Source organism: Virgibacillus chiguensis (genome assembly GCF_900129865.1).
Taxonomy (GTDB): Bacteria; Bacillota; Bacilli; order Bacillales; family Amphibacillaceae; genus Virgibacillus; species Virgibacillus chiguensis.
Map to the genome: position 1 here is coordinate 1 of NZ_FQXD01000013.1, position 57,671 is coordinate 57,671.

At 35.0% G+C, this 57,671-nt stretch carries 49 protein-coding genes, 1 tRNA gene, 1 pseudogene and 1 other annotated feature (1 of these 52 running past the window's edge); of the genes and pseudogenes, 27 read left to right on the forward strand and 24 right to left on the reverse strand.

Annotated features, from left to right (window positions below; translation table 11 throughout):
* From BUB45_RS13860 to selD, 4 genes are all read right to left on the reverse strand, one after another.
* The coding region (locus tag BUB45_RS13860) for an IS110 family transposase (RefSeq protein WP_139300170.1) at window positions 1-252 on the reverse strand (252 nt) is incomplete at its 3' end.
* 353 nt (window positions 253-605) lie between these two features.
* Window positions 606-1,604, reverse strand: coding sequence for a tryptophan--tRNA ligase (gene trpS / locus BUB45_RS13865; RefSeq protein ID WP_073011076.1), 999 nt, complete (start codon window positions 1,602-1,604; stop codon window positions 606-608).
* 55 nt (window positions 1,605-1,659) lie between these two features.
* Window positions 1,660-1,838 (reverse strand) — a binding site (T-box leader).
* Window positions 1,839-1,929: 91 nt separating this feature from the next.
* Window positions 1,930-2,973 carry a tRNA 2-selenouridine(34) synthase MnmH gene (mnmH, locus tag BUB45_RS13870; RefSeq protein WP_073010756.1) on the reverse strand — a complete coding sequence of 348 codons (1,044 nt, stop codon included), beginning with the start codon at window positions 2,971-2,973 and terminating at the stop codon, window positions 1,930-1,932.
* Between the two features lie 22 nt (window positions 2,974-2,995).
* The gene (selD, locus tag BUB45_RS13875) at window positions 2,996-4,045 is read right to left on the reverse strand and encodes a selenide, water dikinase SelD (protein WP_073010759.1); all 1,050 of its coding nucleotides are present in this window, start codon (window positions 4,043-4,045) and stop codon (window positions 2,996-2,998) included.
* Between the two features lie 343 nt (window positions 4,046-4,388).
* On the opposite strand from selD, the gene BUB45_RS13880 reads away from it, so the two are divergent.
* The 6 genes from BUB45_RS13880 to pepF all read left to right on the forward strand — a co-directional run bounded on the left by BUB45_RS13880 (window position 4,389) and on the right by pepF (window position 12,870).
* Window positions 4,389-5,591, forward strand: a complete 1,203-nt coding sequence (locus BUB45_RS13880) for a putative glycoside hydrolase (protein ID WP_073010762.1) — start codon at window positions 4,389-4,391, stop codon at window positions 5,589-5,591.
* Between the two features lie 266 nt (window positions 5,592-5,857).
* Complete coding sequence (locus BUB45_RS13885; protein ID WP_073010764.1) at window positions 5,858-6,442, forward strand: GNAT family N-acetyltransferase; 585 nt, start codon at window positions 5,858-5,860, stop codon at window positions 6,440-6,442.
* Window positions 6,443-7,328: 886 nt separating this feature from the next.
* Window positions 7,329-7,724, forward strand: coding sequence for a transcriptional regulator SpxA (gene spxA, locus BUB45_RS13890; protein ID WP_073010767.1), 396 nt, complete (start codon window positions 7,329-7,331; stop codon window positions 7,722-7,724).
* Window positions 7,725-8,238: 514 nt separating this feature from the next.
* Window positions 8,239-8,922 carry an adaptor protein MecA gene (gene mecA / locus BUB45_RS13895; RefSeq protein ID WP_073010769.1) on the forward strand — a complete coding sequence of 228 codons (684 nt, stop codon included), beginning with the start codon at window positions 8,239-8,241 and terminating at the stop codon, window positions 8,920-8,922.
* Between the two features lie 788 nt (window positions 8,923-9,710).
* On the forward strand, window positions 9,711-10,901 hold the full coding sequence (locus BUB45_RS13900; RefSeq protein ID WP_073010772.1) for a competence protein CoiA: 1,191 nt from the start codon (window positions 9,711-9,713) through the stop codon (window positions 10,899-10,901).
* Window positions 10,902-11,061: 160 nt separating this feature from the next.
* Window positions 11,062-12,870, forward strand: a complete 1,809-nt coding sequence (gene pepF, locus BUB45_RS13905) for an oligoendopeptidase F (RefSeq protein ID WP_073010774.1) — start codon at window positions 11,062-11,064, stop codon at window positions 12,868-12,870.
* Window positions 12,871-13,033: 163 nt separating this feature from the next.
* Here the strand turns inward: pepF and BUB45_RS13910 are convergent, their stop codons facing one another.
* The 4 genes from BUB45_RS13910 to BUB45_RS13925 form a co-directional block, all read right to left on the reverse strand.
* On the reverse strand, window positions 13,034-13,219 hold the full coding sequence (locus BUB45_RS13910; protein WP_073010777.1) for a hypothetical protein: 186 nt from the start codon (window positions 13,217-13,219) through the stop codon (window positions 13,034-13,036).
* A gap of 1,013 nt (window positions 13,220-14,232) precedes the next feature.
* Window positions 14,233-15,123 carry a ClpXP adapter SpxH family protein gene (locus BUB45_RS13915; RefSeq protein WP_073010780.1) on the reverse strand — a complete coding sequence of 297 codons (891 nt, stop codon included), beginning with the start codon at window positions 15,121-15,123 and terminating at the stop codon, window positions 14,233-14,235.
* Window positions 15,124-15,140: 17 nt separating this feature from the next.
* Window positions 15,141-15,524, reverse strand: a complete 384-nt coding sequence (locus BUB45_RS13920) for a globin domain-containing protein (protein ID WP_073010782.1) — start codon at window positions 15,522-15,524, stop codon at window positions 15,141-15,143.
* Window positions 15,525-15,643: 119 nt separating this feature from the next.
* Window positions 15,644-16,210: a CYTH domain-containing protein gene (locus tag BUB45_RS13925; RefSeq protein ID WP_073010802.1), complete on the reverse strand. Its 567-nt coding sequence runs from the start codon at window positions 16,208-16,210 to the stop codon at window positions 15,644-15,646.
* 168 nt (window positions 16,211-16,378) lie between these two features.
* On the opposite strand from BUB45_RS13925, the gene yjbM reads away from it, so the two are divergent.
* From yjbM to BUB45_RS13940, 3 genes are all read left to right on the forward strand, one after another.
* On the forward strand, window positions 16,379-16,987 hold the full coding sequence (yjbM, locus tag BUB45_RS13930) for a GTP diphosphokinase (protein WP_073010804.1): 609 nt from the start codon (window positions 16,379-16,381) through the stop codon (window positions 16,985-16,987).
* A 203-nt stretch (window positions 16,988-17,190) separates the two neighbouring features.
* Window positions 17,191-17,997 (forward strand): NAD kinase, encoded by an 807-nt coding sequence (locus BUB45_RS13935; RefSeq protein ID WP_073010807.1) that lies wholly within the window; start codon window positions 17,191-17,193, stop codon window positions 17,995-17,997.
* Entirely contained in the window at window positions 17,981-18,907 is a 927-nt protein-coding gene (locus BUB45_RS13940) for an RluA family pseudouridine synthase (protein ID WP_244527741.1), read from the forward strand. The genes BUB45_RS13935 and BUB45_RS13940 overlap by 17 nt, the downstream gene beginning before the upstream one ends.
* Here the strand turns inward: BUB45_RS13940 and prpE are convergent.
* Window positions 18,873-19,619 carry a bis(5'-nucleosyl)-tetraphosphatase PrpE gene (gene prpE, locus BUB45_RS13945; protein WP_073010809.1) on the reverse strand — a complete coding sequence of 249 codons (747 nt, stop codon included), beginning with the start codon at window positions 19,617-19,619 and terminating at the stop codon, window positions 18,873-18,875. The two genes, BUB45_RS13940 and prpE, sit on opposite strands and share 35 nt — an antisense overlap.
* A 170-nt stretch (window positions 19,620-19,789) precedes the next feature.
* On the opposite strand from prpE, the gene mgtE reads away from it, so the two are divergent.
* Together mgtE and BUB45_RS13955 are read left to right on the forward strand one after the other, a co-directional pair.
* Window positions 19,790-21,175: a magnesium transporter gene (gene mgtE, locus BUB45_RS13950; protein WP_073010811.1), complete on the forward strand. Its 1,386-nt coding sequence runs from the start codon at window positions 19,790-19,792 to the stop codon at window positions 21,173-21,175.
* Between the two features lie 630 nt (window positions 21,176-21,805).
* Window positions 21,806-22,267 carry a CotO family spore coat protein gene (locus BUB45_RS13955; protein WP_073010814.1) on the forward strand — a complete coding sequence of 154 codons (462 nt, stop codon included), beginning with the start codon at window positions 21,806-21,808 and terminating at the stop codon, window positions 22,265-22,267.
* Between the two features lie 104 nt (window positions 22,268-22,371).
* Here BUB45_RS13955 and BUB45_RS13960 read toward each other — a convergent pair whose 3' ends face one another.
* The gene (locus BUB45_RS13960) at window positions 22,372-22,830 is read right to left on the reverse strand and encodes a CotY/CotZ family spore coat protein (RefSeq protein WP_073010817.1); all 459 of its coding nucleotides are present in this window, start codon (window positions 22,828-22,830) and stop codon (window positions 22,372-22,374) included.
* Window positions 22,831-23,288: 458 nt separating this feature from the next.
* Here BUB45_RS13960 and BUB45_RS13965 point away from each other — a divergent pair, with 458 nt between their 5' ends.
* The 3 genes from BUB45_RS13965 to BUB45_RS13975 all read left to right on the forward strand — a co-directional run bounded on the left by BUB45_RS13965 (window position 23,289) and on the right by BUB45_RS13975 (window position 24,172).
* Complete coding sequence (locus BUB45_RS13965; RefSeq protein WP_073010819.1) at window positions 23,289-23,525, forward strand: hypothetical protein; 237 nt, start codon at window positions 23,289-23,291, stop codon at window positions 23,523-23,525.
* Between the two features lie 98 nt (window positions 23,526-23,623).
* Window positions 23,624-23,827, forward strand: a complete 204-nt coding sequence (locus tag BUB45_RS13970; RefSeq protein WP_073010822.1) for a hypothetical protein — start codon at window positions 23,624-23,626, stop codon at window positions 23,825-23,827.
* An 84-nt stretch (window positions 23,828-23,911) separates the two neighbouring features.
* Complete coding sequence (locus BUB45_RS13975) at window positions 23,912-24,172, forward strand: hypothetical protein (RefSeq protein ID WP_073010824.1); 261 nt, start codon at window positions 23,912-23,914, stop codon at window positions 24,170-24,172.
* A 44-nt stretch (window positions 24,173-24,216) separates the two neighbouring features.
* On the opposite strand, the gene BUB45_RS13980 is transcribed toward BUB45_RS13975, so the two are convergent.
* The 6 genes from BUB45_RS13980 to BUB45_RS14005 form a co-directional block, all read right to left on the reverse strand.
* Window positions 24,217-24,927: a DUF421 domain-containing protein gene (locus BUB45_RS13980; protein ID WP_244527742.1), complete on the reverse strand. Its 711-nt coding sequence runs from the start codon at window positions 24,925-24,927 to the stop codon at window positions 24,217-24,219.
* Between the two features lie 154 nt (window positions 24,928-25,081).
* Window positions 25,082-25,507, reverse strand: coding sequence for a GNAT family N-acetyltransferase (locus tag BUB45_RS13985; protein WP_073010827.1), 426 nt, complete (start codon window positions 25,505-25,507; stop codon window positions 25,082-25,084).
* The gene (locus tag BUB45_RS13990) at window positions 25,504-26,022 is read right to left on the reverse strand and encodes a YjcG family protein (RefSeq protein WP_073010829.1); all 519 of its coding nucleotides are present in this window, start codon (window positions 26,020-26,022) and stop codon (window positions 25,504-25,506) included. Before BUB45_RS13990 ends, BUB45_RS13985 begins: the two co-directional genes overlap by 4 nt.
* Before the next feature lie 133 nt (window positions 26,023-26,155).
* A complete protein-coding gene (locus BUB45_RS13995) occupies window positions 26,156-26,881 on the reverse strand; it encodes an alpha/beta hydrolase (protein ID WP_073010832.1) in 726 nt (241 codons plus the stop codon).
* 143 nt (window positions 26,882-27,024) lie between these two features.
* The gene (locus BUB45_RS14000) at window positions 27,025-28,839 is read right to left on the reverse strand and encodes an ABC transporter ATP-binding protein (protein WP_073010835.1); all 1,815 of its coding nucleotides are present in this window, start codon (window positions 28,837-28,839) and stop codon (window positions 27,025-27,027) included.
* Window positions 28,829-30,565 carry an ABC transporter ATP-binding protein gene (locus BUB45_RS14005; RefSeq protein ID WP_073010838.1) on the reverse strand — a complete coding sequence of 579 codons (1,737 nt, stop codon included), beginning with the start codon at window positions 30,563-30,565 and terminating at the stop codon, window positions 28,829-28,831. The genes BUB45_RS14000 and BUB45_RS14005 overlap by 11 nt, the downstream gene beginning before the upstream one ends.
* Before the next feature lie 568 nt (window positions 30,566-31,133).
* Between BUB45_RS14005 and BUB45_RS14010 the strand changes: the two genes are divergently transcribed.
* The 4 genes from BUB45_RS14010 to BUB45_RS14025 all read left to right on the forward strand — a co-directional run bounded on the left by BUB45_RS14010 (window position 31,134) and on the right by BUB45_RS14025 (window position 35,679).
* Window positions 31,134-32,192 carry an AEC family transporter gene (locus tag BUB45_RS14010; protein ID WP_073010841.1) on the forward strand — a complete coding sequence of 353 codons (1,059 nt, stop codon included), beginning with the start codon at window positions 31,134-31,136 and terminating at the stop codon, window positions 32,190-32,192.
* Window positions 32,193-32,217: 25 nt separating this feature from the next.
* A complete protein-coding gene (locus BUB45_RS14015; protein WP_073010844.1) occupies window positions 32,218-33,231 on the forward strand; it encodes a 2-hydroxyacid dehydrogenase in 1,014 nt (337 codons plus the stop codon).
* Window positions 33,232-33,511: 280 nt separating this feature from the next.
* The gene (locus BUB45_RS14020) at window positions 33,512-34,567 is read left to right on the forward strand and encodes an AEC family transporter (protein WP_073010847.1); all 1,056 of its coding nucleotides are present in this window, start codon (window positions 33,512-33,514) and stop codon (window positions 34,565-34,567) included.
* An 86-nt stretch (window positions 34,568-34,653) separates the two neighbouring features.
* On the forward strand, window positions 34,654-35,679 hold the full coding sequence (locus BUB45_RS14025) for a 2-hydroxyacid dehydrogenase (protein WP_073010850.1): 1,026 nt from the start codon (window positions 34,654-34,656) through the stop codon (window positions 35,677-35,679).
* 238 nt (window positions 35,680-35,917) lie between these two features.
* Here the strand turns inward: BUB45_RS14025 and BUB45_RS14030 are convergent, their stop codons facing one another.
* Both BUB45_RS14030 and BUB45_RS14035 read right to left on the reverse strand, forming a co-directional pair.
* On the reverse strand, window positions 35,918-36,640 hold the full coding sequence (locus BUB45_RS14030; protein ID WP_073010868.1) for a response regulator: 723 nt from the start codon (window positions 36,638-36,640) through the stop codon (window positions 35,918-35,920).
* A complete protein-coding gene (locus BUB45_RS14035) occupies window positions 36,618-38,216 on the reverse strand; it encodes an ATP-binding protein (RefSeq protein WP_084723693.1) in 1,599 nt (532 codons plus the stop codon). Before BUB45_RS14035 ends, BUB45_RS14030 begins: the two co-directional genes overlap by 23 nt.
* 656 nt (window positions 38,217-38,872) lie before the next feature.
* Here BUB45_RS14035 and BUB45_RS14040 point away from each other — a divergent pair.
* Together BUB45_RS14040 and BUB45_RS14045 are read left to right on the forward strand one after the other, a co-directional pair.
* Window positions 38,873-38,945: transfer RNA gene (locus tag BUB45_RS14040), tRNA-Val, on the forward strand.
* A gap of 183 nt (window positions 38,946-39,128) precedes the next feature.
* Window positions 39,129-39,620, forward strand: coding sequence for a MepB family protein (locus BUB45_RS14045; protein WP_073010874.1), 492 nt, complete (start codon window positions 39,129-39,131; stop codon window positions 39,618-39,620).
* Between the two features lie 152 nt (window positions 39,621-39,772).
* Here the strand turns inward: BUB45_RS14045 and BUB45_RS14050 are convergent, their stop codons facing one another.
* The 3 genes from BUB45_RS14050 to BUB45_RS14060 all read right to left on the reverse strand — a co-directional run bounded on the left by BUB45_RS14050 (window position 39,773) and on the right by BUB45_RS14060 (window position 44,923).
* On the reverse strand, window positions 39,773-41,899 hold the full coding sequence (locus tag BUB45_RS14050; protein ID WP_073010877.1) for an RNA degradosome polyphosphate kinase: 2,127 nt from the start codon (window positions 41,897-41,899) through the stop codon (window positions 39,773-39,775).
* 412 nt (window positions 41,900-42,311) lie between these two features.
* Window positions 42,312-43,925 carry a Ppx/GppA family phosphatase gene (locus tag BUB45_RS14055; RefSeq protein WP_084723715.1) on the reverse strand — a complete coding sequence of 538 codons (1,614 nt, stop codon included), beginning with the start codon at window positions 43,923-43,925 and terminating at the stop codon, window positions 42,312-42,314.
* 47 nt (window positions 43,926-43,972) lie between these two features.
* Window positions 43,973-44,923, reverse strand: coding sequence for an L-lactate dehydrogenase (locus BUB45_RS14060; RefSeq protein ID WP_084723716.1), 951 nt, complete (start codon window positions 44,921-44,923; stop codon window positions 43,973-43,975).
* 714 nt (window positions 44,924-45,637) lie between these two features.
* On the opposite strand from BUB45_RS14060, the gene BUB45_RS14065 reads away from it, so the two are divergent.
* Window positions 45,638-46,249: a sterol desaturase family protein gene (locus BUB45_RS14065; protein WP_425303970.1), complete on the forward strand. Its 612-nt coding sequence runs from the start codon at window positions 45,638-45,640 to the stop codon at window positions 46,247-46,249.
* 206 nt (window positions 46,250-46,455) lie between these two features.
* On the opposite strand, the gene BUB45_RS14070 is transcribed toward BUB45_RS14065, so the two are convergent.
* Window positions 46,456-49,509: a hybrid sensor histidine kinase/response regulator gene (locus tag BUB45_RS14070; RefSeq protein ID WP_084723718.1), complete on the reverse strand. Its 3,054-nt coding sequence runs from the start codon at window positions 49,507-49,509 to the stop codon at window positions 46,456-46,458.
* Between the two features lie 727 nt (window positions 49,510-50,236).
* On the opposite strand from BUB45_RS14070, the gene BUB45_RS14075 reads away from it, so the two are divergent.
* The 3 genes from BUB45_RS14075 to BUB45_RS14090 all read left to right on the forward strand — a co-directional run bounded on the left by BUB45_RS14075 (window position 50,237) and on the right by BUB45_RS14090 (window position 53,101).
* Window positions 50,237-51,367, forward strand: coding sequence for a response regulator (locus tag BUB45_RS14075; protein ID WP_073010886.1), 1,131 nt, complete (start codon window positions 50,237-50,239; stop codon window positions 51,365-51,367).
* Between the two features lie 329 nt (window positions 51,368-51,696).
* Window positions 51,697-52,287: a class D sortase gene (locus tag BUB45_RS14085; protein WP_073011090.1), complete on the forward strand. Its 591-nt coding sequence runs from the start codon at window positions 51,697-51,699 to the stop codon at window positions 52,285-52,287.
* Window positions 52,288-52,426: 139 nt separating this feature from the next.
* The gene (locus BUB45_RS14090; RefSeq protein WP_073010892.1) at window positions 52,427-53,101 is read left to right on the forward strand and encodes a LuxR C-terminal-related transcriptional regulator; all 675 of its coding nucleotides are present in this window, start codon (window positions 52,427-52,429) and stop codon (window positions 53,099-53,101) included.
* Window positions 53,102-53,135: 34 nt separating this feature from the next.
* On the opposite strand, the gene BUB45_RS14095 is transcribed toward BUB45_RS14090, so the two are convergent.
* Window positions 53,136-53,996 (reverse strand): DMT family transporter, encoded by an 861-nt coding sequence (locus tag BUB45_RS14095; protein WP_073010895.1) that lies wholly within the window; start codon window positions 53,994-53,996, stop codon window positions 53,136-53,138.
* Between the two features lie 186 nt (window positions 53,997-54,182).
* Between BUB45_RS14095 and BUB45_RS14100 the strand changes: the two are divergent.
* A pseudogene (locus BUB45_RS14100) lies at window positions 54,183-54,539 on the forward strand (aldehyde dehydrogenase family protein); the annotation flags it as partial.
* Window positions 54,540-54,770: 231 nt separating this feature from the next.
* Here the strand turns inward: BUB45_RS14100 and BUB45_RS14110 are convergent.
* A complete protein-coding gene (locus tag BUB45_RS14110) occupies window positions 54,771-55,967 on the reverse strand; it encodes an MFS transporter (RefSeq protein WP_073010903.1) in 1,197 nt (398 codons plus the stop codon).
* Between the two features lie 367 nt (window positions 55,968-56,334).
* Between BUB45_RS14110 and BUB45_RS14115 the strand changes: the two genes are divergently transcribed.
* Window positions 56,335-56,688 carry a SpoIIAA family protein gene (locus tag BUB45_RS14115; protein ID WP_073010905.1) on the forward strand — a complete coding sequence of 118 codons (354 nt, stop codon included), beginning with the start codon at window positions 56,335-56,337 and terminating at the stop codon, window positions 56,686-56,688.
* Between the two features lie 353 nt (window positions 56,689-57,041).
* Window positions 57,042-57,671: the 5' portion of a peptidase U32 family protein gene (locus BUB45_RS14120; RefSeq protein WP_342068359.1), read on the forward strand. Its footprint extends 282 nt past the window's final position; only the first 630 of its 912 coding nucleotides appear in the window; its start codon is at window positions 57,042-57,044; its stop codon lies off the right edge, out of view.

The window sequence follows — 57,671 nt, forward strand, 5'->3', positions numbered from 1 at the left end:
AAGCCAATAGTGCCCCGTTGGCTCCATACCAATAATAAAATCGGATTTCTCTTGTTGTATGGCTAATTCATCCATCCAATGAATGAACGTTTGGAAGCCTTCCAACGCGTTTTCAAAGTATAGCGGCTTTCCAAATTGAACCCCGCGGAAATCTTGTGCGCGAGCAACATGTTTATTCTTGGCGATGTCGACCCCAATAATTAAAGATTTGTCTGTCAGTTGTAATATCTTCTCATTTTGTTTATAATTCATGTTAGTCCTCCTTGGTTCATTTTAAGGGTCCAGTTTTGCTCAACAGCATTGGACACCTCGTATCATACCAAGGGGGCTTTTTTAGTTCAATCCTCATTTTGCTTTATTACAGGAATACTTTTCTATAGTATTAAAGTAACGGGTGAAGCAACTACGCTTTACCCGATTTTTTTCTTTATAGGAAAGTCGTTATAACGAGAAGCGTTTTTTAATCCCTTATATAAGTGTTGGACAAAACAAAGCGGGTAATAACAGCACTTAATTTCCCTTTTTTCATAAGAGGACGATAGGTCCCCTTGGGTTACTAAACAATGAATGGGGATAACAGAAAAGCCCCACTCATTGATTTTACATTATTTTTTCTTTTTTACTCTTCCTAAGCCCATTGCTTTTTTGGCTTTTGCCACTGTTCGATTTGCGGTGAGGGCAGCTTTTTCGGCACCAACATCTAAAATTGAATCTAATTGTTCAGAATCCAAGAGTGAATAATAGTTGTCTTGAATTGGTTTTAGCACCTCAATGATAGCATTAGCTGTTCCTTGCTTAAATTCTCCATAACCTTTGTGCGCATATTTTTGTTCAAGGGATGCAATAGATTCACCGGAGCAGATGGAATGAATAGATAATAGGTTAGATACACCTGGTTTGTTTTCTTTATCGTATTTTACGATTCCTTCAGAATCAGTGACAGCACTCTTAATTTTCTTTTCGATTTTTTTTGGTTCATCAAGCATAGAAATAAACCCTTTTTCATTCTCATCGGACTTACTCATTTTCTTTAAAGGGTTTTGCAATGACATAATACGTGCACCAACCTTAGGTATACTTACCTCTGGTACAGTAAAGATATCGTTATATCGATTGTTGAATCGTTGTGCTAAATTTCTCGTTAATTCTAAATGTTGTTTCTGATCTTCTCCTACAGGAACGAGATCGGTTTGATATAGTAAAATATCAGCCGCCATTAAGGCAGGATAGGTGAGTAAGTTTGACGGAATAGCAGCTTCTCTATCTGCAGATTTATCTTTATATTGGGTCATTCGTTCTAACTCACCCATATAACTAATGGATTGTAGCATCCATCCTAATTGCGTATGTGCAGGGACTTCCGATTGGATAAATAGCGTTGATTTTTCTGGATCAATACCAGCTGCTAAATATAAGGCTGCAAGCGAACGGATGTTATTTCGAAGTTTTAATCGATCTTGCGGAACAGTAATCGCATGTTCATCCACAATACAAAAATAGCATGTATGGTCATCTTGAAGTTCCGTAAAATGTTTTAATGCACCGAGGTAATTTCCTAAAGTTAACGTACCACTTGGTTGAATTCCTGAAAAAATTGTTGTCATTTTGTTCACTCCATTTTCATTATTTTCCATATAAAAAGGCTCAATAATCCCCTGTTACAGGGACGATTGAACCGCGTTGCCACCCTAATTACCTTCTATAGAAAAGGTCACTTCATTCATGCTAACAAGCTCTAAAGCCCAATTCCAATAAACCATGGTGCTTGTTTTCACCTGCCACAAGCTCTCTTAAAAACCAGCGGGAATATTGTACTATATCTTTGTCATCGCTAATGGTATTTGTTTTGTATTATTATATAAAGCTTTGTTAAACATTGCAAGGCAGGAGTTTGGCGTCTACGCCATTTCTTGTCATTTGCTGATTAGGTTATTTGGCATAAAAGCTGTTATCTATCTGCTCCTTTATTAATTGATAGGCTTGTGGTATATTTTTCGCTTTAATTCTTATTTTTTTATTATCGGGTATTTGTTTCGTCGTATAGTCGTATAAAGGATCATAATAATATTTGAGCAATAGCATGACTGCTAATTCGTAGTGTCCTGCGTTTAATTCCGTTTCAATTTGTTTAGCAATAGGTGTATGAATGCGCTTTTTGATACGTTTAAATGCTTCTAAACAAGATTCTTTATACTTCCAAGGTTCGTATTCTTTTATAATTTCTGCGGTTCGTTCTTCAATGGGAAGTTCAATGATAAATTGCGTGCCCTCCGTCTTCTTTTTTAAGAGAAAGTTTGGTAAAATCACTCTACCTACTCGCTTACTTTCACCTTCAATAAGCATAAATGGCGTTTGTTTTATGCTTTCTATTTGTTCGATGAGCAACGCATCAAATGTTTTTTGGTTATGTGGTTGTAAGCCAATTTGACCAAATATGGAACCACGGTGATTAGCCATTCCTTCTAAATCAATAACAGGGTAATTTAGTTTTGCTAATCTTCTAAGTATGGTTGTTTTTCCTGATCCAGTATGACCGTTTAGTACGAGTGCTTTCGTATCCCAATTTAAATTTTCTAACGTGTTCACAACCCAGTTGCGATAACTGCGATAGCCTCCATCTAACCGATAAACGCTAATCCCCATTAAGTCTAAAACAGTAGCTGTTGTTTTACTCCGCATGCCACCGCGCCAACAGAATACAATCTTTTCTCCATCTGTATTTGAAAAACTTTTCACAAAATGAGGTAGTTTTTCAGCCATTATTTTTAAGCCATGCTCTTTAGCTATTTGAGGGCTTTTTTGTTTGTACAATGTACCTACTTCTGCTCTTTCTTCATCATTAAAAAAGGGAATATTGATACTGTTTGGAATCGTGGCGGTGTTAAATTCAGAAGGAGATCTTACATCAATAAGCGTAAGTTTCTTTTTTTCCTTCATTGACCTAAGTGCTTCAATAGTAATATTTTGCAACAATGTTTTGCCACCTCTTCCTATCTTACTCCTGTACGTAAATATGTGCTTTCGTATTTTCCGTAGCCTCGCCAATAATTGCGGCATGTATACCTTCAGCTTGTAGTTCAGATAGAAGTTGAGCAGCTTCTTTATCCTTTACGGCCATTAACAGACCACCTGAAGTAACCGCATCACATAAAATCCACTGGTCTATCTGGTCCATGCTACTTGAAAAAGAGACTTTTCCTTGTACGTGTTGAAAATTATTCTTTGTACCACCAGGAATAGCGCCTAATTCTGCTAGTTCCTTAACCCTAGGTAGTTTAGGGACTTTATGGTCGTATATAGTAAGACTGATTTCACTACCTATGGCCATTTCGGATGCATGGCCTAACAACCCAAAACCTGTGACGTCTGTACAGGCGTGTATTTCATACCTTTGCATAATATGAGCAGCTACTTTATTTAATGTAGCCATTACCTTCGTAACATGTTCAATCTCTGTATCTGTAAGTAAATTGCGTTTAATTGATGTTGTTAGTACACCTACACCAATCGGTTTTGTCAGAATTAACTTATCATTCGGTTTCACTCCACTGTTTGTCTGCACTTTTGCAGGGTGTATAATTCCGGTTACGGCAAGTCCAAACTTTGGTTCTTTGTCATCAATGGAATGTCCGCCTACTAATGCAACGCCCGCTTCAGTCAATTTATCACCAGCACCACGTAGTATATCGGCTAAAATTTCCTTATCTAAGGTGTGGACTGGGAAAGCAACGATGTTCAATGCCGTTATTGGTGTACCGCCCATAGCATAAATATCACTAATGGCGTTAGCTGCAGCAATTTGTCCAAATGAATATGGATCATCTACAATTGGTGTAAAGAAATCTAACGTTTGCACAATAGCTGTATTTTCATTAATTTGGTATACTCCAGCATCATCGCTTGTATCTAAACCGACAAGGACGTTTGGGTTTGGAGTGGGTGAAGGGAGTTGTTTTATAATGTCAGCTAAATCAGCGGGGCCAATTTTACAACCGCATCCCCCTTTTGTGGTAAGCGTTGTTAGTTTTACATTGTTCTTCGTCATTAAGAAGACTTCCTTTCTTATACTATAGAAAAGTATAATTGTTAGGTTTTATTTTAAGAAAAACTACCGCTTCCGCCATGATGTTTTGGCGGTATGTCAAGTTTTTCTAATATATCTAACCCTTATTATAGAACAAACTTTTTAAATTTGCATATGTAAAAAAGGAATTAATGAAAATTGGATCTATCTTCTATAAAAATACAATCTAGCACGTCCTATTAACAAATAACGAGTGATCTAGGAAATGGTAATCATTTTCAACATAAATTGATATTTTTCATTCAAAATTGACAGGTTTTCCTTTATACTAGAACTACAATTATGAAAATGGAGATTGATAAGCATGAGAAAAACACGAAATCTACTAATTTCAGGGATTAGTATTGCTTTATTAAGTCTTCCTATGGTTGCACATGGGGAAGAGACAGCTACTGCTAGCTTACACCAAGAACGTGAACTTAGCCTACAGCCGTTAAAAGATAGTATGAAACGATTTGTACATACCTCAGACTATACATTTGAATATCCAGATGCGGTGCGTGGTATTTATGTGACTGGAAATTCAGCGGGAGGAAGCAGGTTCAACAATCTTGTTGATTTTGTTGATCAGACGGAATTGAATTCAATGGTCATTGATGTAAAAGAAGATAATGGCAATTTAACATTCACTCCTGAAGAAGGTTCTCCTTATGAAGATATGGCTTCAAATATGATACAGAATCCTGAGAAAATGATGGAAACTCTGGAAGAAATAGAAATCTATCCGATTGCTAGAGTGGTAGTTTTTAAAGACTCCGTTCTAGCTAAAAAACGCCCTGACCTGTCATTTAAAAAGAATGGACAAGTGTGGGTTAATAATAAAGGGGAAGCGTTTGTTAATCCGTTTCAAAAGGAAGTATGGGAATACAATGTAGAAGTGGCTAAGATGGCTGCGCAGATGGGATTTCAAGAAATTCAATTTGATTATGTTCGTTTTCCGGAAGGATTTGAAACGAGAGACAAAGAATTGGATTATAGTTTAGGTGATTATAAGGACAGTGAAATGGACGATGTGCAAAAGCGTGTTCAAGCAGTTACTGATTTCGTAGAATATGCGCGAAATGAACTATCAAACTACGATGTTGATGTTTCTGTAGATATCTTTGGTTATGCAGCTACAATAGAAGAAGCGCCTGGAATTGGACAGAACTTTTCTAAAATATCAGAGAACGTAGATATTATTTCATCCATGATTTATCCTAGTCATTGGACATCTTATTTCGGTATTGAAAAGCCAGATACCGAGCCTTATAAATTAGTGGATGAGTATGCGAAGGTGGAAAATAAAGTATTAGGTGCTTTAGAAGAACCGCCAGTTTCAAGACCTTGGCTTCAAGATTTTGAAGCACCTTGGTTGTATTCTGGAGCAACGAAGCAATACGGGAAAGCCGAAGTAGAGGCGCAGATTAAGGCGTTGTATGAGAATGGAATAAATGAGTTCTTACTTTGGAATGCTGGTAACACGTATTCAGAAAATGTTGATTACACAATTGGATTAGACGAATAATAAAATTGGAGAAGTTGCTGTTTATTGAAACGGTAAAACTTCTCCATTTTTATATAAAATGTATTAATTTTGTGAATCCTATAAGTATATTTTTGTTCATTGGTAATTTAACAAATATTCTTTTTTTCGTTATACTATAGAAAAGCTTAACGTTTTAAGGTTTATAGTATTAGGCAAACTACCGTTTATGCTAAAGTTTTAATGGCAAGCAAAACTTCCTAATACTTATACTTATAAAGCGTACTAAAAAATAAGGGAGTGGATCAATGAATTGGTATGAAAAGTTAAATAATTATTTTTCTGTAGAAGAGATGAAATCGAAGGAGCATATGGAGAAGCTTTTGGATGAGAAAGGTAATGTCTATTACAAAGATGAAAGTGACTTGCACGTAATGATGTATGCAGAATTTGATACTTTCATCTTTATTGATTATTTATGGGTGTCATCTAAAGCTAGGGGTAAAGGGATAGGACATTCATTACTTGAGAAGTTGAAAGAAAAGAATAAGCCAATTATTCTAGAGGTTGAGCCAGTTGATTATGAAGATACGGATACAGCCAAAAGATTACATTTTTACCGAAGAGAAGGTTTTGCACATGCGCAATCGATTGGTTATAGTAGGAGATCGCTTGCTACCAACGAAGACACCGAATTGGAGATACTATACTGGTCGCCAAGTAATGAATCAGAAGGTTTTATATATGAGCAGATGAAACAAATGTATGAAGTAATTCATACGTATAAAGATAAAGAGGTCTATGGTCGAAGTTATCAGCATGTAGATGAGGTTTTAAAATACGATGAGGATCGAGAAAATAACATTTTTGACAATTTACAAGCAGATAAATAAAGGGTGTATTACATCAATGGAGAAACCCTGTGCTTATCGGCAATTTTTTATGGTGATAGGTAAGTTTTTCTAATAATATAATAAAATCCATAAAAGTCCAGTTATTTCTTGCTTAGTCTTGTAAAGTGCACATTGTCCCATTCTTGAAGTGGGTGACTAATAGCACATAGAAAAGCCTTTTTACTTATTTAGTAAGAAGGCTTTTCTATGGTGGTTTAGACGTAATTAATGACAAATGTGAGCAATCGTCTAATGGTATATAACAAGTGTTAACTTATTTCTTTCGTCTTAGTCAATCGATTTAATTTTGCGGCTAATTCAAGCGTAGATGTTGTGGAATTTTCATCGCTTGCAAAAGCGTTAGATCCGTGTTCTGTGAAATCTAATCCCGCTATTTCTTCTGTAGAAACGCTCAGGGAGGTTATTTGCTTGATTGCGAAAAACAAGTCCCCTAAACAAGCTGCTGTCCAACAAGTAATGACAATGACATCAAGCGTTCGAACGCCGAGTTAGGTTAGACCATGGCCGTAAATGAACCCAGAAGAAGTTGAAAAAACCCAACTGCAAGCGTCCCCCCAAATACCGTAAAGTCCATGGACTCAAATTGCGCCTACGGGGTCATCAATCTTTAATTTTTTAGTGAAAAAAGTGGATTTTATCAAATAACAGGTTTAAACAAGAACAATTATGGGTAACTTACAATTAAGCGGTAGAATAAACGTAATAAAAAAGTATAAAATCTAATAATTTCTCAAAAATCCTCTACCTTTCGCTTGACATTTGTAGTATAATCTACATATAAGGTAATTTAAACTTATTTTTATTTGATAAAACATTCAAAGTTTATAAAGGAATAAACTATTTAGAATGAGGAGTGAAGTTTTTGATGGTTACACTTTATACCTCACCAAGTTGTACATCGTGTAGGAAAGCTAAAGCATGGTTGGAAGAACACAATATCCCGTTTACGGAGCGTAATATATTTTCTGAACCGTTAACATTGGATGAAATAAAGGAAATCCTGCGTATGACTGAAAATGGTACAGATGAAATTATTTCAACTCGGTCAAAAGTATTTCAAAAATTAGAAGTAAATATTGACCAACTACCAATGAAGGATCTCTTTAATTTGATTCAAAAGAACCCTGGGCTTTTAAGAAGGCCAATTATTTTAGACGAAAAACGTCTACAAGTTGGTTATAATGAAGACGAAATCCGTCGTTTTCTTCCAAGAACTGTTCGTACCTTTCAATTACGGGAAGCGCAAAAAATGGTTAATTAATCTTGAAGTAACAAGATAATAATTGCAGAACACAGAGTTATATGGATAATATAAAAAACACAGACCAGGCCAGTGGTGCTGTGTTTTTTGCGTTGAAATTTAATTTTTGGATACAAAGAGCTGTAACGCCCGTATCAATCATTGTAAGCTGCCTTGGGATACGTTAGATTAGTGTGGATGAAACAAAATCCCACTAATAAAATTCAATTTAACTAATGTATTTGATAACGATTTTTATTTCCTAAAATCGTCAAAAAAAATAGCGTGACAAATCTTTCATTATAGGTTAAAATATGTTACTAATTAAATAGGCATATATGTTTCCAAATTCCTTCTTCATATCATACAATATGATTAAGTGAATGTACCTTATTTAGAATTCGGTGACAAATAAAGGCGAGATTCTTAATGCTGAAAACAAGGTTAAGAATGAACAAAGAAGGGTATTGTGCAAGTAAGTTACAAGTGGTGAGACTGTATCTTCCACCTACCAAAAAAAGAAGGGGGAGAAAAAATGGAAATAGAAAGAATAAATGAGAATACAGTTAAGTTTTACATTTCATATATGGATATTGAAGATCGTGGTTTTGAACGCGAGGAGATTTGGTACAACAGAGAACGAAGCGAACAACTGTTTTGGCAAATGATGGATGAAGTGAATTTTAAAGAAGATTTTAATGTTGATGGTCCATTATGGATTCAAGTTCAAGCTTTGGAAAAGGGACTTGAAATCATTGTTACGAAGGCTCATATTTCCAAAAATGGTGATAATATTGAATTACAAACAGATGATGGAAATGCGGTAGATTTTCCGGTGGACAAGAAAATCGAAAATATGCTTGAGGACAAATTTAGCAAAGAAGATGAAGAAGATAACGAGCAATACAATGATGAGAACCTTTGGATTATTGCTAGCTTCAAAGATTTTGAAGATGTTATCCAGTTAAGTCACTATTTTATAAATGACAATTTAGGGACTGTAGAAACCTTATACCATTATAACGATACCTATTTTTTATATATGGAATTTTTGGAAGATGAAATTGAAGAAGAAGAACAAGAGAACATGATTAGTAAAGTTTTTGAATTTGGTAATGATACAGATATTACGAATCATGTGCTGTCTGAATATGGAAAAATTATTTTTGAACAAAACACATTCTCGAATATTAGAGCTTATTTCCCTGCAAACATATAGGCACTCTGTATAGAGTGCCTGCGTTTTATTTATTCATATCCTCCGCCCTTCACTTTCCTTTTTTACATTCTTTCATTAAACGAGGACTTATTCTATAAGTGCTTTCTGCTTTAACGATGCTATCAGAAATACTTTACGCGTTAAATGGTATTTTTGACGAGTGCTTATTGATAAAATCTTTTAACCATCGACTTGAGATAAGTGTCCAATAAATAAAGCCTGTCCAATATTAATAAGCAGTTGAAAATTCTGCCGTCACTAAAGGAATGGGCTTTCTTGTTCAAATCAACAGCCTCTTTGTGGGTGGAAACATGAGTCTGTGTTTCTTTTACTATAGGACAGTACAAGATTTTAGTTTATAGTATAAGAAAATCAAAGAAAACAAGAGAAAACGTTAGTATATAGAGGGAGTATAAAATTTGATGCTATGGCGTAATCAAATAACAGAAGGGCCCCGTCCGGCTCCAGCGCCCAGCAACTAGGCGACTTCACTCCATTGCCCTAAGATAAGTCATCATAGGTTCTTTCTAAATAGGAAGGCCGACTAAAGACGGGCTTGCCGGGGGGCGCCGGCATACTCCTGTTGCAGAAGCATGATTCCTAAAACTTTCGTTGATTCGTTCCAGTCGCTACGTTGCTAAACGGGCGCCCCGAGCCTTTGTTTCAAGGGGGGAGGCTCAATTTCACGTATGGACAAAAATTTCATATGTCGGTTTCAACGCACCTATACATTTTCAAGCAAATAAATAAACAACAATAACATATCAAATAGAAGAGGAGGTTTTTTCATGCTACAAGCTATGGACAAGCATGGTAACACAATAACATTATTTACAAATACTTACCGGGAAATAGTTAATATGAAAAAAAATGCGCAATCTTTTTTTTGCCCGATTTGCAAAGGCGCCGTTTTTATACGTTCTGGTAAAAAGGTAATCCCTCATTTTGCGCACTATTCCAATCCAAATTGTCACGCAGTAGAAGAAGGTGAGGGACTGTATCATGAACGAGGAAAAATGTTACTTTTTAACTGGTTGATTAAACAGAATCTAGCAGTTGAATTAGAATCGTATATTAAAGATATTAAACAGCGTCCAGATTTACTTCTCCATATTGGAAAAAAGCGGATAGCAATCGAGTATCAATGTGCAACTATTTCTAGGGAACTTCTAAAAGCTCGAACAGAAGGTTATCGTTCGGTTGGTATATACCCATTATGGATATTAGGGGCAAACCAGTTAAAACGAAAAAGCGCGCATAAATTGCGCATAAATACTTTCGTTCAGTCTTTTATCCACCAGTTTTCGGCTCAACTCTCACCACGAATTTTCTTCTTCTGTCCAGTAGCAAATCAATTCATTATTGCCCACGATATATATATGACTTCCAAACAATTAGCTATTACCACCTTTATAAATTCCAAATTAAATCAATTTTCATTGTTAAATTTGTTTGATCATAAATTATTTACTAGTGAAAATTTGTATACGCTATGGGAGCGAGAAAAATTAATTTTTCGTACAAAACAACGTCATAAACTTTCTATTCAACAGCTTCAATGGCACAAATGGCTCTACAGCAAAAACGTATATCTTCATAATCTTCCTTCTATTATTTATCTTCCAATTCAATCCCAGCTTTTCATGAACAAGCCGCTATGGGAGTGGCAAAGTAGCTTTGTATTAGAAAAATTAGCTTTACTTCAAACTGGTGAGACGATAAACATCGATTCTTATAAAAGAATCCCTAAGGTGAATACAACAAGTGAATTTCCTTTAACCTGTAATACATTCAATCCATTATATGAATATATGCTACTCCTCAAGCAACTACAAATGTTTAGCCAACAGTCTGCAATCACTTTTAGAAAACAAACGGATATTTATTTTCCTAAAACAATAGATGAAGCAGTGATTGCTGATAGACATCTCCTCCACAAATTGAAACAGCAAAAAATAAGCATGTTTCTTCCAAAATAATGTATACTAAATAACAAAATATTTTTTTCCTATAGAAAAAAATCGTATAATCGTTCTGAAAAAGAAATTTGGAACAGGAAAAAGCTATTGAAAAGCGAAAATCTTTATAGTGGGAACAATTTAATGTATCCTATTAAGGAACAATGAGGAGGTTAAGGAAATGGCAAAAGCTAATAAAGAACTACCTAAAAGAACAGAACTCCCTGTTGAATTAACATGGAGGTTAGAGGATATTTTTGAAACGGATGAAGCATGGGGACAGGAATTAGCAGATTTGCAGAAAGCTATTCCAGAAATTGAAAATTACCAAGGCGTATTAGGTTCCTCTGCGAAAAACCTTTATGAAGTGTTAAAGCTTCAGGATCAATTATCGGAACGGTTAGGCAAGCTCTTTACATATGCACATATGCGTTATGATCAGGATACGACAAATTCATTTTATCAGCGGATAAATGCACAAGCAGAGAACGTTATTACGGTTGCATCTAGTAAAATGAGCTATATTGTACCAGAGATTTTAGAAATTAACGAAGCTACTTTAAAGCAGTTTTTGCAAGAAGAAGAAGGTTTGCAAGGTTATCAAAAAACATTGGATGAAATCACTCGTCAGCGACCGCATATTTTAAATAAGCGCGAAGAGGCGATTTTAGCTGAAGCTTCAGAGCCGTTAGGAACTGCTTCTCAGACATTTGGTATGTTAAACAATGCAGATTTAACGTTTCCATCAATTAAGGATGAAGACGGAGAAGAAGTAGACGTTACACATGGTAGATATATTCGCTTTATGGAATCACAAGATCGTTCTGTACGGAAGGCAGCTTTTCAAGCAATGTATGAAACGTACGGTGCGTTTAAAAACACATTTGCGTCGACATTGAGTGGAAATATTAAAAAAGATAACTTTGTTGCCAAAGTAAGAAATTACGAATCTGCTAGACAAGCCGCGCTTGATAATAATCATATTCCGGAGAAAGTGTATGATAATTTAGTTGAAGCAGTTAATGAACGTCTTCCGTTACTGCATCGATATATTCAATTGCGTAAAAAAGTGTTGGAATTAGATGAATTGCATATGTACGATATTTATACACCGCTTGTTCGTGATGTTGATATGGAAATCACCTATGAAAAAGCGCAGCAATATGTGCTTGAAGGCCTTGCTCCATTAGGAGAGGGTTATTTAAATATTGTAAAAGAAGCGTATAATAATCGATGGATTGATGTGGAAGAAAATAAAGGAAAACGCAGTGGGGCTTATTCTTCAGGTGCTTATGGAACGAATCCTTACATTCTGCTGAATTGGCAGGATAATGTAAATGATATGTTTACTTTAGCTCATGAGCTGGGACATTCTGTTCATAGCTACTATACGCGAAATAACCAACCTTATCGCTATGGAAACTACTCTATTTTTGTTGCGGAGGTTGCTTCTACATGCAATGAAGCATTGTTAAATGATTACTTATTGAAAAATTTAACAGATGAAAAACAAAAGTTATACGTATTAAATCATTTTCTAGAAGGGTTTAGAGGAACTGTATTTCGTCAAACAATGTTTGCTGAGTTTGAACATATGATTCATGTAAAGCAACAGCAAGGAGAAGCTCTAACTGCAGAAAAGCTTACGGAATTGTACTATGATTTGAATAAAAAATATTATGGTGATGATGTTGTTTCAGATGAAGAAATTGGTCTGGAATGGGCGCGAATCCCTCATTTCTATTATAATTATTATGTATATCAGTATGCAACAGGATATTCTGCAGCAACTGCATTAGCGCAGCAAATTTTAACAGAAGGTGATGGAGCTGTGGAACGTTACACGAATTTTCTAAAAGCAGGTAGTAGCGAGTACCCGATTGAAGTATTGCAAAAAGCTGGCGTAGATATGAATAGTAAACAAACGATTTTGGATGCATTAGATGTGTTTGCTGAAAAACTGGAGCAATTAGAAGATCTGCTTAAGTAATCTGTTTATCTCATTAAAAACATAGCTTTCCTCAATTCTTATGGTGAAAGCTATCACTTACCTTATATGATAAACCTTAAAAACTATATATTTTTTATAGTGTAACAAAAAAGCAAGATGCTAAATACATCCTGCTTTTTTGTTGATTAATACATAGGGCGTTCTAGCGCATACCTCGTCCGCGATACGTTCGTTTATAAACGAAGGAATAAATGGTTAGATAAATGGAAATAAACAATAATGGTAATGTTATATAAAGAGGCATAACTTGCATGAGCCCTAAAATATTTAAAATAAAAGCAACAACAGTTAAAATTAAAAAAAGAATGGGTTGAACGAATGTTCTCATATAATCACCTCTCTCTACAAAATATTAACTATTTGTTTGTATTATTCCTATTTTGTTAAGCTTTTATTTTACACTATAGGAAAGTATAAAGATTTTTTTGGTTCATAGTATAAGAACTACAAAGGCTTTTTCCATAAGATCTCGCAAAAAGCCAAGTTTTTCTAAAAAATGTGAGGAAGATATTTGCAACGCACTCGCCTTTCTAGGGCTTGCGCGGGAAACGATCTAAGAAAACGCTTTTATTATTGACATTTTTGTGAATCAATGCACATAACTATTGCATCTAAGCGTATTACTTGGTATATTTAGAATGTAAGTTAGATACAAACAAAACCCCTTTGTTTGATCATGAAACTTTCTCCCATCCCCCTTTGTTATTACAAAGAGAAAAGAAGGATATGCGCTGCCCCGCATATCCTTCTTTCTTTGTATAAAAATTTATAAAATAAGTTGCAATATTGGTGGTAAGCGAAGTTTATCTATAGATTTTTTCTACATGATAGGGTGTATATCGCAATTGAAAAGTGAGCCATTTCGCAATTAAATTTGAGCCACCCAAAGTTAGTGGAATTCACAAACTTAGAAAAAACATTTTAAAACTGAGTGGGCTTGACATGGAGCCTCTACGGGCATGAATTCTTTGCGAAAGCGTGCGGTAGGAAAGGATTTCGCACCCCAATCAGGGTATCATGCCCGCCTCTTCATATAAAGACGATAAAGTGTGGTGCAAGATCAAAATTCACAAAGTAATAGTGGCTCAGTTTTAAGTTGTCATCTGGCTCACTTTTCATGTGCTATAAACATAGGGAAAGTATTTGGTTTATACTATAGGGGGAAGGACGACCATTCTCAAAGTAAAAAAATAAAAGCCCTATAATAAGGCTTTTTTTGTACTATAGAAACGTATAACATTTTTTGTCCAAAAGTATGAGAAAAACTACAGCTTTCGCCATAAGAATTGCCAATTTCAAACAGTAATGCAATAAGTGTGGCATGCAATATGGAAGAAAGGACTATTCTTGGTAGACCCAAAAATTTCCATGTTTCACTGGTATACATTTGACCTTTTGTCTTAATTGCAATTTTTTCATTTCTCGCTCTGTTTTAGCTTGTGACCAGTCATAAACAACCGCAATTTCTGTGGTGCTTACGGTTTTGTAATAAGAAAGGAAATCTTCCAACATCGGTTTTTCAGAGGGAATTGCATGTTTTTGCAATATTTCTCTTAGAACACGTAAATAAATATCATATGGATAAAGTCCAGAAATTTTAATTCCTTGTTCTTCTGTAAATTGATTAAAAAAAACAATCGTTGGAATATATTCAACTTGCATTTCTTGTGTTAACTTTACGTCTGATTGAAGTGCTTTTTTTGCTGACTTGGAATAAAGATCAGATATAAACTCATTCACATCTAGATTAGCTTCCTCTGCACAGGTTAAAAGAGCAGATTCTTTCGAAATATCTTGTTTATATAAGAATGCATTTTCGCGAATTTTACGTAAAAACATTTTCCCAGCTTTTTTTCCTTGTAATTCTGCCGCTTTAATAGCTAAAGAAGCAATCCATGGACTGGAGACAGGATTTTCTTCCCATAGATCTCCATCACAGCACATGCCAGTCCGTTTTGCTGTTTTTTCCCACAATTCCTTTATGTTACGTGGACGTTCAAAATATTCTTGGTTTAATAAATTTAAATAACCGCTAATGATTGGACGAATAGTGAAAAAACGTCCATATTCTGTAGAAAGTTTCTTTAAAAAAGGTTCAAGCGCCCAACATTCCGGACATAATGGATCGATAAAGACGTAGATTTCTATAGGTTTCTGAACAAAATCAACATAGCTATATTTTTCCGATGTGTTTTGATACAAGGAATCTGCTCCAGAATATTCCCAACTCACACCGATTCTCCTTTCTCCTAATCTGGCGTGTTCATCATGTGGTTTGCAGTTAAGGTTAGTTTTTCAAATATAGCTGTACGATATGGTTCTTCGATTTCTGCTTCGATAAGCGCATTTGCCATACATGTAAGCCAAGCATCCTTTCGTGTTGGTGTAATTGCAAAAGGTAAATGTCTTCTGCGTAACATTGGATGGCCTCTTTCTTCTGCGTACAAAGGCGGTCCGCCAAAAAATTGCGTGAGGAACAATTTTTGTTTATGAATCGTTTCTGTTAAATCTTCTGGAAATATAGGAATTAAATCCGGATGCTTGCTAACTCTTGTATAGAAAGCTTCGACAAGCTTTTCTACAACAGGTAATCCGCCAATTGCTTCAAAGATAGAATTCGTCTGGTTCCTCATGTGTACTCCCCTTACCAGTTTCTATATATTGTAGCAACGGAAGGCTTGTTGGGCAAATAATCTGATTATCCAAGCTCTAAAAATACTAAGCTCAATAATAATAAAGAAGTTAGTTGTATTTAGTTACTTTTAAAAAATCGCTCAATCTTATTTGGTGTATGACGTCTTGGGATTGAAAACTTATTCAATACATGGTTGAAAAAAATATGTCCTGATTCATAAGATGTTGCTTCTAGTTCCAGTTCGTAGTCTGACATTCCGTTATACGTACTGAAATCTAAAACAAGAAGAACATTTTGACATTGTAATTCTCTTCGTTCAGTAGTTAAACTACCAAGGCACATGAGGGAACCAATGTCTACACCTAGTTCATTTAACTGTTTTGCAGTTGCTTCTTTTACAACCATTTTTCCCTGCATACACGCTTCCGCTTCTTTTTTTGTAAGCTTATCGTGTGTCTCTAATAAACCATTAGGATGCGGCTGTTTTAACGTTAGTTGATATTGGTTGTCTTTTTGTCTGATACGTAATGCACTTCCTAATCCTTGCAAAGTATGATCCTTTGTTTCAAAATAAAAATTGGTTTGCGTTACAGCTTTTTTAGGGAATGGAAGTTCGGTTAACAATGTATGATACTCATCGGAAGTTAATAAATTTTTAAATTCAATTTCTATTTCTTGTGTCATGCCTGTCCCCCTCTTGTAATAACCAAGTTCTGCTATCATTGATTATCGCTAATCTGAAATGAATTTGCAAAGATTATTGTTCTTCTATTTTATGGTACAATAGTAGAGTCTTGACGTAACGTATTGTAACTATATAACTTGATTTTAACTTATCAGGTGGTGTTTAATGTGAAATGGCAATCTATACTTGCGCCATATGCCCAAGTTGTAGAAGAATTAAAAGTTAAATTAAAAGGAATACGTAAGCAATTTGAATATGAGTCTGAACATTCACCAATAGAATTTATAACTGGTCGTGTGAAGCCAGTTCCAAGCATTATAGAAAAAGCTGAAAGCCGAAAAATCTCATTAGAGCATATAGAAAGTGAAATTCAAGATATTGCTGGAGTAAGGGTTGTTTGTCAATTTGTGGATGACATTTACACTGTAGTAGAAATGATCCGTGCAAGAAATGATTTAATAATTGTTGAAGAAAAAGATTACGTTTCTCAAAAAAAAGAAAGTGGCTACCGTTCCTATCACCTCATTATTGAATACCCAGTAGAAACAGTGTCTGGGATGAAAAAACTGCTAGCAGAAATTCAAATTCGAACGTTAGCAATGAACTTTTGGGCTACAAATGAGCATTCTCTAAACTATAAATATAGAGGTCGTATACCAGCAAACATAAAAGTACGATTACAAAACGCTGCAGAAGCTGCTTTTAAGCTAGACGAGGAAATGTCAAAAATTAAACATGAAGTTCAAGAAGCACAAAAGATGTTTCATCGAAAATAATCTAGTTAAGGTAACGTTTTGAACAACCTCTTAGTAGAACTGCATTCATCTTTTCATTTTCTAATATGAAAATGTTTTAACCTAACAAGATTCTTTTATAGATAAGTTTTTCATACAAAACGCTTTCGTGTGATAAAACTTCATAGCTTACGCATCTAGCACAATAATTTTCTAACATAGACAAATGAAAGGAGGAGGCAATCATGAAATTTGCTATCGTATCTAAAGGTGATGAGCGTTCCGAACAAATAAAGGCGACAATAAAGCAATATTTAACGGATTTTCAATTAGAATATAATCAAAATGAGCCTGATTTAGTCATATCTGTTGGTGGGGATGGTACATTTCTAGAAGCTTTTCACACTTATTTACAGCGGTTAAATGAAACAGCGTTTATTGGGATACATACTGGCCATCTGGGATTTTATGCTGACTGGGTTCCGGATGAAGTAGAGAAGCTAATCATAGAAATTGCGAAAACGCCATTTCAAATTGTTGAATATCCGTTATTAGAAGTGATTATTCGAGGGAAGTCAGGAGGAATTGAAGATCGTTTTTTAGCTTTAAACGAAGCTACAATTAAAACAGCTGATGGTTCTGTTGTGTTTGATGTTGAAATTAAAGGTGAACACTTTGAAACATTTCGTGGTGATGGTTTATGTATCTCCACGCCGTCGGGTAGTACGGCATATAATAAAGCACTAGGCGGTGGCATTATTCACCCTTCTATTGATGCCATTCAATTAACCGAGATGGCATCCATTAATAATCGAGTTTTTCGGACCATTGGATCACCACTCATCTTACCTAAGCACCACACATGTTTATTGAAGCCTGTTGTTGATCGAAGTTTTCTTATAGCGTTTGATCATTTTACTACAAACTATGCGAATGTGAAATCAATTCAATGTCGTGTTGCTGAAGAACGTATTCGCTTTGCTCGCTTTCGCCAATTTCCTTTTTGGAAAAGAGTACGTGAATCATTTATTGCAGATGAAAATAACAGATAAGAGGAAAGTGAATATTATGAAATGGATTATTAAGCAACAGCATGAAGGAATGCTTCTTCGTGATTACATTCGCCAAGTTCAAGGAGTATCTAGACGAATTTTAAAAGCAATTAAATTTGAGGGCGGCCTCATTTTAGTAAATAATGTGGAACAATCTGTTCGTTATGTATTAAAAGAAGGAGACGAAGTGGAAATTACATTGCCGATAGAAAAAAAGGGGAATTTTATGGTTCCAGGAGAAGTCCCCCTTTCGATTATTTATGAAGACAAAGATATCATTGTACTTGATAAACAGGCAGGTGTAGCAGTTCTTCCTTCTTACCATTATCCTACAGGTACGATAGCTAATGGGTTACTAGCCCATTATGAGCAGCAAAATAGTGCTTCTACGGTTCATATCGTGACAAGGCTAGATAAGGATACTTCTGGACTAATGTTAGTTGCTAAGCATCGATACAGCCACTCCGTTTTATCCACATCTCAGCAAGCAGGCGAATTAAAACGAAAATACCAAGCGATTATAGCTGGGGCTTTAAGCAAGACTTCGGGTACAATCGATGCACCAATCGGGAGAAAAGAAGATTCCATTATTGAACGGGAAATACGAGAAGATGGAAAACGAGCCATTACTCATTATCATGTAGAGTGTAATTTAACAGACTGCTCTTTTGTCACCGTTCAGTTAGAAACAGGAAGAACGCATCAAATTCGTGTTCATTTCTCTAGTATAGGACACCCGCTATATGGCGATTCATTATACGGAGGTGATGTTAGTGTCATACAGCGTCAAGCTTTGCACTGCTATGCGTTAACATTTCCGCATCCCATTACAAAACAAACATTGTGCTTTTCAGTAGATTTGCCATTCGATATGGTTAATGCGCTTCGTAAGTTGAAAACTTCTCTTTGACAAATGGCTGTTTGGAAGGAACAGCCGTTATCTTTTCCTCAGGGAGAGAAAATGCAGTCAATTGATTTCCGAACACACAGCCAGTGTCAATGTTTACTGTTTTATTTAAAAATCTTGGCTGCAACACGGGTGTATGCCCATAAATGATCCATTTATCTCCTTGATAATACGCCGCCCAATCACGACGTACCGGTCTTCCATCAGCATGAAATTCACCAGTTGTATCTCCATATAAAACAAATGATGTTACTTTTTTATCGGTTCTTCCGACGTAGCTTTCTTTGATACCTGCATGCGCAATAATCGCATTACATGTTGGAATTTGCAAATATAATGGCGCTTGCTCATATAACGTCATGAATCGCTGGCGAATAATAGCTTGCTCTTCTTTAGAGCAACGCTTATACTCGGCAACGGTTGTTTCTAAACCATGTCGTACCTGTACTTTATTACCTAAAAAATAACGATATAATTTATTACAGTGGTTTCCGGGAACGTATCGTGCTTTTTGATGGGTTACAACCATATGGTATACGAGTGTAATTACGTTTAGGGAATGTGGCCCCCGGTCGGTTATATCACCTACAAATACTGGCACACGCTGTTGTGGGTGAATATAAATAGTTTGTTCTTTTTTGTAGCCTAATTTGGAAAATAATTGCTCTAATTCTTCGAAGCAACCGTGAACATCACCAATTACATCTATTTTCATAGAAACACTCCTTGATTTGTTGGCTGTTTTTGGATATGATATGTGCGTGATTAAACAATATGGATGGTACAAGTTGCTCTTTATTATAAACAACCCTTGCCACCCATCCAAGTAAAAGGGTTCACCAGCTTTAAAAAGCTTAATGGAATAGGGTAGAAGGAAGTGATCGTATGGAAACCAACCATCGTTATGACAAAGATTATGAAAAGCAGTATGAACAGCATTGGAAAAAATTACAACAGCAATTAAAACGAGAAAATATGGAAGGGTTTCGTAACGAATTCCTTGATATGCATTCCTATGACCAAGCTATGTTTTTCATTGAACAGAAAAAATCAATTCGTTTACAAATCTATACTTATTTATCTCCAGAAGAGATTGCAGATATTATGGAGAGTATCGATGAAGAGGAACAGACTCGCGAATTAATTAGTGAAATGGATCCTCGCTTTGCGTCTATGGTGCTAGCGGAGATGTCCGCAGATAACGCTGTCGATATTTTGAACGAAATGGATAAAGATCATATTGCTAGCTTTTTAACCATTATGGATACATCCGCAGCAGATGAAATAAAGCACTTATTACATTACGAAGAAAAAACTGCCGGAAGTATCATGACAACAGAATTTATCGCTACTTATAAAACAAACACCGCCAAGCAGACGATGCAACAATTAAAGGAGCAAGCGCCTGATGCAGAAACAATTTATTATTTATATGTATTAGATGAAGATAAGCGTTTAGTGGGCGTGTTATCTTTAAGAGATTTAATTGTAGCACCAGAAGACACAAGAATAGAACGTATCATGATGGAAAAAGTCGTTGCTGTATCAGCTGGAAAAGACCAAGAAGAAATTGCTCAAATGATGCGAGACTATGATTTCTTGGCATTACCGGTGGTTGATTTTCAAGACCATTTATTAGGGATTATTACCGTTGATGACATTATGGATGTTATGGAAGAAGAAGCAAGCGATGATTATTCGAAGCTTGCAGGGGTGTCAGATATGGATAAACCTAATGATACAGCATTAATTTCCGTGAAAAAACGTTTACCTTGGCTAGTCATTTTATTGTTTTTAGGAATGTTTACTGCAAGCCTTATTGGTCGATTTGAAGAAACATTAAATCAAGTAGCAGTCTTGGCTATTTTTATACCTTTAATTGCTGGAATGGCAGGTAATTCTGGCACACAAGCATTAGCTGTTGCAGTTCGAGGTTTGGCAAACGGAGATTATGGTAAGCAAGGGAAAATGAAGTTAGTTTTACGGGAAGCAAGTACAGGCTTTATTAATGGGGTTATTTGTGGCCTGCTTATTACCCTTGTGATTTATGTATGGAAACATGATATTTATTTAGGAGTGCTTGTAGGAATTTCTATAGCTGCAACTTTATTTGTAGCTACAATTGCAGGTGCATTAGTACCTATTTTTATGGATCGAATAAAAATTGACCCTGCTGTTGCTTCAGGGCCATTTATTACAACAATTAATGATATCATTTCTATTCTCATCTATTTTAGTATGGCAACACTATTTATGAAGTATTTAATCTAGAGCATAAAATGCTTTTTGTACTGGTCTAGGAAATTAATGGGAATTATAAAATGTAGCAACTGTGGAAAAACTAACTAAGTTATTTAACCACGTCCGGCACAGGCGCCCAGCAACTAGGCGACTTCACTCCATTGTCCTAAGGTAAGTCATCATCGGTTCGTTTTAAATAGGAAGGCCGACTAAAGACGGGCTTGCCGGAGTGCGCCGGCATACTCCTGTTGCAGGAGCAAGATTCCTAAAACTTTCTTTGATTCGCTCCACTCGCTACGTTGCTAATCGGGCGCCCCCGGGCCTCAGTTCTATGTGGTTAATAATATAGCATAATATTTAGGAGTTATTGTGTATGCAAAAACTCTTACCAGCTTGTAGAGAAAACACATTGTTTTTCTACAAGCTTTTTTACTGTCTAAGAAATTATATCTTCATTGATTCGTTCCAGTAGCTATGTTGCTAATCGGGCGGTTGCGCCTTTGTTCTAGTATAAGCAAAACAACGGCTTTTTTCTACAGAAATACTTGACGATATCCAAATATCTTCAGATCATAAACCTTTTCTCGGATGCAGAAAATGAACAACACATTTTTCTGGGCATTTTCATATAATGAAGAGAAAGGAAGGGGGGAAGTAAGAATGGGGAAGAAGTATGCAAAAAAACCATTACTTTTCATCCATCAACCGAATGAAGGGCAAATGCACGTCCCAATGCAGCATATGTATGTAACTCCGAAAAAGGAGCAAAATGAAACATCAACAAATGGCGGGGAGGAAAAAAAGGGGATGAGGCATCCATCTTTTAACAAAAATTATAATAGTAAAGAAGAATATGAGCAGGAAGAAAAGTTAAAGCAAAATCAAACGGAGGAAAAGCAAAAATTTAAAGACATGTCGATTGAAGAAAAAGTAGATTATTTTATTAATTCTCCTAGCTACGCTCCAAAGCTAAAATGTGAAATTAAAACGGATCAACGAACATATCGCGGTGTTATTACTGGAGCTGAAGGGAACGATGTATACATTCGAGTCGGTAATCGTTCCGCCAGCGCAAAAGTAAGTTTGGATGATATTAAGCATATTAAGCTTTTAGGGTTTTAAAAATACGAGTGGGGCTACTGCATAGTCCCACTTGCCATGTATTATATAAAATGGATGTAAGTTTGAACACTGAGACCTTTTTCGTCTCAGTGTTCATTTGGAAGTTAGTTTAAAGCATTTATTGCTGGAAGACATGTTACATGGCAGAAGCAGTTTAGGTCTACTGTGATACAAATGCCTGTAGCACGTAAAGGTTTTGTGTCTTGTTCTACCGGGTTGTCAGGATTTTCTTTATCATCACGAGGATCTCTTAAAAGTTCAATTACTGCACAGCAATCATTGGTTACTTTCTTCACCCTAAAATAAAAACTTGCAACAATATCACCGATATTACTTGGATGAGCTCCATAACCTTTAAATGGCTTACAAGTTCCTTTGCAGTACAAAATCACTGGAACTGTATCAAGTCCGTTGCCTTGATCTGTCTCCCCCAGAAGATCGTTAATTGATTGTTCACAGCTGGAATCACAGCAATTTTCTATAACGTCATTTTGCGCATCAGCGATTTCTTTTAAAATATCGCATACACAATTTCCTGTATCAAAATCTTTTCCACATCCCATGAATGATTTCTCCTTTCGACTTTTGATTGACTCATTTGTCCTTACTAGGATATGTACGGATGTATAGATTGTGTGGGCATTACCACCAATTATGCGTAGAGAAATTAAACGCTTCGTTTATCTCAGATATAAGGTGTTGAAAGGCCTACTTTAAGAATGACAAATCCTAAACTGAACAAGTCAAAGTCGGAGATAACAGCAATTAAATCAAAGTTACACATGACGGTTTATCCTGCAAAGCAAAATGACATCTTTTGAGAAGGGGAGGTTTCTAATGAATTGTTTTTTATCACTATAGGAAAGTATAAGGTTTTTTGATTTATAGTATAAGAACAACAAAGGCTTTCTCCAAGACTTGGCGACAAGCCAAGTTTTTCTAAGAAAGCGGGCGAATGTCTATACTGATTTCAAAATGAAACATAGACTAATAACGATTATATTGAAGAGGAGTGAACAACATGTCGGAAAGAAAAAAGCAAGTAATTCATGTGAAGGATCTCGTCATTAAAGCAGATAATGTTTTTATTGAACCGCAGCGACCGCCCCGTCCACCGCACAGAAGAGATCCATTTTCTTCAAGCAGACGTCCTTTCGATGAAAATGAAAAAGAGGATCACGAAAAAGAAGATTCTTATCACAGAGAAGATGATGAACATAGAGAAGATGAGCGTAGATCGCCATTTTCTTGGCTTTGATTAAATAAATCCTTCATTAGATAATTTTGGTTACTAGTATAGATGCACGTAATACGACAATATGAACGATACGGTTGGTACGGTCGGAGGTAAAAAGTATGCGCTTCATTGAACCTAAATGGTTGCATAATATGGATGTTATTGATAAGCATTTGCAGAAAAATGAAAATTGGCTACAATATCCAGATAAAAAAGCGGAACAGTGGGAAATGGAGATAGTTAATTGGAATGAAGTTTTTTTAAAGCAAATGGCTCAAATCGAAAATGCTTTATTAGAAATCGGAGCTAAATTAGAAGAGTAAAATGTATGGATTATTTTGAAATAGGGTATATAATAGTAGAAAGATAAAAAAAGGCTTTCCATATCTATAAAGGAGTGGTGGTACATGGGATATATATTGCCAATAAAGCAATACCAATATCAGCAATATCACCAAAGAGTAAGCGTAAAGAAACAGGATACAATGCCAGTTCAACGCCCATTTAAAAGCGTACTTGATCGTAGGCATCAACAATTATCCAAGAAATATGAACGACTCCATGTAGCTGGGTATGATCGATATGTGTTAACGCGCCAGGAAGCTTTGGCATCATCGAAGTTTCTTGGAATGTATAAAAAAGGAGATCGGTTCAGCGTAGAGGTATGATAAGTTTTTGACTTACTATTAAATATGATAAGAAGTAATCCTAATTACTTCTTATCATATTTTTTATGCTCTCTATTCACATAAGGAAGGATAAATAACGCTTCGCCTTTTTTATATTCCGCATAAAAAACATCGCTTATATGTTTATATTGTTGTGCTTCTAATTGGTCGATTAACCATTCTTCCGTCAAATTCTTCTCTTTTAAATTGTCATAAATAATTTCTCCATCATTGATTAGCGTAGTAGCTAAATACGTTTTCTTAGTTGAAATTTGAAGATCTTGCTTATTCGGTGTTTGATAGGCGGGCTTTAGAATAACAGATACGGTTCCGTTTGTCTCCATAAAAGCAAATTCTACTTCTTGAATGGAAAAAACATCTTTAGCCCGCAAGAGACTTTGTAATTGATTAATATCTAAATTGTTTTTCTTCATGACATCTCTTATCAACTTGCCTCGGTAAATGATAAAATCGGGCGCTCCTTCTAACAAGCTGCGCGTACGTTTGAATTTTTGTGTAATTATCTCTGTTAAATATAGCAAACTTCCCCAAAGAATAATCACAAAGGCTATTTCAATGACACCTGCTTCTTTGTCGAACAAAGCATTTCCTACTAATTCTCCGAGAATTAAAGCAGATATGAAGTCAAACGGCGTTAATTGAGTAATTTGTGTTTTCCCTAATAATTTTGTGAGCAAGAACAAGGCGAAAAATCCGAAAATGGTATCTATGAGCATTAGCCAATAGTGATTCAAATGAATGACCTCCTTGAGCAAATCAGTATTAGGTTTACCTGATGTACGGAAATCATTCATTAAATTAATATAAAACAGGAGTAGGTGCAAAGACCAGCTCCTGTTGAAAAAACAATAACTATTACTTATGCAAGTCTAAATTACTAATGAGTGTTCAAGGTAATTGTTTTACCATTGTAACATGAGGGATACCAGCATCTAGAAACTCATTAGATATAGTCTCATACCCTAATTTATGGTAAAATTTCTCAGCATGTGTTTGCCCATTTAACTTTGCTTTTTGAAAGTCATTTTCAAGAATGGCCTGTTCCATACGGTGAATTAACTGTTTTCCAATAGATTTTCCACGATATTCTTTTAATACACAAATTCTTTCAAGCTTCCCGTAAGACTCTACAAAACGGAGACGGCTAGTAGCGATAGGAATTTCGCCATCGTAAACTATGAAGTGGATTGCTTCGTCATCATATTTATCCATTTCTTCTTCAGGTGATACATTTTGTTCCTGAATAAAGACGACAGTACGGATACGATAGGCGTCGTCCTGTTCTTTATTGGTTGTGACTTCTTTTATAATCATACGTATTCCTTTCCAAACACAAATGTTTCGTAAACGGTCCAAGATCCATTTTCTAGCTGATACATTAATTGGAAACGATCAATTTGATCTTCTAGTTGGGTTTTCTTCATGCTTAAGCTGCTATATACATCGGAGTATTCATCATCTGGAAGCTTTTGAGCAATCGTTATATGTGGTACAAAAGCATATTCTTGATTATCAGGAAATTTACCTGCATGCATTCTCTCGTATAAGTCAACGAGCTCTTGCCTTGGTTCGACTTTAAAATAGATGGTGTTCGTTATCGGAGCGAAAGTACTAACTTTGTTCATATGAATGGTAAAAGGATCCATTTCATTAGCAATATGTTTTAATTCAATAATTAAATCATTAATCAGTTGATCATCTGCTTCAAAAGATTCCTTTAACGTAATGTGCGGAGGAATTAAAGCATAGTGTGGATCATACCTTTTTCGATAAGAGTTTGCTTCATCTTGAATTTCCTTTGTTGGAAAAATAACAATACCATATTTCATCTCATAAAACCTCCTAGTAGAATCAATGATTTATGCCTAATTTATTCAACTCTTTGCAATGATTTTACCTTAACCTTCATTATATCAAATATGTGGATAAAGTAAGAGAGTATTTTGTACTATCTGAAAAAAATTATGGAAACATGGAGATAAGGGTGCGCTTCATATCCTGTTGCCAATATTTCCATGTATGTTCTCCAGCCTCTAATTCGTAATAATCATAGCTGGAGGTGGTACTTTGTAAGATGTCATGAAGCTTTCGATTAGGTGTAAGAAAGTCCATCCTTTCGCCATTGGTCATCTGTACGTTTGTTTCAGCTTTTCCGATTGTATGGTAAATGGCAACTCGATCCAAGTTTTTGGCTGTTTTTATTGCATTTAAAACGGTTTCGTTTACATAAGGAGATTGCATGATTACTTTTCCAAACGTATTTGGGTAGCGAATGGCTGTCATAAGGGCAAGCGTTCCTGCTAAAGAGTCGCCTAATAAGGCTCTAGATTGCCCCATGTAATAAGTGGGAAATAAATGATCTAAAAAAGGTACAACCTCATGTCCTAAAAATTTTATATAGGCTTCATTTTGTTTACCGTCTGGATGATACTTTTCACGACGGTCAAACTTATCTTTGTAATGAATGCCAACAAATATCGTATTGGTAATTTCTTGATTATCATGTAGCCGATCACTTAAAGTAGCTACTCTTCCAAGCTGATAATAATCATTGCCATCTTGCATAATGCAAAGTTGATATTTGTATAGTGGGGAGAAATCTTCCGGTTGATAAATCGTTAATGTCATATTTTCTTGTAAGTACTTGCTATTGATTTGTTTCTCAATCATAGAACCTTTTCTTCCCAAGTTTTTCACTCCTTTTACCTGAATATAAATGTGTCTTATCCTTTCACATTAGATTTAAAAAACCTGACAAGTGCAAGGTCCTGATTTCACATGTGTAAAGTTTGTAGCGATAAAGGACATGGGTATGAATTAAAGGAGTTTCCTTATTGTTCCCTTACCTGTCCTTTATTTAAATGATAATACTTTCCTTGCAAGTTAAACAGTTCCTCATGGCTACCTTGTTCTTTGATTTCCCCATTCTCTAGCATAATAATCTTATCGGCTTCTTGAATTGTGTTCAGTCGATGAGCAATGACGAAACTCGTTCTCCCCTTCATTAAACGTTTTAAAGCATCTTGGATCTTAAGCTCTGTTATAGTGTCAATATTACTTGTCGCTTCATCAAGAATCAAGATTTTCGGTTTCGCTAACAGTGCGCGTGCAATCGTCAGTAATTGCTTTTGTCCTTGACTAATGCCGCTTCCTTCTTGGTCAAGCATTGTGTCATATGCATTCGGTAAGCGTTGAATAAATGCATGCGCATTCGCATCTTTTGCCGCTTGAATGACTTCATCATCCGTTGCATCTAGACGTCCATATCTAATGTTTTCACGAATAGTTGCTCTGAATAAAAAGGCATCTTGTAAAACAAATGCCATATGTTGTCTTAAACTAGAACGTTGAATGGTGTTTAATGGTATGCCATCCAGATATATTTCTCCTGCATCGTAATGATAAAATCTAGAGATTAAATTAATGATGGTTGTTTTTCCTGCACCTGTGTGCCCGACAAAAGCAATTGTTTCACCTGGTTTTGCCTCAAAGCTAATATTCTTTAAAATATAGCTATTTCCATACCCAAAAAAAACTTTATTAAAAACGATATGTCCATTTGTAGTGGTAAGCTTTCGAGCCGTCTTCTCATCTGCTTCTTCCTGTTCTTCATCCAATACACGAAATACTCGTTCGGCGCCTGCTACAGCAGATAATAATATATTAAACTGATTGGACAATTCATTTAACGGTCGTGTAAATTGTCTAGCATATTCTGTGAATATGACAATAACGCCTACTGTTACGATATTATTTATAGCTAAAATGCCTCCCGCTAATGCGATGAGTCCAAAGCTTAAAAAATTGAGCATATTCATTACTTTGGGGATAAATCCAGAAATGGTCAGGGCCCAAAAACCTGCATGGTTTAATTGCTTATTACGTGTTTCAAATTCTTTTATAACACGCTGTTCTTGAGAAAAAGCTTTGACAATATGCTGACCAGATAAAATCTCTTCAACATACCCATTAATTTCGCCTAAATTTTTCTGCTGTAATTTATATAAAGGGCCCGTTCGTTTTGTTATCCAGCGAATGGCAAGAAACATAATGGGTACTATTACCATAGTTATAGCTGTTAGTATTGGGCTAAGATAGAGCATAACACCTATCGTTCCTGTTAGAGTTAGAATACTCGAGAATATTTGGATAACGGATTGATTCAACGTGTTATTCACATTGTCAATATCGTTTGTAATCCGACTCATTAATTCCCCGTGTTGCCGCTTATCAAAATAAGCAATTGGCAACCGATGAAATTGATAAAACAAGTGTTTTCTTAGCGTGAAAACGGTAGTTTGGGCGATGCCAATCATCCAAAAATTTTGCAGAAAAATGGATAAAGCATGAAAGAGATAGATGACTACAAGCCAAATCAATAACGTAACTAATCCGGTTGTTTGTTTAGTAACAATGAAATCATCAATTGCCATACCAATCATAAACGGTCCTAAAAGACCAAGCGCAGAACTAGCGACTACCATGAAAATAACGAGTGTTAACTTTATTTTTTCATTAGCTAAATAAGACCAAATGCGCTTGATGGTTCCTTTCGTATCTTGAGCACGTTTTTGATTATGGCTTGAATTTGATGATATGGGTATTTTTTTATATTGAAAAGGCTGTTTCAATTGTTTACTTAGCATGGGAAACTTCCTTTCCAAATTGAGATTCTACAATACGCTGATATAGCTCAGAAGACTTAAGAAGGAATTGATGTGTGCCAAGTGCTAGTATCTCTCCTTTATCCAAAAGAAGAATACGGTCGGCACGCATTGCTGTACTTATCTTCTGCGTAATAATTAATGTAGTGCAATGATAGGTTTCAATAGCTTCTAACAATTGAGATTCTGTAGCTAAATCCAGTGCGCTCGTACTATCATCCAACATTAGGATTTTTGGTTTTCGAATAAGTGCTCTAGCGATAGAAATTCGTTGTTTTTGTCCTCCAGAAAGATTCACTCCTTTTTGCCCGACTTTAGTTTCATAACGCTCATTTAACTGCATAATTGTTTCATGAATTTGAGCATCTTTTGCCGCTTGTATAATTTCTTCCATGGTAGCCCGAGGTTTTCCCCAAGCGATATTTTCCTTTATCATGCCAGTAAATAGTAAAGGAGATTGAGGTACGTAGCCTATACTATCGCGAAGCTGGTTCAAAGGATACGACGTAACGTCTTGATCATCAATGGTAATGATCCCATGATTAGCCTTATACAATCGAGGGATTAATTGAAATAAAGATGTCTTCCCTGCACCAGTAGCACCCATTACAGCAATTTTTTCTCCGCTTTTCACGTTAAAGGTGATATCGTGCAAGACCGATTCTTTATGAGCAGGGTAGGAAAAATATACGTGTTGGAAAGATATTGTCCCACGTTGAACATGATTGACGGTAGTGTCACTCCAATCTACGTTTTGCGCCCCCTCTGTATGGATATGCAAAATGTCGTTCACGCGCTTGGTAGATGCTTGCATTCGTGAAAACGCCATAATAATAAATGTAAACATAGAAATAGACATGGAAACTCTTAATGCATAATTAATAATTGCAACAACATCGCCAACATTCGTCGTTCCAGCTACTACCTGTGCATTGCCTAACCAAATAATAAATAATAGGCTCATATTCATAACTAATAACAAAACGGGCATCGAAGCTTCAACGAAACGAAAGGTCGACCTCGTTCTTTCGGCTAACGATTGGTTGGCTTTTTTAAATCGTACTTCTTCGTGTTTTCTACGAGAAAAAGCTTTGATTAAGCGCATACCACTCAAATTTTCTTGCATCACCTGATTTAATGTATCGACGCTTTTTTGTACGTTTTGAAATAACTTGCTAGCAATTTGAAGCACCCAAAGAACAAAACCAACTAATAGTGGAACGGTAATGAGAAAAATAATAGCAAGCTTAGCGTTTACGATAAAGGCCATTACAACACCACCAATAACGATTAGTGGTGCTTTTGACATAATTCGAAGGAGCATATAGATGGTATTTTGCATTTGTCGAATATCATTGGAAAATCGAGTCATTAAAGCAGATGTTGGATATTGATTCAAATGTGAAAATGAAAAAGCTTGTATTTTAGCAAATAGCTTTTCACGTAGGTCGTAAGCAAACCCCCAGCTTACATGTGAAGCGTAAAATGAGTTAATCAGACCAGCTATGAAAGCGATGAAAGCAAGCGTAATCATAATGCTTCCCCATTTCAAGATGGTTGATAAATCTTGATTCACCACTCCTTCGTTAATCATTTTCCCTAATAAGAAGGGAAGTGCAAGCTCCACAGCCAGTTCAACAAGCATAAGTGCAAATGCAACGGCAGCCGGTAGCTTATATGGTTTCATAAATGATAAAACAGTCTTCAAGGATGACTCCTCCCCATGATGCTACACAATTTCTACCTATTATAAATGCATTTTATGGATTTATCCAATATCCAAACCGTAAATAGATTAATGATCAATAATTCACAAATAAGATTTGCAAAAACCGACAGACCACTTCAAGTAAAAGATAGAGAAAGGCTCTTAAGCTATCATTTCCATTTTATTTTTAAAATAATGTATTCCTTATAAATGCGCTTTGTATAAAAAGCAGACTATAGGGAAAAATTTGTTTGAGTCAATTCAAGCTTTTTTTAAAAAATAAGAAAAGCATTGCGGCGTAACCAAATAACTGAATAGGCCCCGTCCGGCACAAGCGCCCAGCAACTAGGCGACTTCACTCCATTGCCCTAAGATAAGTCATCATCGGTTCGTTCTAAATAGGAAGGTCGATTAAAGACGGACTTGCCAGAGGGTGCCGGCATACTCCTGTTGCAGGAGCATGATCCCTAAAACTTTCGTTGATTCGTTCCAGTCACTACGTTGCTAAACGGGCGCCCCGAGCCTTTATTCAAATGTAAAGGATATATTAAAAATTTGGAGGGAAATCATGACGATACTTCAAGAGATTCAACAGACATTTACAGATATGAAAATAGTTAGTGCCATTTCTTCTACGTTGTTCATTATATTGTTGGGATTTTTTCTACGTAAAAAAGAATTATTTAATGATCAAGTTGGAAAGGTACTATCAAAAGTAGTTCTTATTGTTGCATTACCAGCGTTAGCATTTAAAGCATTTATGCAAGATATTGATGCTGAATCATTAGCAGAAGGAATAGAGGTGCTTATCTGGGGGATAGCTATCTATATTATTTTGATCCTGATATCCAAACCAATGTATTTAAAATATAAAGGAGATCGTCAGGATACATTGCGTGTATTAACTATATTTGGATCTACCACATTTTTTGGAATACCGATTGTTGGAGCAATTTATGGAGCAGAGGGAATTTTATATGCCTCTATTTTCAACATTGGGTACCGTATTTTTCTATACTCTTATGGGTATATCAAAATGAGTGGATTGAAAATGGAAGTTGGAAATATAAAAGAAATGTTTCTTAATCCTATCATCATTGCCACTTTTTTAGGATTATTTATCTGGATATTCCAAGGGTATTTGCCTCAAGTTAGTGTCGTGGCAGAAGATGGAACAAAGGCAGATGTGGCATTTTTGCGCATTGACCAAACAGCACCTTGGTTGTTTCAGCCGATGGAATATCTTGCGCGATTAGCTTCTCCACTTGCGTGGTTAGCAATTGGGGCGACCTTAGGGGCTATTAAGTTTAGAGCAGCTTTAACGGATCGGACATCCTTGTTCTATAGCTTTAATAAAGTAATTATTGTTCCTCTTTTAAATATTGCTTTCCTTTCTTTGCTTGCAGTAACGAATGTGCTTGTTGTAAGTGATGTTTCTTTAGGAACAATAGTAATTATGATGGCAACCCCAACAGCTACAGTGGCAGCAGCGTATGCAATCAGCTTCGATCGAGATGCTTTGTTAGCTTCAAACGCATCGCTCCTATCGACCATTACAGCAGTCATATTTATTCCAATATGGATTATTGTAATTAATATAATAGCTGGACTACCTATATTTGGATAATGAAGCATAAAAGGAGAATGACAGCATGAATTTTAAAATAGTATGTTATGGCGTTCGTGAAAATGAAACTGCCTTCTTTCATAAACTTAATCTATATCAATTTCAATTAAAGCTAATCAAACCTTTGTTAACCCATGAAAACATAGAAACAGCAGAGGGGGCAGATGGTGTCTTATTACGGGCTAACTGTACGGCAGATAGGAAAAATTTGAAGAAATTGCAGGAGTATGGTGTGAAGTATGTTTTCACTCGTACAGTAGGCTACAATCATATTGATTTAGAGGCCGCTAAAGATTATAACATATATGTAGCAAGGGTTCCTTCTTATTCTCCAAATGCAATTGCAGAATTAGCCTTAACTTTGGCGATGTCTTTGTTAAGGCATACAGCTTATACGACAGCAAAAACAGCAGATAAAGATTTTACCGTTGACCCAGTCATGTTTAGTAAAGAAGTGAGAAATTGTAAAGTAGGGATTATAGGTACAGGAAAAATTGGACTTACAGAAGCAAAATTGTTCAAAGGTTTAGGTGCAACGGTGTTAGGTTATGATATTTACCAAAGTGCAGCAGCGAGACAAGTGGTTACTTTTAAAGAACTGGACGAATTGTTAAAAGACAGTGATATTGTCAGCATCCATGTTCCTTATTTACCAGGTGAAAACGAAAAGATGATTAATGAATCATTTATTTCTAAGATGAAAGATGGGGCTATTCTAATTAATACCGCTCGTGGAGAACTGCAAGATAATGAGGCAATACTGGAGGCTTTATTAACGAAAAAAATAGAAGGATTTGCTACGGATGTATTCGCTAATGAAAAAGAGATATTTTTCCAAAAGTTTACGAACAACGATGAGCTTGATCCAACAGTCAAGGGTTTGATTGAACTGTACCCAAGAGTGTTAATTACTCCTCATATCGGTTCCAATACAGATGAGGCACTTAAAAACATGATTGAAACTAGCTTCCAAAATTTTTATGATGTACTAACAAATGGAAGCACGCCGAATGCTGTATCAGTAACAAAAAATAGCTAAGTTTAATTTCAAATAGCGGGGCGAAGATAACCGCTAGTTATATTCCCGCTTTTTGAGTATAAAAAACTTCCGTTATTATTACAATTTACTCTTCAAGGAGTAATTGTATAGCCATTATGCTCAATATTTCACTTACTTTAATTACAAAAGTTAGTTTAGTTAGATTATATTTTAAAAGCGAAGCGATTGCACTATTATAAGGCTGTAAGAGATAGCGCGCTAAATTATCTATAAATTATTATGTGAAAAAATTCACAATTAAATTTTGGAGGAAAAGACGATGGAAATACTAGAAATTTTTAAAACCACTTTTACAGATATGAATATTATCAGTGCGATTACATCAACGATGTTCATTATTTTATTAGGTTATTATTGTAGAAAGAAAAATATCTTTAGTGATCAAGTAGGAAAAATGTTATCCAGAGTGGTATTGTCTGTAGCGTTACCAGCTTTAGCACTAAAAGCTTTTATGAAAGATATTGACCAACAATCGTTAGCTGAGGGAATGGGTATTTTAATTTGGGGAATTGCTATTTATATTATTTTAATTATTGTCTCTAAACCAATGTATGCGAAGTTTAAAGGGGATAAAGAAGATACATTACGTGTACTAACTATTTTTGGTTCCACTACGTTCTTTGGTATTCCAATTGTTGGAGCAATTTATGGTGCTGAAGGTGTTCTATACGCTTCCATCTTTAATATTGGCTATCGGATCTTTCTTTACTCTTACGGCTATATAAAAATGAGCGGGTTGAAAATGGAAGCAAAAAATATTAAAGAAATGTTTTTAAATCCGATAGTTATTGCTACCTTTGTAGGATTGTTTATATGGGTATTTCAAGATTCCTTACCACAAATGAGCGTTGTAGCAGCAGATGGTACTGCTTCAACTGTAGCATTTTTAAGAATTGATCAAACTGCTCCATGGTTATTTAAGCCAATGACATACTTAGCAAGCTTAGCTTCACCTTTAGCATGGTTAGCAATTGGAGCAACATTAGGCTCTGTTGATTTTAAAACAGCTATTTCGGATCGGACATCCTTAATATACAGTGCGAACAAAGTTGTACTAGTTCCAATTATTAACATTGTTATTTTGGCGATTCTTTCATTAACGGGCATCTTGACGATGAGTGCAGTATCTGTAGGAACCATCGTTATTATGATGGCGGCCCCTACTGCAACAGTAGCAGCTGCATATGCTATTAGCTTTGATAAGGATGCGTTACTTGCATCGAATGCTTCTTTACTATCAACGATTAGTGCAGTTGTCATGGTTCCAATCTGGATTATTGTCATTAATATGATTACTTCAACAAATTTATTTTAAAAAAATAGGATTTTAGAGCTTCGTACAAATGAAATGCGAGACTTGATATCTGATGATTAATAATATTCAATAAGGAGAGGGTAAGAATGACGATTAAAGTAGTTTGTTACGGCGTAAGAGAGAATGAAGAGCCATTTTTTAACCAATTAAATAAATACGGTTTTGATTTAACTTTAGTGGAGGATTTACTAACACATGATAATATAGATACAGCAAAAGGAATGGATGCTGTGTTACTACGAGGAAATTGTGTTGCCGATAGAATAAATATTGGAAAAATGCATAGCTTTGGGGTTAAATATGTATTTACTAGAACCGTCGGCTATAATCATATTGATTTACAAGCAGCAGCAGATTACGACATGTATGTAGCACGTGTACCATCTTATTCACCCAATGCTATTGCTGAATTAGCTTTAACGCTTGCTATGTCGTTATTACGCCATACTGCTTACACAACCGCTAAAACGGCGAACAAAGATTTTACTGTTGATTCCGTTATGTTTAGTAAAGAAATTCGTAACTGTAAGGTAGGGATTATCGGGACAGGGAAAATAGGTTTAACAGAAGCAAAGCTTTTTAAGGGACTTGGTGCAGAAGTGCTCGGTTATGATGTTTACCAAAGTGAAGAAGCGAAGCAAACAGTTACTTTTATGGAATTAGATGATCTATTAAAAGAAAGTGACATTGTGAGTTTACATGTTCCTTATTTCCCAGGGAAAAATGATAATATGGTCAACGATGATTTTATTGCCAAAATGAAGGAGGGAGCCATTTTAATTAATACTGCTAGAGGAGAACTTCAAGATAATGAGGCGATCCTTAAAGCACTTCGTACACATAAATTAGCTGGATTTGCCACGGATGTATTTGCAAATGAAAAGGAGATTTTCTTCCAACAGTTTAATGATGGTAAAAAGCTAGATTCAACTGTACAAGCACTTGTTGATTTATATCCACGTGTGTTGATTACACCCCACATCGGATCAAATACAGACGAAGCTTTAACAAATATGATTGAGACAAGCTTTGAAAACTTACATGATACGATTACAAAAGGGAGCACGACAAATGTCGTAGAACTTCCTGAAAAGAGTCAAGCTGTATCCTAGATTTGTTAAAAAAGTATAATTACCCCTAAAAGTTTTTATACTTTACGATCGTAAAAAAAGAGGAAGCATCTTTGAAGGTGCTTCCTCTTTTTTACAGTAAGATACAAAGACATCTTGAATCGAGTTATCTATTATCTAACATGACTAAATTTTTTTCAGGCAAGCGATTACCTATCATGTTTGAAAGTAAGAAAAATGGTGGGTTTTGCAACAGACTTTCTTTTATTTAAGGTAAAATTCACTTATAATCTACAATTAAATGCTCTTTGTTTGGCACGACATGGTAAATCATAATAGGACGACCAACGGATAAATATTTTAATTCTGATTCTAAAAAACCAATGTCATTTAAATGCTGCAAGTATTTTCTTGAAGAAATTCGTGATAAGTTTATACTTGAAGCAATATCCTCGGTAGAGAAGGCATGAGTCTGTTTTTCAATAGCTTGAAGCACCTTTTTTAAGGTTAGTTTGGATAAACCTTTAGGGAGAGGTGTTAAGGCATTATTATTTCTGGATGATATTGGTGTTTTTTCTTTAATAAGCAGTTGATCTAACGTTTCTTGATCCGTTTTTTCCATGCTCGTTGTCAATTTATGATATTGCATAAAGTTATCGATGGCTACTTTAAATCGTTGGTAGGTAAAAGGTTTAATTAGAAAGTCAATGACGCCGTACTCTAAGGACGTTTTAATTGTTCCAATATCATCCGCAGCTGTAATCATGATAACGGGTATCGAATACTGTTTTTGTCTTAATTCTTGCAAAAATTCTAAGCCTGTTTGGCCGGGTAAATAAACATCAAGCAAGATTAAATCGGGTATGTCCATTGTTAAGGCTTCCCAAACTTCCGTAATTGTTCCTACTGCGGCAATGGTATGAAATCCTTCTGATCGTTCGATATATTGTTGGTTAATGGTAGCTACCATTGGATCGTCTTCAACGATCATTACTTTCATCATTTTTGTTCCTCCATTTGAACGGAAATTCGATACGAAAAGTACTTCCTCGTCCCGTTTTTGCTTGGACATCGACAAGTCCATGATACTGCTTTACAATGGATTGAATGGCGTCCAATCCATAGCCTCTGTTCTCTCCTTTTGTAGAATAACCGCGTTCGAATATTTTAGGTAATACATGTTTTTCTATGCCCGATCCTGTGTCTTGTACTTCAAACATAATTACTTCTTCAGCTTCATCATATTTCAGAAAAAGGGTTACTTGCTTTTTAGAGTTGTTTAATACAGCTTCTTTTGCATTGTCAATAAGAATACCCATAGAGAGTAGTAAGTCATGAAGCATATCGCCGATTTTTATCGCTGGAAAATAGGAGTCTTCATCAATGATTAATGTAACACCTTGTTCGTCGAGCTCACTTGTTTTCCCAAGTAAAAAACCTGCTATTGCTGAGCTTTTTATTTTATCCGTTACAAAACCCATTTCACGATGATAATTATGATTAAGGACACGTACAAAATGGTGCACATCTTCATACTTTTCTAGTTCAATCAAACCTAAAATAGTGTGGAGTTGATTCATAAACTTATGGTTTTGCGCACGTAAAGAATCAATGTATTGTTCCGTCCCGCTTAACTCTCGAATTAGATGTTGTAGCTCAGATTGATCATATAAAGTTGCTACCACTCCATAGATGCTCTTATCAATGTAAATGAGTTGCACATTGACGATAAATTCATAATGGTTAATAACTGTTACTCGGTTAGCGATCGGTTTCTCTGTTTTAAATACATCGTCAAATATTAAGGAAAAAAGCGTATCATTAAGGTATCCATTGGAAATTGCTTTTGTTGCAACTTCTGTTTTATTGAGTAGCTTATTAAAATTAACATTTTGTAATAATACCTTGCGCTTAGGAGAAACAGCAATAATTGCTTCACTAACAGAGTCAATAATAATTTCTTTCTCTTTCATATGAGCAACAATTTGTTTAGGTTCAAGTCCTAATAGCACTTTTTTTAAATATCTTGCTAAGTAAAGCGCGCCTATGATACCTACTAATAGACCAACTCCGAGGCCGACATATAAATTTTTCCGCGCATTCCATAATTCATCATTAATAGTTTGTTGCACATACCCTACGCAAACAATTCCAATCTGTTCCCCTTCGTCATTCCAAATCGGTGTAAAAAAGCGTGTTCCTTCTCCAAGGATTCCTATATGTCTAGAATAATGCTCTGTACCATTCAATGATCTACTTGCATCTTCAATATTAGAAAATGTGCCACCAATTACACTTTCATCTGGATGCGACTTTCGAGTAAGTTCATTATCTAAAACAACAACAAAGCTGACGCCAGTTGCATTCATCACTTTATTTGCATAGTTTTGAATAGTAGCGTCTGACGGAGAACCTTCCACTTTGTCTATCACACGTGTATCTTTAGCGACCATTCTAGCAACATTTTTAATTTTATTTTGCACTGCTCGATGTTCTCTCTCCAATACATAGTCATCTAAAAGAATGGCAGAAGCAATAAGCGAGGCTATGACAGAGATTAAAACGAGCAAGGTAGTCATTTTCTTCAATGAAAGTTTTGCCAGCCATTTATCTTTAATGTTGTCCAGATCCCTTCTGTTTTTTCTGTTCTTTATTGTAGCAGGATTGCATCCTCACTTCCAATAGTATGTGAGAAAATGAGCCTGAAAAGTAGCTTAAGAATTTTTTGCACAAAATCCAAGTATTAGTACAAATGTGGTTCGTTAAGAGTTGGTGGCATAAAAAATAAAGAGGGAGTTGGTAACATTTGTTAGTCTCTGTAACGAGAATAGGAAACAAGTGCTCCATATAAGAAGGGAAGAGAAAATATGCTTTTCATCTAGTTCATGCACCTGATCATAAGTGGTTAAGTCATAAAGATAGTTGAGACTAAGGAGTGTGTTATACAGATTATTGGACTTGGTTGAAGATCAGATCCCATTGTTTGTTGTTTAATTGATGCAAAACTTAATTTAAAAGAAGATACTATGGTGTGATATGTATAAAAATGTTGGTTTTAACTACGTAGCGCGATATTCGTTCATAGAAATGGTGATACAGAAACTGCGTATAGTGTCATGACCAAAGAAATATGGCGAAATTGACAAGTATTATATCGATTACGATTTCCTACGAATACTTGCAATATCACACGTTCTTATGTATAATAATTATTGTCGCTTTTAATTGATTCTATGATTCCGTAGCTCAGCTGGGAGAGCGCCACCTTGACAGGGTGGAGGTCGTTGGTTCGAGCCCAATCGGAATCATACCTGAGAACGCTTGGTACGAAGGTATCGAGCGTTTTTTGTATGCTATAGTTTATCTTTTTTCCATAGAATTAAATAATAACCTACCTTGATCTTATCACTTTGTAAGTTTTAACTAAATGGCATGATTAGGTGAAACGAACATCGGAAAAGATTTCAAATATGAAATAATGGAGGTAAGTGATGGAGAAATCAATAAAATTAACTAATACCTTACTGTCGTATATGGGAGAGCATGAAATTACATCCATAACGGAGGAAAAACAGAATTCTGAATATAAAGGGTTTAGTTTTAGTGTGTATGAACATACATACCGGAGTCGTTTGGCTAAATTAACCGCAAAGAAAAAGGGGTATTTTGTAGCGTTTTGGGAAAAAGATATAAATAATCACAATCAAGCTTATTCTTATGATGAAAGTCCTAACAAGATCGTTATTTCGGTAATAGATGGTGAACGGAAGGGTCAATTCATTTTTCCAAAATTAGTATTACTTCAAAAAGGTGTGTTGCGTAGTGAAACGTCCAAAGGAAAAATGGCAATGCGAGTTTACCCCTCTTGGGAGCAGGAGCTAAATAGCTCTGCGGAAAAATCTCAAAAATGGCAAATGAAATATTTTATTGATGTTTCAAAAGCAGTGGATATTGCAAGACTAACAGATTTGTATTTCTCTTAAAATGTTAGTAAATTAAACTGCTCCGTCACGTATTGTATTTTAAAAAAATTTAGCGGCGACAAGCAACGTAAACAAATATAAAACACTACCACTTAGACATAAATAGCAACCAGAGGGGATAGAATATGTATTCCCTCTGATTGAATTGCTCGTTATTCCTCGTCTTCTTTAACCATGTAAGCTCTTTTGAATAGCTCCATTTGACTATCTATTTTCGGGGCTTCGTCTGGCTTTTCTACATAATGATATATGCCATTTTGATCTTGCATGCGAGCTTTTACATTGTCATTACTTATAATTTGCAATATTTCGTATAATCTCTGTTTTATGTTGCCATCAATAATTGGAAAAAGTAGCTCTACACGTTTCTCCATATTTCTCGTCATCAAATCGGCAGAAGAAAGATACATCTTGCTATTTTGATGATGATGAAAATAATATATGCGAGTATGTTCCAGAAAACGACCTACAATACTAATGACGCGTATATTTTCGCTGACACCTGGTATTTGTGGGCGTAAGCAACAAATACCACGAACGATTAGATCAATGTTAACTCCAGCACAGGAAGCTTCATACATTTTCATAATCAAATCTTTATCCGTTAAAGAATTCATTTTAAAAATAATATATCCATCCCCGTATTTCTTATGGTTCTCCATTTCTATATCTATATCGGACAAAAAATCTGTTTTCATATCAAATGGGGCCATGGATAATTGATGAAACAATGGTTTTTCTGCATAGCCACTTAAGTAATTGAAGAAGTTATTTGCATCAATACCAAATTCGCGCTTGGACGTAATAATCCCCATATCTGTATAAATTTTAGCGGTTTGATCATTATAATTTCCTGTGCCCAAATGAACAAATTGTTCAATTTGATTATTTCTTCTTCTCACCACGAGTGTAATTTTACTATGTGTTTTTAAATAAGTCATACCGTAAATAACATGACATCCGGCTTTTTCCAATTCCTTTGCCCACTGGACGTTATTTTCTTCATCAAAGCGCGCTTTTAATTCAACGAGCACGGTAACTTGCTTTCCTTGTTCTGCAGCTCTTTTTAAACCTTCTATAACAGGTGAATCTCCGCTTACTCTATACAATGTTTGTTTAATTGCTAATACGTCAGGGTCATCAGCTGCATCGGATACAAAATCGACGATTGGTTCGAAGGATTCATAAGGATGGTGAAAAAATAAATCCCGTTCTTTTGCTAACTCAAACAAATCTTCAGAATCTCCCATATCCTGCGGTGGTTGGGGGATTAATGTTTCATACACTAAATGCTCATGCGTAGGTTCAAGGGACTTGTGAAAACTGAATAAAAAGGTCAAATCGATGGGACCATCTATTTCGTACACATCTTTATAATGAATCTCCAATACGGACAACAGAAAATTTAACATGTTAGGGTCATATTGTTTTCGTTTCACTTCTAGTCGAACAGCGGCTCCCCATTTTCGCTTTTTCAATTCTTTTTCAATTTCTTTTAATAAATCTCGAGCTCCTTCTTCATGAATTGTCATATCAGCGTTCCGGGTAATTCGAAATTCTGTTACAGAGATAACTTTATAACCGGCAAATAATTTGTAAATGAAATGGCTAATAATGTCTTCAAGCATAATAAAATAGGTGATGTTAGAATATGGAATATCTATCTTAATAAAACGTTTTAATACGGAAGGCACTTGAACAATAGCAGTTTTAACAACTTCTTCAAGTTCCACAATATCATTTTTAGCACGTTCATCTTCTAATAATACGGCAAGATTAATGCTTTTATTTGCCAACATAGGGAATGGGCGATAGGCATCCACTGCCATAGGGGTTAACACAGGGAAGACTTGATCATCAAAGTATCGTTCCATGTTTAACTGCATTTGTTGATCGAGGTCATCCATAGTTAGGAATGTAATGTTTTCATCTGCTAACATTGGCACTAGCACATGCTTGAAAGTAGAGGATTGCATGTCAATTAGCTGGTGGTTTTTCTTGGAAATAGCTGCAAGCTGTTCTTTTGGTGTTAAGCCTGCTTTATTTTCAGGTTTGTTAAATCCAGCCTCTACTTGATCTTTTAGTCCTGCAACACGAACCATAAAAAACTCATCTAAATTGGAACTGAATATAGCTAAAAATTTACATCGTTCTAGCAAGGGGTTACGCTGATCCAACGCTTCTTGTAACACACGTTCATTAAATGCTAGCCAACTAAGTTCGCGGTTGTTATAATATTTAGGATCTCCTAGGCGTTTTCTGTTTTCGTTCAATTGCATTCTCTCCTTACCCCTATACGATTTCTTCATTTTCCATCCTACATTATAAGTATTAAGGAATTGTAAATTTATATTCAAGTTTCTTTAAAGATTTTCGTTTTGCGTTTTGCGACGTACGATATTGGAAAAGTTTCGAATAGTAGTCGTTGTATTTGGAGCAACAGAAGTTAAAATCTGTGTTAATGTGGGTGAAGTTCTTTGCTGTATTATAGGGTAAGCATAGTTTTTAGGGGATAGTTTAAGCATAATGACGCGTTCCATCGTAATAAAAACTTGGCGACAATAGATAAAATGGGACAATAAAAAACACCTTCGAAATGATATAATTAAATCAATACAAATCGGAGGTGTTTTTGCGTGGGCAAAACCGAGTTTTTCTAATATTGTAGTTAAAACAATTCCATTTCATTTATTATTGCTGATAGCAAAAGCAAACGTTAATATTTCTGTGAAGTGCTTTTTCCAAGTGTTTTTTTTGCTTTTCAACTTGATATGCTTCTGGCATCCAATCTTTGTCACAGTAAACATGAAAAGTAATCACTTCTTCATCAACAAGCATATCTATGTCTTTTACAATATTTCTCTTCGTCGAGTCAAAGCAGTACGCCAGTTTTAATAGAGCACCTATGGTCTGTAATTTTTTCTTTTCTTTCTTGACAAACCATTCTTTAAACGGTTCTAAATATTGTTTAAATTTATGCTTGCTTTTAAAAGATGCGACAAGTGCAATTTTTAATCGTTCTATATGCATAAGTCCATCTACGGTGCGATTTGCTAGAAGGTAAAAGGTGTGCTGGGAAGAAGACTCTGAATCAATGTACTTGCCAAGGTTGAATACATAGGCACCACGCTTTAATAATTCATAATCGATCTTTCCTATATAACCAAGCCCGCTATTGCGTAAGGCGTCAAAAATTTTTGTTGCAATGGTAATAACTTGGTGAACTTGCTTATAATTTATATTAAAATCAACAATTAATTCATTAAAACTCTCTTCACGTACATTTGGAAATTTGGTGATGCCAAAATCACGCATAATTTGCTCATAAAATATTCCATCACGTAACCCTTTTCTACTTAGCATGAAACTTGTAGCCTCTATATGCTCGTATAAAGTATGAAATACTTCAATAGCAGGCAAAATAATGTCTGCTCTATCTTTACTTAACCCTTCTACTTTTTGTAATTCTTTGAAAGGGAACTTACGTAGGTGATTTTTAACATACCCTATGTCATTTTCTTGAATCCGATACTGATGTACGCCAGCTAATGGATATTTTTTTAATGCTTGGTCAATTTGAATCATATTTCGGGCACTACCGCCAATACCGATTAAATGGACTTGTTTATTGTATAACCATGAAATGGAGGTGAATTGCTGCTGTAGATAGGTTTTAATTTGTTCCATTTCTCTTTCTGTTGGTACGTCGTGTTGGACAAACATTTGTTTCAGAGTCAAAGCACCAAAAGGCATGCTTTTAGAGTAAACTAATTGTCTATCTTTAAAATAAGTAAGTTCTGTACTTCCGCCACCAATATCAATGGTTATACCTTCGGAGACGGTTGTTGAATTGACAACGGCTAAATATCCGTAATAAGCTTCTTCTTCTTCTGAGAGAATTCGTGTATCATAACCGCTTTCTTGTACAATTCTTTGTATGATTTCTGCTTTATTTTCAGCTTGCCTAATTGTTGCAGTAGCGACACATATTATTTCATTTAATTCATATGTATCCGTTACTTCTTTAAAGCTACGTAAAATGTTAGCTAGTATTCCCATTCCTTCTTGGTTAAGATAATGATTTTCTTCTAAGTAATTTCTAAGTCTGGCGACTGCCTTTACATTCTCAATTTCCTGAAAGCGACCGCTCTTTTCTTTAAGATAGATTACGAGACGAATGGTATTCGAACCAATATCAATAATTGCATACTTTTCTTCATTCAATGGGAACACACCTTTTGTCGTTAATGGTTTATTTCGTTCATTATAGCACAAGCTTTCCCATTTTGGTTTTACATGAAACATGCTGTCTTGCTACTTCTTAGTCTTGATTTGCCCATTGTTGTAGGTAATTAATAACCTATTCTTCGCATATAATCTCTTAAAACGGTGTTAGAGTGCCTAAATAATTGCTTTTCTTGTTCTGAAAAATTTAGCTCAACAATGTCTTGGATACCGTTTCGGCTAATTTTTCCAGGCACGCCAGTAGCTATACTTTTTTCTCCATACTCACCGTCTAATATGCAAGAAGCAGGTAAAGTTTGTTGGCTATCATTTAATATTTGGGTTGTAAAGTACGCTAACGCATTGCCTATTCCATAATATGTTGTCCCTTTTCGTTTTAAAATTTCAAAGCCAACGCGTTTCACTTTTTCTACCGTATCATCTAAATCAAGTTTGGTAGCTAGATGTGGCTTCTCATCCAATATTTCTAATAACGGTTTACCACCAATTGTGCAATGTGACCAAACAGCAAATTGGGAATCACCATGTTCACCCATTGTATAAGCTTGTATACTTCGAACATCAATATCAAGTATCTGTGCTAAATATGTTTTGAGGCGGGAAGAGTCGATCGATGTACCTGTTCCAATCACTTGATGACGTGGTAGGCCAGATAACTTCCAGATGTGATATGTAATAATATCCACAGGGTTTGTAGCAATTAAAAAAATGCCGTTAAACCCAGTCTTCATTATCCTGGGGATGGTATCATTCATTATATGCGCTCCGGTTTCCAATGTATCGAGTCGAGTTTGGTTCTCATTTGGTGGAGGGCCAGCACTAACAATAATAATGTCCACATCAGTTGTATCTTGAATAGAACCTGTATAAACTTTCGTCCGTGAAGGAAGAAAATCCATACAATGAATGAGGTCTAGTGATTCACCAACCGCTTTTTCTTGTTTCATATCGATCAATAGCAATTCGTCGCAAATACCTTGGTTTATAAGGGCATATGCCGTACTTGAACCGACAAAGCCAGTTCCTAAAATAGCAACTTTACGTAGTAGTTTGTTCATCAGATCATCTCCTATAATTTAATTTCTATTTCATTAGCACAATGCTTTTTAATGTATAGGAAAAAATAAAATTAGGTGCTTGTGGTAATGAAATAACCGAATAGCCACTTAAAGCTATGGCCTAGCAACTAGGCGACTTTACTCCATTGCTCCATCATCGATTCGCCCTAAGAGAAAGGCCGACTAAAAACAGGCCTGCCCCTGTTTGAGTGGCATGATTTCTTTATTTCCATTGATTCTTTCCATTCGCTACGTTGCTAAACGGACACTTGCGCCTTTGTTCTTTTCGCCGTAGCAAGTAAATAGCTTTTTAATAAAGAAAGTTATTGCCACAGTTAAGAAATAATTATGTCACTAAAAATAATGCTTCAGTAAATGCATTCTATAAACAGGAAAGTATAGTTAGTTAATGGAAATGATGATTAAGTTTGATTATATAATTAATTTATTCTAATCGCAAATTGCGGAACTATTAAAATGTTTAATGAAAACTCCGAGAGGTAAGAGATTATAAAAACAGGTGGAGCTATATAATTTAGAAAGAAGGTAATTCACCCTAACTTTTAATCTTCATCTAACAATGTAGAGGATGAAAAGTATTGATCTTTTAAGAAACGAGAATGTATATGAGAATCGACAAACAAAAAAGGAGATGATAAAATATAGAAAAGTCAGAATAAAAGGTTGTTTAATGATGCTTTAAGGGGGGAAATGATGAAGAAATATGGGAGGCAATTTATTACGTTTCCAGACGTGACAGTAATGGTTATTATTTTTGCGGTCATGTTAGGGTTTACTATTCCGAATTTATACGATTGGAGGATTTGGGCTGCGATTGGTGTAGGTATGATGACATATGCAATTAGTGAATACATGATACACCGGTTTTTATTTCATATTAAAAAACCGAAGAATCCATTCTTATTAAAGATAATTAAGCGCTTACATTATGATCACCACGTTGATCCTGATGATGTGAAATTGCTTTTCTTGCCACTCTGGTTTAGTTTACCTAACTTTATCATTTTAGTATTGATTTGCTATGCTATTACTAGCAATTTGAATTTGACAATGGGCTTTGCAACAGGTGTCATCGGATATTTCTTGTTTTACGAATGGAAACATTTTGTAGCTCACAAGCCAATTCAACCGGTAACAAAAATGGGGAAGCAAATTAAAAAATCACATCTTTGGCACCATTATAAAAACGAAAATTACTGGTTTGGTGTGACACATCGTGCGGTAGATAAAACGATGGGAACATACCGTGACCATAAAAAAGTAGAAAAAAGTGATACAGCGAGGGATTTAGAAAAGCGCGCATAAACAACGAGAGCTATTTTGAAAGTTTACAGCTATTGATGTAAACGAATGCAGATAATGGGACAGAAAAGCTTATAATATTGATCTATGAAAATAGTAAGTAGAGAAAGCTTTCTATAGTCTATGTAGTAGTTACTCTCTAAGGTTATACAACGTCATTAATAAATGAAAAGGACTCATAACATAGGTTTGAGTCCTGTTACAGTAAGTTAGGAAAAAGGTATTTCCATGATGACTGTAGTGCCTTCGTCTGGCTCGCTAATGATGATTAATCCTTTTCCAAACATTTGTTTGAAACGGCGATTTGTATTTGCTAACCCAATCCCTTTACTTTTACTACTTGAATCTTCTAGCAAGCTTTCGACCTTATCCTCTTTCATGCCAACACCGTCATCAATAATAGCTATTTCATAATGGGTTTCAAGTTTGGTGATTCGAATAATGACCTTCCCACCATCAATTCGTTGTAAAACGCCATGTTTTACAGCGTTCTCAACAATTGGTTGAATCGAAAGAGGTAAAATTTGAAAATTGCTATCTTCTGTAATTTCCCATTCAATTTTTAACCTATCACCGAATCGCTCTTGTTCGATATAAAGATAAGAACGGGTAAGTTTTAGCTCATCTTCAACATGTATAAGTGTCTGTGTATTATGAATGCCAAAGCTTAGACGTAAATAGTTTCCAAATTCATGAAGCAAAGTAACCATTCTTGATGTATCAATGGAACCTAAGGAAGCAATCGTATTTAAAGTGTTAAACAAAAAATGTGGTTGTATTTGAGCTTGAAGCCAAGCAGCTTCCGTTTTTAATTGGTCATTAATTGATTTTTTTAATTCCGTTAAAGCGCGAACTCTAGCACGTAACTCTAAAATCTGTGCCGGTTTAGCTATATAATCATTTGCTCCTGCTAAAAATCCTGCATAAATATCCTCAAACTGTTGCCGTGCAGTTAATAACAGGATAGGTAGTTCTGATAGGCTGTATCGTTGTCTTACTGTTTGCGTTAATTCATACCCAGACATGTTCGGCATCATCACATCACAAATGATAAGATCAAACTTGCCAATTTCGATGCATTGTAATGCTGTTTCTCCACTATAAGCTGTCGCCACTTCGTAATCGGTAGATAAGATATTATATAATACTTTAAGGTTTACAGAGTCATCGTCAATAAGAAGAATTCTTTGACGTTCATTATCAATGGAGCTTGCTATAGCTGATCCACAATCGCTTTGGATCACGGACGGAGCAGGATATAAGGTTTCTCCAACAGTCTCATGATCATCTTTATCAAATGTATGGGCAATAGGGATGGTGAAAAAGAAAGTAGATCCTTTATAAAGTTTGGAAGTTACACGAATGGTTCCTCCGTGTAATTCTATTAATTTCTTACATATGCTTAAGCCAATGCCAATTCCACCGTTATTAGTTTCAGGTCTATTTTCTTGTACATAGGGTTGAAAAACCTTTTCCGTTGTTTGTTCACTCATACCTATGCCAGTGTCTTTTACTTGGATCATCGCCATTTTTCCTTTTTGTTTAGCTTCAATTGTTATTTCTCCTTCATTAGTAAATTTAACAGCATTATGCAGGAGATTAAATAATATTTGCAAAAGACGATTTTCATCGGCATAAAGCTTTGGAAAAGAAGGAGAAATATAAACGTTAATCTGTATTTTTTTCCCTTCTATTAGGAATGCAATCATGTCAATTAAACCAGAAATAATTGCATGTAAATCGATTTCTTTTCGTTTTAATGTGATCCGTTCATCTTTTAATCTTGTTAAGTCAACAAGGTCATGAAGCATATAAGACATTTGTTGTCCAACACGTACAAGTAGTTTTAGATGATATTTATTATTTGAAGATAAAGTTGCACTGTCTTTATCAAGGATAGATTGACCGATATTCATCATTGCGTGCAATGGGTTTCGTAATTCATGAGATGTATTCATTAAAAAGACATCTTTTTGTTTATTTGCTGTTTGTAAAGCTTTCGTTTGTTGTTTATTTAGATTTAGCAAATGAGCATAACGTTGCAATAAAACGAAGGCAATTAGAATATTCATTAATAAAAAATCAAATGGGTAATAGGGCATTTCTATAAGGTTGTCATTTAATAACATTCCCCATACTACATTAATTCCATAACTAACAATGAAAAGGAGGATAATGATAGAACCCTGATCTCTTCTTTGTGTAATAGGAGCCATTAGTTTTAACATAAAAATAACAGCTATAATCACAAAAATATTTGCTAACCAAGCTAAAGTATGAAATAGGGAGATTGGAACAATGATAAAAGCTATACTAAAAAGACCGTATATAAGTAAGAAATAAGCAAAGAAACGATCACGTAAAATATACAGAGACTTGATAAAATACAACATAGAAATTAATGTAGTTAGAAAAAATAAATAGAGTAAACGGTAATACCATTCAATTGGGATAGGTAAGTGTATGATGACATTATCGTCAATCAGATTTGTAAATCCTACGGTAGCAAGCATAAAACCAAAATATAAAAGCGTTTTTTTATGCTGCCCTTTACCGAAATAAACAAGACTAAATACATATATGACATGTAAAAAGTAGATGACACTTACTATCATTTGTAATACTGAAAACAAAGAAGTTTCTTTTTGCATAGCGTTTGTTGAACCAAACCATACAGAATCAGTTATACCTCCTATAAAAGGTAATTCGTGGTTGGATACATGTAGCGTCAACTCTACTTCATCTTGATCTGGGGAAAAAGGCACAGAAAAAGTTCCGTACTTTTCTGTCATACTATTTTTCACGTGTGGCTGATTCATTTGAGAAACAAGTTTTCCATCTATATATACAGCAACTGATGAAAGAACTTCTGAAAAACGAAAGGAAAGGAGCTCTGGCCGATTTTTAGGTAACAATATTTTTAATTGGTATGTACCGAAACCGTATGCTCCGCTTTGTTCGTCGCTATTTACATCATTGATCCAGTTATGAGGGAGTTGAACGGCTTTTGTTGTTTCACTATTTATGGAAGGCGCTTGGATGAATAAATGAGGAGAAAAATTCCATGTACCATCTAATAGATATGTTTCCTCAGCTGTTAAGTTAACATCTTGAAAATTAATGACGCCATTTTCTGCAACTGGTTCTTTGGGCGCTTGATGGACATGTATCCAACTAATACGAAATAACATTAATAGTAAAGCGAATAAACTCATGATTAAAAATAATCGGGTTTTGGATATTTGTTCCGTCTTTTGTAACAAAGCTGTTCATTCCTTTATCTAAATGTAAGAAATTTGCTTTTAATAATACTATTTCATTTAGGTTAAGTTAGTATGGATTGTTTTGTTTATTTTTGTGCTGTTTTATAGAAAGCAATAGCGTGTTAAAAGCACCAATTGCAATTGTTGCTTCTATGAATATAGTACTAAAAAGTATAGATTGCAAGGTTAAACTATTCGTTTAAATGGTAAAAAAAGTATATTTATAGTATATTTCATTCGCATCTAATTGTATTGTCGTTCTTCATGTAAGTTGTCAAGACTATTTTTCGATCGCAACGGTAATACACCAACCTGGATTTTTGCAACATACACGTACAAAAAGTATGAACAACGAGGTACTTTAACACGTTTTGTCATATTCTAAAGAGAATATCTTACACTCTAGACATATTCCGTAATTTACTAATAAAAGATAATGTAGATTTTTTCCATCCTATGCTATGCTAAAAGTATATGAAAAAGGTTGAATACAATGCAACAAGATGCATATAAAAGCGTCTTTATGTCTTGAAAGCATCGTATATTAGATGTAAAGCACACTGATTTTTTATCTACATATAGGTTGTTGTAAGGAACAAGGATAAATAATGTATGACCTTATACTACAATAAGTATACACAGTAGATAAAATGACCTAAAAGCCCAATTCGTTTTAAGTATGTTTTTACTATAAAACGTAGGTAGGTTTGAAAGGGAGGCTACCGAATTGAAAGCCATTCTTGTAGATGATGAACAAATGGCATTGGATTTTTTAGAACATTTATTAAAGGAACTTGATGGAATAGAAATTGTCGATAAACTTACAAATCCTTTTTTTGTAAAAACAAGTATAAGTAAAAATAATCCAGAGGTTGTATTTTTAGATATTAATATGCCACAAGTAAATGGACTGGAATTAGCTGAGCAAATTTTGGAACTAGATTCTAGCATCCATATTGTATTTGTGACGGCGTATGACGAATTTGCTATTAAAGCATTTGAAATTAATGCATTAGATTATTTGTTAAAGCCTATTCAAAAAGACCGTTTAAAGAAAACGATTCAACGCTTGGAGGGGGATATTTTATTTCATAATGAAAAGAGTATGTTGCAGCAGGATCGTTTACGCCTGAATGTTTGTGGTAGTTTTTCCATCACAAAAGCAAATAGAGAAGTGGACTTGATCTCTTGGCGAACTTCAAAAGTTAGAGAGTTGTTTCATTATTTGCTTCATAACAGAGGGAAACTAGTAAGGAAATCATTATTAATTGAATTGTTATGGGGGGAGTTGGATCCAGAAAAAGCTTATGCACAACTTTATACAGCTATCTATCATGTTAGAAAAACATTAAAGCAATACCCAGATAATTTTCAACTGGAAAATATGACAGAAGGATATATTTTATCTACTCAAGCCATCGATATCGATATTGAATTATGGCAAAAAAAACTGGCAGGTTATGCATCTGTTGAAAAGAATAATATTGACCGTTATGTTGAAGCAATGGAATATTACACAGCGCCTTATTTTGATGACTATGATTATTGGTGGGCAGAAAATGAAAAGATTAGATTCGAAAGAGTATGGTATAGAACAGCGATGCAGATAGCTAAAGTTTTTACATCTATTTCGTCCTATGATAGAGCAATAGAATGGTATAAACGCATTTATGAACGCTACCCAGAACAAGAAGAAGTACATTTTGCAATAATGAAGCTGTATTCTTTCAGGAACGAAACAGAAAAAGTGGAAAGGCAATATGCTTATTTAAAAACATTACTACAAACGGAATTAGGGACTAGCCCAAATACAGAAATTACAAGTTGGTACCGTCAGTGGAAAAAATATCATATGTAAAAGTGAATGTATAGACATTTGTATATCTTAAATAATTGTAATTAATTACTCATTATAAACTGTAAAGAATTTGTAAAGGAGGGAAAGGTATAATGTATTTTGGTATAAATTACTAGGTTGTTGGTATGATTGTTTAAAATAAGTTAAATTTTAGTTGGCTCAAAACGTGAAATTTGTCATGAAACCAATCTATCATAGAGGTTATAACTCTTTTTATACGCTAAGGGGCTCTCATGACTTCTATGGAGCGGCTATCTGTTGGGGGAAAATATTAAAACAGAATGCTGCAGACAAGTTTTCTAATATGGAGGAAGAAGAAAGCAATGAAAATTACTAAACGTAGCATAGGTATTTGCTTCATGATTGCTGGAGTAATATTCGTGTCAATCCCGTTTTATTATGAATGGAAACAAGCAAAACAAGTTGCAGCATTAGAAGAAGCTTTAGCGCTGGTGACGGAATCGGATGAGAATGCTGTTGATTTATCGTCGATAGAAGATCTCCCGTTTTCAGAAGAAGAGCTAAAGGGCGTAATTGAATTAGAGATCCCTTCCATTGACCTCAAACAAAAAATCCTAACCCAAACTACGGAAGAAAATTTAAGCATTGCTTTAACACAAATTAAATCAAATCAAACACCGGGAGAGGGTAATTTTACCGTTGCTGGTCATAGAGGGTATCGAGGAGATCGGCATTTTAGACAACTACCTAATGTAAAGCCAGGCTCTAAAGCTTTTTTACACACAGCGAAACAAACTTTTATTTATGAAATTAAAACATCAGAAGTAATTGAACCAACAGCTGTGGAAGTTTTGGATGATCGTGCAGGTGAAGATGAGCTTACTCTTATCACATGCACCCTCGATGGTAAGGAGCGAATTGCAATTAAAGGAACGCTAGTAGGAAAAAATGATTTATGATCATGATAAAAAACGAGCAAACAAGGAATATAGCTATGTCATTTTTAGTGTGCTTATATAAAACCTCTAGCCCAACACCTGTGGAAACATAGTTCTATAGGATTTTACCATAAAAGTTCTATTGGAGGTGAAGTAGAAAATGATAAATGTACTTATGATGAATACAAGCGACATTTTTACACAGGGATTAAAAATTTTATTAGAAGGCGAAGACGATCTGGAAGTTTTAGAAGTCTCCGATCGAGAATCCAATTTTATTGAACAGATAAGTGATTTTGAACCAGATATATTGCTAGTTCATTTAGTTCATGGAGTAAGTGATACATTAAAAAAACAAATAAATGAAATAAGAGAAAAGTATAAACAAATCAGGGTTATATGTATTTTTGTATCCTATGATAAGAAGTTGATCAAGGAAGCTTTAACTTTAGGGGTAAAAGGCTTTTTACTAAGTCACAGTAGTGGAGAGGGGCTTATTCATTCCATTCGAAGCGTGTGGCAGCATCAATATGTGTTTGCGGATGAAATTGTTACGGAAATGATTGACTTTTTAGGAACAGAGTGTATGAACAAAAAAGAAAAACTTAGCCGTTTTTTTTCTTCGCAAAATATGGATATGAATGATAGAGATATTGATATATTATTTTTAATTTATAAAGGGTATAAAAATTTAGAAATAGCTAATGAATTGAATTTGTCAGAAAAAACAGTTCGAGACTATGTGAGCAAGGTGTATAAAAAATTACAAATAAATCATCGTCATAAAGTTAAAGCATATTTGACATCCATTATACACGAAAAAATGAAAGAATAAAACAGACAAACTTCTCAAAAGAAGTTTGTCTGTTTTATTCTAGTCGACTTTGTTGATTGTTCTTCATAAACATATACAAAGAAGCGCTGAAAATGGTGAGGTAACCGATGATACTTAGTACATCTGGTATTTGTCCAAAGAGGGCTATACTGATTAATGCAGAATAGACAACTGTGGAATAGAAAAAGATAGATATTTCCTTCGCTGGTGCGTATTTGTAAGCAATTGTTATGCCGAATTGCCCTACAGTAGCAAAAATACCCGCTAATAAAAGGTAAACCCATTGTTGCCAAGACATAGGTTCATAAAATGCGATGACAAACGGTAATAAAATTACAGTTGTAAAAAATGAAAAGTAAAAAACAACAGTGTAAAATTGTTCTTTTCTACCTAACACACGTAAAACGGTATAAGCTCCTGCTGCAAATACTGCTGAGAGAAAACCTGCAATATAGGGGATAATTTCTGATGAAAATGTCGGTTTAATAATGAACAGTGTTCCAGCAAAAGCAATGATGATCGATATTACTTGAAATAATCGTGTTTTCTCTTTTAAAAAGAGAGCTGCAAAGATGATGGTGAGAAAAGGACTCATTTTATTAAGCATATCTGCATCCGACAGAACTAAATGGTCAATGGCGTAAAAGTTAAGCAAAATCCCTACAGCTCCTAAACTTGACCGAAGCAGTAAAAATTTTTGGCTGTCTTTTTTTCCAAATAAGCTTGCACCATAATATTTTACGAATCCAAATGCAATGACCATAGATATTGCATTTCGAAAAAGTGTTTTTTGTACTGTTGGAACATCGCCTGAAAGCTTAATAAAAGCTCCCATCATAGAAAAACCAAACGCGGACAATAGTAATAAAATAATACCTTTATTACGGTTACTCATAGTTGTCATCTCCAAATTAGTGAATTTATTAAAAACGACAGCTTTGTCATAAAAACTTGGCGACAAGCCAAGTTTTTTCTAAAGTACTTCAACAAAGACATATTCTTTCATAAAAGTGATTGAATGTCTAGAGAAAACAACTCATCCTACACGCTTAAAAAACTGGTAACAAATTTGTAGCAATTTTACTTTGTTAAACCGAATGTTTTTGCAGAAGTAGAAGATGATATGCAGATAGCAAGAGAAGAAATATTTGGTCCTGTTGTTGCTGTTTTCCCATTTGATACGACAGAAGAAGCAGTTAAAAGAGCAAATGATAGTCAATATGGGCTAGCAGCTGCCGTTTGGACTGAAAATATCCGAACAGGACATCAAATTGCAAGAAGGTTAAAAGCGGGTACCGTATGGATGAATGATTGTAATCAGGAAAATCCTGCTGCTGCATTTGGGGGATATAAGCAATCAGGTATAGGCCGTGAGATGGGAAAGTATGCACTCGACAATTATACAGAAGTAAAAAGCGTTTGGGTTAATTTACAATAAAGTAAGTATTGCTAAGTAAAGGCATTTCATAATCGATTCATTTTCTGAGCTTGTTACTTGATGGAAGAAGGGAGTCGTTTGAGGAAATTACCAGCTATAAGCAAATGCAACATAGAACAAGCCGACTATAAAACGTTCGAAATTGCACTCTTTCTGAGAAAACAATCAAATTTTGGATATATAGATACTAATACATACTTTGAAAAATCTGCTGATTTCAGTACTATGATGCTAATAGTAAACTTTTTTGTTCTTTTTTAAAACAGCAATGACAAAAAGGCAGGATGAAAGGAACATAACAAGAGCGAGGATAACGATTGTAATCCGCAGTGATAGGATATCAGCTGTAATACCTATTGCTAAGATAAATAAAACTTGCAGCGTACTTTGTATGAACTGGAATATACTAGTTACCCTCCCCATAATATCTACCGGTACATTATTTTGATAAAATGTCATGATGCCTGCATTTAGATATACTAAAAAAAATCCTAAGATTAAAAAACCAATAACAATGGATGTGAAAGACCAAGAGAAAGCGTAAATGACATACCCAACTGCAGTCATAATAATGCCAATGCTTATCATGTTTCTTATGGAGAATTGATTTGAAAATACAGATAATAAAATAGCACCTAAAACAGAACCAAGCCCCGTTAAGCTAATTAACAGACTATATTCAATTTCAGATAGACCTATAATTTGCTGTGTGAAAACGACTTCTTGTGCATCCATAGCAAAGGTAAACAGCATAATAAAAATAAAGCCCAGATAGATATAGCTTACATATTTGTTTTCTTTTAGAAAGCGTTGTACCACAGTAAAATCTTTTATAATTTGCGAAAAGGTCAAATTAGGGATTGCTTCTTTTACAATGTATTCAGTCTGGGAGATAAATAACAATAAAATGGATGCTAATAAAAAGGATATGGCGTTGAGCCAAAGCGTTATCTCTACACTTATTGATAAAATAAGTGTACCACCGATGGCTGGGCCAATGATAAAGGCGCCAGAACTAGCAAATGAATGAAAAGAGTTGAAGCGTTTTCTTTTTTCGTTTGGAACGAGAATCGTAATGTAAGTAGTTGATGCAGGATGGAAAAAAGCGTTCGCTATACTCAGAACGACAAGGATAATATAAATGACAAGCATGTTTGGTGCAAAGGGGATGAGGCTGATAAAAACAGCTCGGATTATATATGTTACGATCATTACATAGCGCTTACTCCGATAATCAATAAAACTTCCTGTCCAGAACTTTGTGAGTATATTTGTTAATGGTCCGATAATCCAAAGGCCTGCAACTGCGGCTGCTGAACCAGTAAGCTGATAAACAATGATGTTAATAGCTACTAAATGGATAAAATTACCAATACTTGAAATGCTATTGGATAACAATAATAATATCGGATTTTTCCAATTATTCATTCCGAAGTTCTCTCCCCATTTTATGTTAAGGAAAGTATAGCATAAAATTTCACCGACAGTGATAACGAAATTTTTAATTAACTACTAATAAAAAATTGTATATACAAGCAGCGATAATTATATTTTTTTAACTATAAACGAAAAACGCCTTATACTTTTTCCTATATTGAAGAAAGAAGTTTGCTTTATCCTTGCTGGGTACCTATATTTTTCATTTTAAAGACAGTATGAAGTATAATACGTCTTAAATTTCCCCATTTTGCCCATAAGACATTTGATGCTGTCCTAAAATTTACTAGTGAACTATGTTTGATGGAAAACGCCCTTGGGAAAACATAACTAAGATCGCAGTAAAGGAGTGGGAAAAATGATTAAAATAACCCCAGCAAAGGTGGATAATGCAATTGAAATTGAGGTGCAAGGAAAAGTAGAAAAAGAGGATTTGAATCATTTTGAAGAATTTTTTATGCTGAAAAGACAAGAATATAATAAAGTTAATATACTTCTTCTACTTGATAAAATGGAAGGAATGACTTTAAAAGGTGTTTTGGAAGATTTGAAAATGATACAATATTTAAAATATATACAAAAATTGGCAATTGTGAGTGATAAGAAGTGGATAGAAATAGGAGTTAAACTGGAGAACCTGCTTCCAGAAACAAAAGTAGAGCATTTTACACCAGACAATGAGGCTCAAGCGCAACAATGGTTAAGTGAATAAGATTTAACTTTCATTGTATTGGTGTGAAACAAACTGGCTTTGTCAATTCCTACGCTGTTGGTTACAGTGTAGGTTTTTTTCGCTGTTGGCTAATAAGTATAAATGGTGGATGGTAAATTCTTAATGAGACACGTGCTACTACTATGTGAGGGGATTTTTTACATATATTAACAAAGGAATTGACGGATTTATTACATGTTTGTTTATGAACGTCGCCTCAACACGTTTTATGGTATTATAACGGAGGGGTATTGATTGTGAAACATATGAATTAAAGTACAATCAAGCTCTTACACAGTTAGTAATGAAAAGATTTACATGAATAAATATATATTTAAGGATGATTGTGAATGATCGAACTTATAGCGACAGCAGAATCAGTGAACCAAGCAAAGTCATTATTAAATGCTGGTGTTGATACATTATATGTTGGAGAGGATACATTTGGTCTCCGTTTACCAGCAAGTCTATCGCGAGAAGAAGTGAAGGAAATATGTTATATAGCACATGAAAATAATAAAAAAGTATGTGTCGCAATGAATGCTATTATTCATAACGATCGGATTAAGTTAATTCCTGGCTATTTTGAGTTTTTACAAGAACTAATGGTTGATTCGGTAACTATTGGTGATCCGGGAGTTATCCATTTACTACACAAGTATCAAGTGCAATTACCATATGTGTATGACCCTCATACGATGGTTACGAGTGCAAAACAAGTGAATTTCTGGGCGCAGCGTGGAGCCAAAGGTGCAGTACTTGCAAGGGAGTTAACGTATCAAGAATTAAATTCTATAGCTACCAATGCGATAATTCCTGTGGAAGTGCTTGTCTATGGAGCAACTTGTATTCACCATTCAAAGCGGCCCCTACTTACGAATTATTTTAGTTATACAAAACAGCAAAACGTGAATAACAAAAATTTATTTATGGCAGAAGCGAAAAAACCAACAACACATTATTCGATTTATGAAGACATCAAT

What these genes read in the sequence shown, in the direction of transcription:
- BUB45_RS14065 (WP_425303970.1), top strand. Translation starts at nt 45,638, where the DNA reads ATGAAGAAATATGGGAGGCAATTTATTACGTTTCCAGACGTGACAGTA.
- BUB45_RS13990 (WP_073010829.1), bottom strand. Translation starts at nt 26,022, where the DNA reads ATGAAATATGGTATTGTTATTTTTCCAACAAAGGAAATTCAAGATGAA.
- BUB45_RS14055 (WP_084723715.1), bottom strand. Translation starts at nt 43,925, where the DNA reads ATGTTTCATGTAAAACCAAAATGGGAAAGCTTGTGCTATAATGAACGA.
- pepF (WP_073010774.1), top strand. Translation starts at nt 11,062, where the DNA reads ATGGCAAAAGCTAATAAAGAACTACCTAAAAGAACAGAACTCCCTGTT.
- mgtE (WP_073010811.1), top strand. Translation starts at nt 19,790, where the DNA reads ATGGAAACCAACCATCGTTATGACAAAGATTATGAAAAGCAGTATGAA.
- BUB45_RS14035 (WP_084723693.1), bottom strand. Translation starts at nt 38,216, where the DNA reads ATGACTACCTTGCTCGTTTTAATCTCTGTCATAGCCTCGCTTATTGCT.
- BUB45_RS14110 (WP_073010903.1), bottom strand. Translation starts at nt 55,967, where the DNA reads ATGAATAATTGGAAAAATCCGATATTATTATTGTTATCCAATAGCATT.
- BUB45_RS13970 (WP_073010822.1), top strand. Translation starts at nt 23,624, where the DNA reads ATGCGCTTCATTGAACCTAAATGGTTGCATAATATGGATGTTATTGAT.
- BUB45_RS14015 (WP_073010844.1), top strand. Translation starts at nt 32,218, where the DNA reads ATGAATTTTAAAATAGTATGTTATGGCGTTCGTGAAAATGAAACTGCC.
- BUB45_RS14050 (WP_073010877.1), bottom strand. Translation starts at nt 41,899, where the DNA reads ATGCAATTGAACGAAAACAGAAAACGCCTAGGAGATCCTAAATATTAT.
- BUB45_RS14045 (WP_073010874.1), top strand. Translation starts at nt 39,129, where the DNA reads ATGGAGAAATCAATAAAATTAACTAATACCTTACTGTCGTATATGGGA.
- BUB45_RS13880 (WP_073010762.1), top strand. Translation starts at nt 4,389, where the DNA reads ATGAGAAAAACACGAAATCTACTAATTTCAGGGATTAGTATTGCTTTA.
- BUB45_RS13960 (WP_073010817.1), bottom strand. Translation starts at nt 22,830, where the DNA reads ATGGGATGTGGAAAAGATTTTGATACAGGAAATTGTGTATGCGATATT.
- BUB45_RS14000 (WP_073010835.1), bottom strand. Translation starts at nt 28,839, where the DNA reads ATGCTAAGTAAACAATTGAAACAGCCTTTTCAATATAAAAAAATACCC.
- selD (WP_073010759.1), bottom strand. Translation starts at nt 4,045, where the DNA reads ATGACGAAGAACAATGTAAAACTAACAACGCTTACCACAAAAGGGGGA.
- BUB45_RS14115 (WP_073010905.1), top strand. Translation starts at nt 56,335, where the DNA reads ATGATTAAAATAACCCCAGCAAAGGTGGATAATGCAATTGAAATTGAG.
- BUB45_RS13985 (WP_073010827.1), bottom strand. Translation starts at nt 25,507, where the DNA reads ATGATTATAAAAGAAGTCACAACCAATAAAGAACAGGACGACGCCTAT.
- mecA (WP_073010769.1), top strand. Translation starts at nt 8,239, where the DNA reads ATGGAAATAGAAAGAATAAATGAGAATACAGTTAAGTTTTACATTTCA.
- BUB45_RS13885 (WP_073010764.1), top strand. Translation starts at nt 5,858, where the DNA reads ATGAATTGGTATGAAAAGTTAAATAATTATTTTTCTGTAGAAGAGATG.
- BUB45_RS14025 (WP_073010850.1), top strand. Translation starts at nt 34,654, where the DNA reads ATGACGATTAAAGTAGTTTGTTACGGCGTAAGAGAGAATGAAGAGCCA.
- BUB45_RS13965 (WP_073010819.1), top strand. Translation starts at nt 23,289, where the DNA reads ATGTCGGAAAGAAAAAAGCAAGTAATTCATGTGAAGGATCTCGTCATT.
- BUB45_RS13910 (WP_073010777.1), bottom strand. Translation starts at nt 13,219, where the DNA reads ATGAGAACATTCGTTCAACCCATTCTTTTTTTAATTTTAACTGTTGTT.
- BUB45_RS14095 (WP_073010895.1), bottom strand. Translation starts at nt 53,996, where the DNA reads ATGAGTAACCGTAATAAAGGTATTATTTTATTACTATTGTCCGCGTTT.
- spxA (WP_073010767.1), top strand. Translation starts at nt 7,329, where the DNA reads ATGGTTACACTTTATACCTCACCAAGTTGTACATCGTGTAGGAAAGCT.
- BUB45_RS14030 (WP_073010868.1), bottom strand. Translation starts at nt 36,640, where the DNA reads ATGATGAAAGTAATGATCGTTGAAGACGATCCAATGGTAGCTACCATT.
- BUB45_RS14010 (WP_073010841.1), top strand. Translation starts at nt 31,134, where the DNA reads ATGACGATACTTCAAGAGATTCAACAGACATTTACAGATATGAAAATA.
- BUB45_RS14060 (WP_084723716.1), bottom strand. Translation starts at nt 44,923, where the DNA reads ATGAACAAACTACTACGTAAAGTTGCTATTTTAGGAACTGGCTTTGTC.
- BUB45_RS13920 (WP_073010782.1), bottom strand. Translation starts at nt 15,524, where the DNA reads ATGAGGAACCAGACGAATTCTATCTTTGAAGCAATTGGCGGATTACCT.
- BUB45_RS13975 (WP_073010824.1), top strand. Translation starts at nt 23,912, where the DNA reads ATGGGATATATATTGCCAATAAAGCAATACCAATATCAGCAATATCAC.
- BUB45_RS13925 (WP_073010802.1), bottom strand. Translation starts at nt 16,210, where the DNA reads ATGACACAAGAAATAGAAATTGAATTTAAAAATTTATTAACTTCCGAT.
- BUB45_RS13940 (WP_244527741.1), top strand. Translation starts at nt 17,981, where the DNA reads ATGAAAATAACAGATAAGAGGAAAGTGAATATTATGAAATGGATTATT.
- BUB45_RS14020 (WP_073010847.1), top strand. Translation starts at nt 33,512, where the DNA reads ATGGAAATACTAGAAATTTTTAAAACCACTTTTACAGATATGAATATT.
- BUB45_RS13900 (WP_073010772.1), top strand. Translation starts at nt 9,711, where the DNA reads ATGCTACAAGCTATGGACAAGCATGGTAACACAATAACATTATTTACA.
- BUB45_RS14090 (WP_073010892.1), top strand. Translation starts at nt 52,427, where the DNA reads ATGATAAATGTACTTATGATGAATACAAGCGACATTTTTACACAGGGA.
- BUB45_RS13955 (WP_073010814.1), top strand. Translation starts at nt 21,806, where the DNA reads ATGGGGAAGAAGTATGCAAAAAAACCATTACTTTTCATCCATCAACCG.
- BUB45_RS13935 (WP_073010807.1), top strand. Translation starts at nt 17,191, where the DNA reads ATGAAATTTGCTATCGTATCTAAAGGTGATGAGCGTTCCGAACAAATA.
- prpE (WP_073010809.1), bottom strand. Translation starts at nt 19,619, where the DNA reads ATGAAAATAGATGTAATTGGTGATGTTCACGGTTGCTTCGAAGAATTA.
- trpS (WP_073011076.1), bottom strand. Translation starts at nt 1,604, where the DNA reads ATGACAACAATTTTTTCAGGAATTCAACCAAGTGGTACGTTAACTTTA.